Raw genomic sequence first — 57,671 nt, forward strand, 5'->3', positions numbered from 1 at the left:
GACGCATTGGGCGCCGTTGCCGGCATCAACATGGGCGGCATCCAGGTTGCCCTTGCCAATCGTGCGGGCAGCGAGCCGCTGATGAATCCGTTACGTCTGGCCAGCGTCGTCGACGCGGTTCGCATCGCGGTGATGCGCTATACCAACACGTTATCGAATGGCGATGCCGACGATGCCAGGCTCACCTTCGTCTATGCGAAGCTCGCGATTGCCGATACGGAGGCCGAGATCGCGGGTGTCGATGATGCCAAGCTGAAGGCGCTGGTTGCTGCGCTGAAAGAGGCTCTCACGGCGGATGCCGCCGCGCTCGAGGAGGTGATCAAGGTGGCCGCTGACCTGCGCGCCAAGCAGGCGGAGCTCGCCAAGGCGAGTGCCTCGATCGATACCCAGGTCAGCCAGATCAACCGGCAGCTTGGTACCGCGCGTGCAGAGCAGGCCGCAAGGACCGGCGTCGCGGTCGAAGATACCAAGCAGACCGTGATCGTGACCGCAGCCGCAGCGGTGATATTCGGAGCGGTGCTGGCCTGGCTGATCGGCGCCAGCGTGTCGAACCCGATCCGCGGCATGACCGACCGCATGCAGTCGCTGGCGGCCGGCGAATTGGATCAGCCGATTCCCGGCGGCGAGCAGCGCGACGAGATCGGCCGGATGGCGCGCGCCGTGGAGATTTTCCGTGACAATGCGCTTGCCGTGCGCCGCATGGAGCAGGAGGCCGCGGCACAGCGTGAAGCTGCGGAGGCCGAGCGCGCCCGCATGATGTCCGATCTGGCTGGTCGATTCGAGCAGGGCATGCAGGGTGTCATCACCGGCGTCGGCGGGCGTGCGACCGAGATGGGCGAGAGCGCCAGCGAGCTGGCGCGCGTCGCCGAACGCGGCCGTGGCCTTGCGGAAGCGGTCGCCAGCCGGGCCGAGCAGGCCTCCGTCAATGTGCAGACCGTGGCCTCGGCGACCCAGGAGCTCGCGGCCTCGATCAGGGAGATCTCCTCCCAGGTCCAGCGCTCGGTCACGGTGTCGACCCGGGCGACGCACGAGACGCAGCGGACATCCGAGCTGATCGACGGGCTGTCCAGCGCGGCGGAGAGGATCGGCACCATCGTGCAGCTGATCCAGGCGATCGCGAGCCAGACCAACCTGCTGGCGCTCAACGCCACCATCGAGGCGGCGCGCGCCGGCGAGGCCGGCCGCGGATTTGCGATCGTCGCTAGCGAGGTGAAGAACCTGGCGTCGCAGACCGCGCAGGCGACGGAGCAGATCTCGAGCCAGATCGCGACCATCCAGAGCGCGACGCAGGAGACGGTCGGCGCGATCGCCCAGTTCGGCACGACCGTGCGGGAGATTGCCGAGATCTCCAATGCGATCGCCACCGCGGTGGAGCAGCAGGGAGCGGCGACCAGCGAGATTGCACGCAACGTCGAGCAGGCGGCCAGCGGTACGGCGGCGGTCACGCAGGAGATCGGCGACGTGCGCAACGTGGCCGGGCAGACCGATGCCGGCGCTGAAGCTGCGCTGGCGGCGGCCGCGGCGCTGCAGCAGCAGGCCGCTTCGCTGAAGAGCAATGTCGCCGACTTCCTGCAGACGATCCGAACGGCGGCGTGAGCCGCAAACCGGTGGCGAGTGGAGTTGACGCAGGGGACGCAGGCTCACACTCTGGCGCATGACCGAGCACCAGCCGCGTTCCCTTGCGTTTCCCGTCGACGGCGCGGACATCGTGTCCGCGCTGTTCATGGCCCCGCCGCGGCCGCGCGCCTGTTTCGTGTTCGCCCATGGCGCGGGCGCCGGCATGACCCACGTCTTCATGAACCAAGCGGCCGCAAGCCTTGCCGCGCGCGGCATCGCGACGCTCCGCTTCCAGTTTCCCTATATGGAGAAGGGCAGCAAGCGCCCTGATCCGCCCGCGCTCGCTCACGCCGCGGTGCGGGCTGCCGCGGCGGAGGCCGCGCGGCTCTGTCCGGGGCTGCCGCTCGTAGCGGGCGGCAAGTCGTTCGGGGCGCGCATGACGTCGCAGGCGCAGAGTGCAGCGCCGCTGCCAGGCATAGCCGGGCTCGCCTTTCTCGGCTTTCCGCTTCACCCCGCCGGCAAGCCCTCCATCGCGCGCGCCGATCATCTCGATGCGATCGAGGTCCCGATGCTGTTCCTGCAGGGGACGCGCGACAAGCTGGCGGAGATGGAGCTGCTCGCGCCCGTCGTGAAGCGGCTGGGACCGCGTGCGACCTTGCATTGGATCGATCAGGCCGACCACGCCTTCCACGTGCCTGCGCGCTCCGGCCGGAATGATCGGGCCGTCATGGAGGACCTGACGAAGGCGTTTGCGGCGTGGCTGGAGACTCTCGAAGCGTGTGCCGGCTGACGCGCCGAGCGCCTCCTTCGGAGAAAAATGGCATGAGAACAAAAACAGAACTTTTCTGTCACCGGAGGTTGAGGCAATAGTCATATTGAAAGGTAGGGAGGGGGTTCGATGAAGTCAGCAGTGGTGGCGCTATCGGTGTGCGCGCTTGGCGTGCTGATGATCTCTGCAGCTCCATCGCTCGCCGATGCCAGGCTGACCGGCATGGTGGTCGTGAAGGGAACCTGCCAGAAGCTGATCGTCGCGGGAAAGGATCGCAGCTCGGAATGCAAGGGCGCGCTGCTCAATACCGACTATGACGATCAGCGCACCGGCTTCTACTTCACCTTGCTCGACGGCAGCGTGGTCACGTTCTCGAACCGCGGCGATCTGCAAGAGCAACCCGGGCCTGACAAGTTCGTCACGCCGGTCGACATGATGATCATTGGCCAAAGTCGCAAGACGATCAACAAGGTGACGGCCAAGGGGCAATGCCGTCACGGCAATCCATTCAAGGGACCCGACCTGCTCGAATGCACAGCCGACAGCGAGATCGGCCGTTTTGAAGGGCTATTTCTGTCCAATGGCGAGAAGCCGGTGATGCAGACCTTCTGAGGCCGTTACCCCTGCGCACAAGCAGGATGGGCCAGTAGGAGAGCTCGTCGCGGCGTCGCCGGTCGTCACTCGCCATCGTAAAGTCCACGCGGCAAATCCGGCCCGCTCGGCAATATCCACTTTGTCAGAAGATCGCGATGAGAAAGGCAGCTTCATCCGTTTGGCTGCTGGCCCTCGGCGCGGCGAGCCTGCCGACCATGTCGGTCCGTGCAGAGGACGGATTGAAAGGGATCGAGACGTTTCACGGCCCCTGCAGGAAGCTCACGGTCGCGGCAAAGGACCGGACCGCCGATTGCAAGGGCGTTTAGCGCAACACGCGTTACAGTGATGGACGAGGCGGCTTGGAGCAAGACGCCCGGCCTCTGAGGCTGCGATCTCCCGACTCCTGAAAATTTGGCGCGACATCAAGCTCGAAATATTGCAACAAGTCGGCGTCGTGGGGTGAGGCCGGGTGTGCGGGTCGCAGAACTTGGAGAGTGTGATGTTCCGATACGTTGGCGTCGTCCTGGGGCTGCTCTGGAGCCTCGTATCGATCAGCACCGCGCTGTCCGACGACGCCAAGCTCCGGATCGGCGTTCTCCGGCTGTCCTCGTCCGCGCCAGTGTTCATCGCGTTGGACAAAGGCTACTTCCGCGAAGCTGGACTGGACGTCGAGCTGAAGTTTTTCGATGCAGCGCAACCGATCGCCGTGGCGACGGCCACCGGCGACGTCGACGTCGGGGTGACCGCCTTCACCGCAGGACTGTATAACCTCGCAGGCAAGGGCGCGTTGAAGATCATCGCCGGCATGAGCCGTGACCGCCCGGGCTTTCCGCTGATCGGCTACTTTGCCAGCAACAAGGCCTATGAGGCAGGTCTCAGGGCGCCGAAGGACATTGCCGGCAAACGCGTGGCGATGACCCAGGTCGGGTCGAGCTTTCACTATTCGGTGGGGCTGCTGGCCGATAAATATGGCTTCAAGCTCGCCGACGTGAAGATCGTGCCGCTGCAGTCGATGTCCAACATGTCGGCGGCCATCAAAGGGGAAACCGTCGACGCGGCGCTGATGCCGGTTTCGGTGGCGCGCAAGCTGATGGAGGAGGGCGCCGTCAAGCATCTTGGCTGGGTCGGCGACGAGACGCCGTGGCAGGTCAGCGGCGTGTTCGCGGGGCCGAAAATCTTGGCCAACACGGCGCTGGTCGGCAAGCTGCTGGCGTCGCTTCAGCGCGCCGAGCGCGAGTATCATGATGTCGTGCTCGCCTCGGTCAAGGACGGCACCGCCGCCATCGACGACAAGACCAAGCCGTTGCTCGAGATCATCGGCAAGTACACGAACCTGCCGGTCGAGCAGGTCGTGGGCAATTGCGCCTACATCGATCCCGACGGCAAGCTCGATGTGAAGAACATCGACAGCCAGATCAAATGGCTGCAGGCTCAGGGGTTCGCGGACCAGGGCTATGATGCGGCCGCGATCATCGCCAAAGACTTCGTGAAGCCGGATTGATGAAGGCAGGCGCAGCGCGGGCCTGCAGCGGGATCGCTTGATATGGACCTGATCGCCGAGACCATCAGCCACCGTTTCGACGCGCTCGATGTGCTCGATGGCGTGTCGTTCACGGTCGGAGCCGGCGAGGTGGTCGCCCTCGTTGGGCCGTCCGGCTGCGGCAAGAGCACGCTGCTGGCAATCCTCGGAGGTTTGTTGCAGCCAAGCAAGGGACAGGCGGTGCTGCGCGGAGCTCCGCCGCCCGGCAGCCTCAACCCCTTGACGTTCGTGTTCCAGGACTTCGCGCTGCTGCCGTGGGCAAGCGTCGCCGACAATGTTGCCTTTCCGCTCCTCCATACATCTCTGTCGACGCAGCAGCGCGCCGCCGCCGTCGATGATGCGTTGCGGCGAACCGGCCTGGCAGACTTCCGGACCGTCTATCCCAAGCAGTTGTCGGGCGGCATGCGCCAGCGGGTCGGGATTGCCCGGGCGCTGGCGGTCCGCCCGGCGATCCTGCTGATGGATGAGCCGTTGTCGGCGCTGGACTCGCAGACCCGCGAGCTGCTGATGGAGGACTTCGTCGATCTGCTCGCCGACGGCACCATGGGCGCGGTCTATGTCACGCATAATCTCGAGGAGGCCGTGCGGCTCGCCGACCGCATCGTCGTGCTGTCGCGTCGTCCCGGCCGCATCCGGAAGGTCGTCAGCATCCCGGCGACGCGGCGCAGCCGCGGCGATGCCGTAGTACGCACGCAACTGCTGGACCTGCAGAACGAGCTCTGGGGGCTGATCCGGACCGAGGCAATCGATGCCGAGCGCGAGGTTCAGAATGCTTGAACGCTCCCCGGCTGAACTGCCTGAGGTCGTCGGCAAGCAGAGCCGGAAAGTGCCGTTCCGGGGCGGCGGCTTCACGCCGGCCGCAAGCCGATGGGCCGGCTGGCTCGCGCTCGCGGCGGCTCTCGGCCTGTGGCAATTGATCGGCAGCCTCGGGCTGGTCAATCCCTTGTTCCTGCCGGCGCCGCTGATGATCCTGCGCACCCTGTATCGATTGGCCGAAAGCGGCGCGCTCTGGCAGCATGTCTCGGCATCGTTCGTGCGCATCGTATCCGGCTGGGCGCTCGGCACGGCCACCGGCATCGTCGTCGGCTTCGCGATCGGCCTCTGGCGCATTGCGCGCAGCATCGGCATCACGTTCGTCTCTGCGCTGTTTCCGATTCCGAAGATCGCCGTGCTGCCGCTGCTGATTCTTTGGCTAGGCATCGGCGAGCAGCCGAAGATCGCGACGATCGCGCTGGGCGTGTTCTTCTCGACCACGATCTCAGTCTATAGCGGCGTCGATGCGGTGCCGCGCAACCTGATCCGCATGGCGCAGAGCTTCAACGTGCCATTCCCGACCATCGTCCGCCGCGTGATCTGGCCCGGCGCGCTGCCGTCGATCCTCGCCGGTTTCCGCATCACCGCGTCGGTCGCGCTGATGCTCGTGGTTTCGGCGGAGATGATCGGCGCCGAGACCGGCATCGGCACCTTCGTGCTGCAGGCCGGCAATCTGATGCAGACCGATCAGCTGATGGCGGGGATACTGATCCTGTCGCTGTTCGGTCTCGCCGTCGGCCGGCTGATCAGCATGCTCGAAGCGCAGCTCCTGCGCTGGCGCTGATCCGGCGGTGTCAGGCGTTGCCGCGGTCTTCCCGGAACAAGTCGAGCTTCTCCTGCACCGGGCGATCCGAGAACGAGAACAGGACCGCATCCTCGTCCGGCTCATGGCTGACCCATTGCCAGCTCGGAACGACGAACAGGTCGCGCGGGCCCCATTCGAAGGTCTGGTCGCCGATGCGGCTGCGGCCCCTGCCTTCGATCGCGGTGAACACGGTCGCGTCGGTCGAGCGATAGCGCGCAGTCTTGAAGCCCTTCGGCAGCAGCTGGATGAAGGTGCCGATCGTCGGCATCGCGAAATCACCGGTCTCCGGGTTGGAGAATTTCAGCTTCAGCCCGTGGCAGGCGTCCCATTCCTCGCTCCGCTTCGCGTTCTCCAGCGCCTCGCGCGTATAGGCGTAGGGATAGTTGAAGATCGGCGATGTCCTGGATTTGCGCTTCGCATCGACCGGCAGCAGATTGTGGCCGTAGCGGGCGAAGCTGTCGCCCGCGGGGCGCGCGACCTTCTGCTGGTCCTCCTGCGCGCCTTGCGCGAACGACGCGTCGAGAAACTGCACCAGGGGAATGTCGAGGCCGTCGAGCCAGAACATCGGCTCGGTGGTCTCATTGCCGTGATCGTGCCAAGTCATCGACGGGGTGATGATGAAGTCGCCCGGCTCCATCAGGGTGCGCTCGCCCTCGACGGTCGTGAAGGCTCCCTTTCCTTCCAGCACGAAGCGCAATGCGGACTGGCTGTGCCGATGGGCGGGCGCAACATCGCCTGGGATCACCATCTGAACGCCGGCATAGAGCGAGGTGGTGATCTTGGATTGCCCGCGCAGTCCCGGATTCTCCAGGATCAGCACGCGCCGCTCGGCTTCCTTCGCCGTGATCAGCCGCCCGGCTTCGACCATGTAGTCGCGGATCGCCGCGAACTGCCACAGATGCGGGCGGCAGGCGCTCTTCGGCTCGGGCGTGATGAGATCGCTCATCACGGTCCACAGCGCCGTCATGTTTTCGCCGTCGATCTTCTTGTAGAACGCCTCGCGCTCCGGTGTCGAAACCGCGGCCATGCGCGCCTCCCATGATCAGATGTCGTTCTTGATTGACAGTATACTGCCAATTTGATTACCGTCAAATACAACCAGAGCTATCGCATCGGGAGGACTGCCATGATGAAGCTGCACGGCTATTTCCGCAGCAGCGCATCCTATCGCGTCAGGATCGCGCTCAACCTCAAGGGTCTCACGGCCGAGCATCTGCCGCATCACCTCCGCAAGGGCGAGCAGCGCGCGCCCGCCTATCTCGCGCTGAACCCGCAGGGTCTGGTCCCGGCGCTCGAGGACGACAGCGGCGCCACGTTGATCCAGTCGCTTGCGATCATCGAATGGCTCGACGAGACTCATCCCGAGCCGCCGCTGCTGCCGAAGGATCCGTTGCGACGCGCCCAGGTCCGCGCCTTCGCGCAGGTGCTCGCCTGCGACACCCATCCGGTGCAGAACCTGAAGGTGCTGGCGCGGCTCCGGGAGCTCGGCCTGCCCGAGGACAAGGTCACGGCCTGGGCCGGCTGGGCCAACCGCGAGGGGCTCGCTGCCTGCGAAGCGCTGATCAAGCATGAGCCTGGCCCATTCTGCTTCGGTGCGGCGCCAACCTTGGCCGATCTCTGCCTGGTGCCGCAGCTCGGCAATGCACGCCGCTTCGGCGTCGATGTCGCAGCGTTTCCGCGCCTGCTGCAGGCCGAAGCCGCGGCGAAGGCGCTGCCGGCCTTCGCCGCTGCTGCTCCGGAGCGTCAGCCCGATGCCGAGTAGGCCGTCCGACATCACGATGGACGCAGTCTACACCAAGCCGGGCTATCTGTTCCGGCGGATGCAGCAGATTGCCGTGTCCATCTTCGTCGAGGAGTGCCGCGAGTTCGACCTGACGCCGGTGCAATATGCGGCGCTGGTCGCGATCCAGACGCACCCCGGCATCGATGCCACCAGGCTGTCGGCGGTGATTGCCTTCGACCGTTCGACGCTCGGCAGCGTGATCGAGCGGCTGGAGAGCAAGGGCCATATCGAGCGCAGGCCGTCGGCCGAGGACAAGCGCGTCAAGCTGCTTTATCTGACCAGGGCGGGCGGAGCACTGCTCCGTGCGATCATGCCGGCGGTCGATCGCGCCCAGGCCCGCATGCTGGCGCCCCTGAAGGCCCCGGATCGCAAGATGCTGATGGCGCTGCTGGCGCAGCTCGTCGATCTCAACAACGAGGTGTCGCGGGTGCCGCTGCGCGCCGAGGATGCGCTGGAGCATCTCGGCAAGACCGGCTGATCGCGGAACTCCGCGGTTGTCGGGCGCAAGGCGTAGGCTCACAGCCGCATCACCGCCTGACGATCGATCTTGCCGGTGCCCGTCTTCGGCAATTCGTCGATGAAGACGATCTCGCGCGGATATTTGTAGGGCAGCAGTTTCGCCTTCACGTAGTCCTGCAGCGCCTTGACGGTCGGGATTTGGTCGGGGGATCCGCCGTTGGTGACCACCACGGCCTTCAGGCTCATGCGACGATCCGGCAGCTCGTGCGCAAACACGGCGCATTCTCTGATATCGGGATGCTCGGCGAGGCAGAGCTCGACCTCGAGCGGATAGACCCATTGGCCGGAGATCTTGACCAGGTCGTCGGCGCGGCCGCGAAAGAAATGGAAGCCGTCGGCATCGCGCACGAAACGGTCGCCGGTGTAGATCCAGCCGCCATCGCGGATCGTCTCCGCGGTCTTGTCCGGACGGTTCCAGTAGAGCGGCGTGTTGGAGTCGCCGCGTACCCAGAGAATGCCCTCTTCGCCGTTGGCGACCTCGCGTCCTTCGCCGTCGCGCAGCGCGATCTCGTAGCCGGGAACGCGCAGTCCGGCGGCGCCGAGCTTCTTGCGGTCCTCGCGGTTCGAGAGATAGACGTGGAGAACCTCGGTCGAGCCGAGACCTTCGACGATCTCCAAGCCGGTCAGGCTCTTCCAGCCGTTGAAGACCTCGGCCGAGAGCACCTCGGCCGCGGAAACCGCGAGCCGCAGTGACGAGACGTCGGCCTGCTTCGCACCCTCGGCCTTGGTGAGCGCGGTGTAGAGCGTCGGCAGGCCGAAGAACACGGTCGGTCGGAAGCGGCCGATCGCATCGAAGATGGCGGCGGGTTTCGGCTGGCCGGGCAGCAGCAGCGTCGTCGCTCCGGCCGAGAATGGAAAGGTGATCGCATTGCCGAAGCCGTAGGCGAAGAAGATCTTGGGCACCGAGAAGCAGATGTCGTCCGGCTTGAGCCGCAGCACGTTGCGGGCGAACGCCTGCTCGCTATAGGCCATGTCGTGCTGCAGATGGACGATGCCCTTGGGGCGTCCGGTGGAGCCGGACGAATACATCCAGAATGCCATCTCGTCGCGGTGGGTGTCGGCCTCCGCCAACTGATCGGTGAAGTTGGGCAGCCACGCATCGACCGCGACCGTCGTTGCGACGGCGGTGGCCGGCGCCTCGCCATTGACGACGACCAGTGTGCGCAGCGCGGTCTCGGCGCAGGCCTGTGCGTCGAACCGTGCGGCAAACTCGGCGTCGGCGACGGCGATCTTGGCGCCGGAATCAGCGAGATAGAATTGCAGCAGATCCGGCGGCGTCAATGTGTTGATCAGCAGCGGCACGAAGCCGGCGCGCACTGCGCCGAAGAACGCGGCCGGATAGGCCGGTGTATCGTCGAGGAACAGCAGGACCCGTTCGCCGCGGCTGAGCCCGAGCGCGGTGAAGCCGTTGCCCCAACGGCAGGCGTCGGCACACAGCTCGGCATAGCTGCGCTGGCCGGCCGGACCGATCAGCGCAGTCTTGTTGGCGTTGCCCTTGGCGAGGTTGTCGAACAGCACGCGGCTGGCATTGTAGCGGGCGGGAATTGCGAAGCCGATCTCGCGCGCGCCGGCGCTGTCGCGCGGAACCTGGTCGGCGATCTCTCTCGTCATGCGCGTGCTCCCGTGCTCCGAGATGCCTCGTAGCGGGCCATGAACTGCGGAGCCATCGCGCGCAGCCTGGTATCATCGATGCGCCCGGACCGGGTGATGTAGCTGTAGGCAAAATCCAACAGGCTGAGCGTCATGTGAGCCGGGAAGGACTCATACCAGTCGCTGCTGGTCCGGGCCGCCGTCACCAGCTTCTTCACGATCGGCTGGCGCTCGGCCTGATAGCGGGCGAGGCCGTCAGAGAGGCTGGTCTCGGCATCGAGCGCCTTGGCGAGCGCGATCGCGTCCTCGATCGCCAGCCGCGTCCCGGAGCCGATCGAGAAGTGCGCCGTATGCAGCGCGTCGCCGATCAGCACCATGTTCCGGTGCCACCAGTGCTCATTCCAGACCCAGGGGAAATTGCGCCATACCGATCGGTTGGAGACCAGCGCGTGACCGTCGAGCGTGGCGGCGAACACCTGCTCGCAGACGCGCCGGGATTCATCGACCGACATCTCGGCGAAGCCATGGGCGTGCCACGTGGCGCGATCGCATTCCACCAGGAACGTGCTCATGTCCGGCGAATAGCGATAATGGTGCGCGTTGAAGCTGCCGCGGTCGGTCGCGACGAAGGTCTGCGACAGCGTGGCAAAGGTCTTCGACGTGCCGTACCATGCGAACTTGTTGCTGGAGTAGGAGACGGAGAAGCCGAAATCGCCTTCGAAGCTGCGGCGAACCAGCGAGTTCAGCCCGTCGGCAGCGACGATGAGGTCGTAGCCTGCGAGCTGGTCCAGCGACTGGATGGTCGTGCCGTAGCGGGCGACGACGCCCACGCTCTCGGCGCGGGCCTGCAGCAGCTTCAACAGCTCGAGCCGGCCGATCGCGGAAAAGCCGACGCCGTCGATCTCGACAGTCTCGCCGCGCAGATTGAGCGTGATGTTGCGCCAGCTCTCCATGTGCGGCGCGATCGCGTCCACGGTGTCGGGATCGTCGGCGCGCAGGAATTCGAGCGCCTGATCGGAGAACACGACGCCAAAGCCCCAGGTCGCCCCGGCCGGGTTCTGCTCGAACAGATCGACCACGGCGGCGGGGTGCCGCTTCTTCCAGAGATAGGCGAAATACAGCCCGCCAGGGCCGCCGCCGAGCACGGCGATGCGCAAGGGCGTCCTCCACATTGACAGTATACTGTTTATTTTGGATCGGAGACTAATCCCTCATCTCGATCGAGGCCAGGGAAATCTTATTGCTGGAGATCGGGCCGGCGGCCGCAAGTCATCCCGACCGGCCTCTGCCGAAGATCGCGTCGAGCGCGGCGAAATATGTGCTTTCGACCAGCTCCGGCGCATGCCGGCCGAGCGCCTCCATCTTCACGCCCGAATTGATCTCGAGCACCTGCCAGTGTCCATCGGCCAGCACGAGGTCGACCGATGCGTAGCGGATGCCGATGACGCGTGCCGCCGCGGTGGCGAGTGCGGCACAGAGGTCCCGCTGCGCGCCTGGTTCGAGCAGCACTGGCTGAGCTCCGAATTCGAGATTGTGCCGCCAGCTCAGCAGGCGCTGCTCGCCGCGCGGCACGACGGCGCGCAAGGCCGACGCGTCGAATTCCGCATCGAGGCGCCGCAGGAGCTGGGCGTGCCCCGTGGCCGGAGTGGCCGCCAGCGCGAGGGCGAGCAGCGGCTGCACGCCATCGCCGGCCACGATGGGGCGCTGCTTGCGGTAGACGATCAGGGACGCGTCATCGAGCTGCACGACACGGACTTCGTCGACGATGTCCATGAGCGGCGCGATCGCGACATTCGCGCCGGTCTCGAAGATGCTGTTCACTGCGCGCAGCAGGTCATCCTTCGCCGTGACGCGGACCACCGACCGTCCAGAGGTCCCCTCGTTGGGCTTGACCACCAGCCCGCGCGGATGCGTTTCGAGCAGCGCCAGCGCGGCCTCGGCCATCTGCCCCGACTGGCCGCCGAGGGCCGGCGCCAGAAAGAATGCGTGTGGAACCGCGGCAATCCCGTCGGCTCTCAGCAGCGCCGAGGTCGCCGCCTTGTCACAGGCCAGTCTGTGCGCCACCGCACTGTTCAGGCCGAGATCATAGCCGAAGATCAGGTGACGCCGGGTGGCATCCTCGAGCACCAGCAGCCAGCCGTCCTCCCGCACGTCGAGCGCGATGCCTCGTTCGGCGCAGTAGCGGGTGATGGCGGCGAGCTGGGCCTGCGGATGGTTAATCATTGCTCAAGGATTGGGCCAGAGATGCGGAATTAAAGTGCTGGAAAATCGGAATATCGGCAAGTAAATTACCCATATCGTTTGTGTACGAACGAATGCCCGATCGAGGCGAATCCGGACATCAGCCGGCATGCATTTGATCGTGATCAATGGTGCGTCCATGCGGGTTGATTATTCGCTGTTTTCACGTACATCAGGCGCCGAAATCGCTGGATCTATAGGGGTTTTGCGGTCCTGCCTCCGCCACGACTTGTTTCTTCCAACTTCAGCCCACGTGAAAAAACAAACGACATGAGCGCGTTCTATAAAGAGAAAGTTCTTTCCGTTCACCACTGGACGGACACCCTGTTCTCCTTCCGAGCCACCCGCGATGCGGGCTTCCGCTTCCAGAATGGTCAGTTCGCGATGATCGGCCTCGAGGTCGAGGGCCGCCCGCTGCTGCGCGCCTACAGCATGGCCAGCGCCAATCACGAGGAGGAACTCGAGTTCTTCAGCATCAAGGTGCAAGACGGACCGCTGACCTCCCGGCTGCAGAAGATCAAGGAAGGCGACACCATCCTGGTCGGCCGCAAGGCGACCGGCACGCTGATCCCCGACAACCTGCTGCCCGGCAGCCGGCTTCTGCTGCTGTCGACCGGCACCGGCCTTGCCCCGTTCGCCAGCCTGATCAAGGACCCCGACGTCTACGAGCGGTTCGAGAGCATCGTGCTGGTCCATGGCTGCCGCCAGGTCGCCGAGCTCGCCTATGGCGAGAGCGTCGTCGCCAAGCTGCGCGAGGACGAGTTGTTCGGAGAACTGCTCGACGGCAAGCTGCAGTATTATCCGACCGTCACACGCGAGCCGTTCCGCAACCGTGGCCGCATCACCGACCTGATCTCGTCGCAGCAGCTGTTCAACGATATCGGCCAGCATGAGCTCGATATCGCCAAGGACCGTATCATGATGTGCGGCAGCCCGGCGATGCTGGAGGAACTCAAGACCATGTTCGAGTCGCGCGGCTTCCTCGAAGGCAGCGGCAACGAGCCGGGCCATTTCGTGATCGAGAAGGCCTTCGTCGAGCGCTGAGCCGTCGCCCCTTCGTCTCCGACTTTTCTGAAAGAGCGCCTCGACGCAATCGGGGCGCTCTTTTCGTTGGCAATATCCTCCTTGCGCGTTTCGAAGCGGCTGTGCGATTTTCGGCAGCAAGACCGGACCTGCAGACGTCCGGCGCGACACAGGGAGGGGACTTGGACTGCCTGAGCGGCGGCCATCCCCGATACAATAAGGGGTACGGCCATGGATTCCATCGTTCGCAGACAGACGCTCGGTGACCTCCTGCGGCGGAGCGCGGCGCGCACGCCGGGAAAGACGGCCGTGATCTGCGGCGAGGTCAGCTGGACCTACGCCGAGTTCAACGCCATCGTCGACCGCCTCGCGGCCGGCCTCGCCACCCGCGGTGTCGGCAAGGGCGAGCGCGTGGCCATCCTCGCCCGCAATTCGCATGCCTTCGCGGCCTTGCGCTTCGCGCTGGCGCGGCTCGGCGCCGTGCTGGTGCCGATCAACTTCATGCTCAAGCCCGAGGAGGTTGCCTACATCCTCAAGCATGCCGGCGCGCGGCTGCTGGCGACCGACAGCGGCTTTGCCGGCGTGGCCCGCGCCGCCAAGACGCTGGTGCCGGCGGTCGAGCAGATGATCTGGCTGCCGTCGGAAGGTCCGAGCGAGCGGCAAAGCGACATGATCGACTTTGCGGAGCTCGCGGCGTCGACGGCGACGGTGCCTGCCGTCGAGATCGCCGGAAGCGACGTCGCGCAGATCGTCTACACCTCTGGTACGGAGTCGCTGCCGAAGGGCGCCATGCTCACCCATGACGCCGTCATTTGGCAGTATGTGAGCTGTATCGTCGATGCTGGCATCGCCGCCGATGACGTCACCCTGCACGCGCTGCCGCTGTATCATTGCGCGCAGCTCGACGTGTTCTTCGGCCCTTCGATCTATGTCGGCGCGACCAACATCATCACGGCGTTTCCGACGCCCGACAATCTGCTGCCGCTGATCGCGAAATATCGGATCACATCGTTCTTCGCGCCGCCCACCGTCTGGATCTCGATCCTGCGCTCGCCGCTGTTCGAGACCACCGACGTATCCACTTTGCGCAAGGGCTATTACGGCGCCTCGATCATGCCGGTCGAGGTGCTGCGCGAGCTGGCGCAGTGGCTGCCCAAGGTGCGGCTGTGGAATCTCTACGGCCAGACCGAGATCGCTCCGCTGGCGACGATGCTCGGACCCGAGGATCAACTGCGCAAGCCGGGCTCTTGCGGCCGCGCCGTGCTCAACGTCGAGACGCGGGTCGTCGATGACGACATGAATGATGTCGCACCAGGCGAGGTCGGCGAGGTCGTGCACCGCTCGCCGCATCTGATGCTCGGCTACTTCCACGACGACGAGCGCACCGCCGCCGCCTTCCAGGGCGACTGGTTTCACTCCGGCGATCTCGCGACCATCGACGGGGAAGGCTACATCACCATCGTCGATCGCAAGAAGGACATGATCAAGACCGGCGGTGAGAACGTCGCCAGCCGCGAGGTCGAGGAGGCGCTCTATCTGATCCCGGAAGTGTCGGAGGTCGCCGTCGTCGGCCTGCCGCATCCGCGCTGGGTCGAGGCCGTTGTGGCGATGGTCGTGGTCAAGTCCGGCTGTGAGCTGACCGAGGCGGCCGTGCTCGAGCAGGCTTCGGCCAGGCTGGCCTCGTTCAAGACGCCGAAGCGGATCGTGTTCGTCGATGCGCTGCCCAAGAACCCCAGCGGCAAGCTGCTGAAGCGGCAGTTGCGCGAGACGCATTCGGGGCTGTTTGCGCAGGGGTAAGCGGCTGCCGTCGTCGAGCAACGCGTAGCGGCGCCGGGAGTCCCGGAGGCCGGCCCGGCGCTGCGGCTCGATCCCGCAGCGCGGCAGTCGATAGAAGGCGGCTATCGACGTTGTGATATGATCGATGGCCGATTGCGCGCGCTTGTGTAACGATTGCTTCGCGATATCAGTAGTATCGTGATCAAAGATCTTCCACGAGCCGCCCCGAGGCCTTCCATGGATACGCTGCTGCTCCCGTTTTCGCCGCGCTTCATCGTGCTGACGATCTGCGCCACGGCGACCGCTTTGCTGCTGATCCTCGGCATCTACGACCGCAAGATCTTTGATCTCGTCCTGATCCCGCTGTTGATCTTCGGCGCGCTCACCCTGCTCGGCGTGCGCGACCTCATGCAGAAGAGCCACGCGGTGCTGCGCAACTACCCGATCGCGGCACACCTGCGTTTCCTGCTCGAGGAGATGCGGCCTGAGATGCGGCAGTATTTCTTCGAGAGCGAGAAGGACGGCATGCCGTTCTCGCGCGACACCCGTGCGGTGGTCTATCAGCGCGCCAAGATGGTGCTCGACAAGCGCCCGTTCGGCACCCAGGAAGACGTCTACCGCGAGGGCTATGAATGGATGCACCATTCAATGTCGCCCAAGCCGCGTGCGGAGGAAAAATACCGCATCACCATCGGCGGCCCCGACTGCGCAAAACCCTATTCCGCCTCGGTGTTCAACATCTCGGCGATGAGCTTTGGCGCCCTGAGCCCGAATGCGGTGCGCGCACTCAATGGTGGCGCCAAGCGCGGCGGCTTCGCGCACGACACCGGCGAGGGCGGCTTCAGCCCGTACCATGCCGAGATGGGCGGCGACATCATCTGGGAGATCGGATCCGGCTATTTCGGCTGCCGCCGCCATGACGGCACGTTCGACCCCGACGCGTTCGCGCGGGTCGCAGCCGCCGAGCAGATCAAGATGGTCGAGCTCAAGATCAGCCAGGGCGCCAAGCCCGGCCACGGCGGCGTGCTGCCGGCGGCGAAGGTGTCCGAGGAGATCTCCAAGATCCGCGGCGTCGCGATGGGCGAGGACTGCATCTCGCCGGCGGCGCACCGCGCGTTCTCGACGCCAATCGGGATGATGCAGTTCATCGGCGAGATGCGGCGGCTGTCGGGCGGCAAGCCGGCCGGCTTCAAGCTGTGCATTGGCCATCCCTGGGAGTTCCTTGCGATCTGCAAGGCGATGCTGGAGACCGGCATCTATCCCGACTTCATCGTGGTCGACGGCAATGAGGGCGGCACCGGCGCGGCGCCGCTGGAGTTCATGGACCACCTCGGCATGCCGATGCGCGAGGGCGTCAATTTCGTGCACAATGCGCTGGTCGGGCTGAACGTCCGCGATCGTATCAAGATCGGCGCCTCCGGCAAGATCGCCACCGCCTTCGACATGGCGCGCGCGATGTCGATCGGCGCCGACTGGTGCAACTCGGCGCGCGGCTTCATGTTCGCGCTCGGCTGCATCCAGTCCTTGAGCTGCCACACCGACCGCTGCCCGACGGGCGTCGCGACGCAGGATCCGACGCGCGCCCGCGCGCTGGTCGTGCCGCACAAGCTCGACCGCGTCTACAACTATCATCACGCGACCCTGCATGCGCTGGCCGAACTGCTCGCCGCCGCCGGCCTCGAGCATCCGCAGGATCTGCGGCCCATCCACTTCTCACAGCGGACGTCGACCACCGATGTCTCCTCCTTTGCCAAGCTGTATCCATCGCTGCGGCCGGGCGAACTGCTCGAGGGCACCCAGGACGTCCGCTTCCGCGACGCCTGGGCGATGGCGCGAGCCGATACGTTTGCGGCGGTGCAGTGAAACGCCTTGCGTGATCGTTCTTGGGAACTTTCCGGCTCCAATTCCATCTAAGCCACGTGTACTCAGCTTGGATGATCGACAATGCCTTGGACCACAGCGACCACGGTCTCCGCGGCGACGAGCGGCGAGGATGACCTGATCCGACGGGCGAAAGCCCGCGACGAGGCGGCCATTCGGGCCATCCTGCAGGCCAACAACCGCCGCCTGTTCCGGATCGCCCGCGGCATCCTGCGCAACGACAGCGAGGCGGAGGACGTCGTGCAGGAAACCTATGTCCGCGCACTCACCCACCTGGACGCGTTTCGCGGCCAGTCCAGCCTGTCGACGTGGCTGGTTCGCATCGCGATGAACGAAGCGATGGGGCGGCTGCGCGGGCGGCGACCCGCGCTGCAACTGGATGCGGAGCGAGAGAACAAGCCTCGGGCCGAGGTGATCCAATTTCCCGCCACGTCGAGCGATCCGGAGAAGTCGGTGGCGCAGCGCCAGATCCAGGCCGTCGTCGAGCGGGCGATCGATGACCTGTCCGAGCCGTTTCGCCTGGTGTTCATCGCCCGCGTGATCGAGGAGATGAGCATCGACGAGACGGCGGACTTGCTCGGATTGAAGCCCGAGACCGTGAAGACGCGCCTGCATCGCGCCCGCGGTATGCTGCGTGAGAACGTCGAAAAAGAGATCGGTCCCGTCCTTCTGGACGCGTTTCCCTTCGCCGGCCCGCGTTGCGAGCGGCTGACCGAGGCCGTGCTCGATCGTCTTCGGCGTCCGACCTGAAGATTCTCGGGAACGTCGGCTCCCGCTTTTCATCCAATCCCTGTGCAGTCATTCACCCGCCGGCCACGAGCTCCGGCGGCACAGGAGATGAGAACCATGTTCAAGCATATCGGCACGATCGCCCTCGCGCTCTGCCTCACGAGCAGCGTGGCCCTGTCGCAGGGCGCCAAGCTCAGCGATCCGCAGATCGCGCATATCGCCTACACCGCCGGCGAAATCGACATCAAGGCAGCGAAGCAGGCCTTGGACAAGTCCGGCAGCAAGGAGATCAAGGAGTTCGCGCAAGGCATGGTGCGGGACCACGAGGCGGTCAACAAGCAGGCCCTCGCCCTGGTCAAGAAGCTGAAAGTGACGCCGGAAGACAACGACACCAGCCGCGCGCTGTCGAAGCAGGCGAGCGAGAAGCTCGACGAGCTCAGCAAGCTCAAGGGCGTGGCATTCGACAAGGCCTATATTGCCAACGAGGTCGCCTACCACAAGACGGTGAACGGCGCGCTGGAGACGCAGCTCATTCCGTCCGCAACCAACGCCGAGCTGAAGGAGTTGCTGCAGACCGGCCTGAAGCTCTTCCAGGGCCACGAGCAGCACGCCGAGCATGTCGCGGCGGATCTGAAGTAGGACGATCCGATGCTGTCGGGACGCATCACTCTCGTGAGTGTGGTTGTGCTCGCCGCCATGAGCGTTCCGGCGCGCGCTGCCACGATCCGGATCTTGGTGGACAAGCTCGAATTCTCGCCGGCCGTGGCTTCGGCCAAGGTCGGCGATACCGTCGAATGGGTCAACAAGGATGCGCTGGCTCATACGGCCACGGCGCGGGATGGCGCCTTCGATGTCACTTTGCCGCCGAGCAAGACGGTGAGCTCGGTCCTCAAGAAGGCGGGCACGGTCGACTACTACTGCCGCTTTCATCCCAACATGAAGGCGACACTGACCATCGCGCCGTGACGCCGTTGGCCTCAATGCGGGTTCTCCAGGCTGAAGGTCTCGGACTGCTCGTCATAGGCGAACAGCTCGGCATAGCGGCCCCATGACACGATGGTGTGCAAGGTCTCGTCGGCGTAGTGCTCGGACATGTAGTCCTCGAGCTCGATGCGGAAGCGCGCAGCCGGAGCGGCGTGCGAGGGGCGGTCGTCGAGCACGCGGCGGATCAGCCCCATCAGCGGCACGTTCTCCATCAAATGCTTCGCGAACAGCTTCTTGCGCTCGTCGGTCTCCTGATGGGCGAACCGCCGTCCGTCCTCGGTCAAGGTCAGGTCGCCTTCACTGAGCTGGGCGAAGCGCAAGAGCTGCAGCGCCTCGGCCAGCGGAAAGATCTCGTCGACCTCGAGCTGCAGATGGCCCGCCAGCACCGGCAGGTCGGCATGCCCATTATAGGGTTCGCCGGCTAGCGTCTCGACCAGGCCGGAGATCGAGTTCGAGGAGACGTGGTTGAGCACCATGCCCACGCCGGCGCTGGCGGTGCTCGGCAGCTTCGGCTCGGGCCGCTGCGTCATGCGGGCATAGAGACTGTCGACGAGCTGGCGGAACGCGGGATCGAGCCGGTTGCGCGGATGCGGCAGGTCGATCCTGAACTCGGCGGCGACGCGGCCGGGATTGGACGAGAACACCAGGACGCGGTCGCACATCAGCACCGCTTCCTCGATGTTGTGCGTCACCATCAGCACCGACTTGATCGGCAGCCGGCCGTCGGTCCAGAGATCGACGAGGTCGGTGCGCAGCGTCTCGGCGGTCAGCACGTCCAACGCCGAGAACGGTTCATCCATCAGCAGGAGGTCAGGATGCACGACGAGCGCGCGGGCGAAGCCGACGCGCTGGCGCATGCCGCCGGACAGCTCCTTCGGAAAAGCCGATTCGAAACCGTCGAGACCTATCAGGTCGATCGCGGCCAGCGCGCGTTTGCGCCGCTCGGCACTGTCGACACCGAGCGCCTCCAGGCCGAGTTCGACGTTTTGCAGCACGGTGAGCCAGGGAAACAGCGCGAACGACTGGAACACCATGGCGACGCCAACAGGGGGGCCGGCGATGATCTCGCCGCGGCATCGTGCTTCGCCTGAGGATGGCGACACCAGGCCGGCGATGATCCGCAGCAGGGTCGACTTGCCCGAGCCGGAGCGTCCGAGCAGGCCGACGATTTCGCCGGCTCGGATCGTGAGGTCGACCTTCTCCAGCACGACGAGATCCTCGCCGCTGCCCTTCGGGAAGAGCCGGCTGACGCTCTTGATCTCGATCAGCGATGTGTCCTTGACCTGGTCGCGCATGATGATCTCTCCCGGTCAGCCGAGCCGCAGCCGGCGCTCGCCGAAGGCATACAGCGGCCGCCACAGCAGCCGGTTGAACAGAGTGACGAGGATGCACATCACGGCAATGCCGAGTACCACGCGCGGAAAGTCGCCGCGCTCCGTCGCCGCGGCGATGTAGGCGCCGAGCCCCGACGCCGTCAGATGCGTGTCGCCCCAGCTCGCGACCTCGGCGACGATCGCCGCGTTCCATGAGCCGCCCGAGGCGGTGATGGCGCCGGTGATGTAATAGGGGAAGATTCCGGGCAGCACGACCTTGAACCACCAGCGCCAGCCGGTCAGGTGCAGGCTCGCGGCCGCCTCGCGCAGGTCGGTCGGGAAGGCGCTGGCACCGGCGATGACGTTGAATAGGATGTACCATTGCGTGCCCAGGATCATCAGCGGGCTCAGCCAGACATTGGCGTCGAGGCGAAAGCGCACGATCAGCACGACGAACACCGGGAAGGCGAGGTTGGCCGGGAAGGCGGCGAGGAACTGCGCCAGCGGCTGGATGCGCTCAGCGAGCTTGGGCCGCAGCCCGATCCAGACGCCGACGGGGACCCAGATCAGCGACGCCAGCCCGATCAGCACCACCACGCGGATCAGCGTGATCAGGCCATAGCCGATGGCGGAGAGGACATCGGCGGGCGCCAGCGTGGCCGAGAGGTAGAGGTACGTCTTCCAGCCGGCATAGGCGCAACCGAGAACGACGACGGCGAGCCAGAGGCCGTCGACGAGCTGCGACGGTGGCGCGTGCCGCACCGGGCCGCTCCAGGTTTTAGGCCAGTTGATCCGCAGGTTCGAGACGGCGCGATTGACCGCGGCGAACGGGACGGACAGCGAGCGCAGCGCGCGGGTGCGCCGGAACAGGTCGAGCATCCACGAGCTCGGCGGATTGCCCGAGGCGGTCTGCTCGAAGCGGAATTTGTCGGCCCAGGCCACGATCGGACGGAACAGCAGCTGATCGTAGGCGGTGATGACCAGCAGCATGGTCAGCAGCGCGGCGCCGATCGCGGCGAGATCCTTCTGCTGAATTGCCAGCGCGACGTAGGAGCCGATGCCGGGCAGGGTGACGGTGGTGTTGCCGACCGTGATCGCCTCGGAGGCCACGACGAAGAACCAGCCGCCGGACATCGACATCATCGCATTCCAGATCAGGCCGGGCATCGCATAGGGGACGTCGAGCCGCCAGAAGCGCTGCCAGCCGGAGAGGTGGAAGCTGCGCGTCGCCTCCTCCAGATCCTTCGGCACGTTGCGCATCGACTGGTACATGCTGAAGGTCATGTTCCAGGCCTGGCTGGTGAAGATCGCGAACACGCAGGCGAGCTCGGCGCCCAGCACCTTGCCGGGGAGCAGGTTCATGAAGAACACGACGGTGAAGGTGAGGAAGCCGAGGATCGGCACCGACTGCAGGATGTCGAGCAGCGGGATCAGCACGATCTCGGCGCGCCGGCTCTTGGCCGCCAGCGCGGCGTAGACGAAGGTGAACACGAGCGAGCACGCGATCGCGAGCAGCATGCGCAAGGTCGTGCGCAGCGCGTAGAGCGGAAGGTTGGCCGGATCGAGCGACACCGGGGCGGTATCCAGCGCCGACAGCGGCTGGGTGGTCTGCTCGCCGCCATAGACGATCAGCACCATCGCGCCCACCACGATCACCAGCGCGACCACGTCCCAGATGTTGGGACGGACGGCGTCGCGCAGCACTGTGGTCCGGAGCTCCTGAAGCATCATCGGCGTGTCTCGTCTCGTCGTCCGCAGCCATCGGCGGTGGCTGCGGACGGTGCTTGTCATGGCGTATGGGCTGGTTCGCGCCGGCTGGGCTGCCGACCGAATCCGTACCCTAAGTGCCCTGTGTGATGGTTTGATATCAAGCGGCGGCGGCCGGGATCCGGTACCACATGTCGGCCTATCAAAGGATACGCAGGCCGCGTCTTCACGTTCCCGCGACATCGGCTGTCCGGGGTATGCCTGATCGCGCGCCACTCGCTCGATCTGCGCCTCCGCCGCGTGCGAGGGAGGTCGCATCGCATGGCAGATGCGAAGCGGGTGCGAGAATGCTCCGGCGGGGCGCACTGTCGTTGCGGCGACAGCACGGGTTCAGCTACCCCACATTCGGCTCGCCGCCCTCCGGCGCGAGCCTGGTCGCCAGGATCTTGTCGATGCGGCGGCCGTCGAGGTCGATGATCTCGAAGCGCCACCCCTGCAGCTCGAAGCTCTGGCCGACCTCGGGCACGCTGCCGAAGTGCTGCAGCACCAGGCCGGCGACGGTGTGATAGCCGCGATGTGGCGGCACCTCGATGGCGAGGACGTCGGCGAACTCGTCGAGCGGCATCCAGCCGGAGACCAGCAGCGAGCCGTCGTCGCGGCGGACGCAGGCGGGCTCGGGGGGACCCTGCTCGGACGAGAATGCGCCGACGATCGACTCCAGAATATCCGCCGCGGTCACGACGCCTTCGAACGCGCCGTATTCGTCGTGGACCAGCCCCATATGCACGGGCGCTACCTTGAGGATCGCGATCACGTCGCGCGCATCGACGGTGGAGGGAATGATCGGCACCTCGCGCACCAGGTTGCGCAGGTCCGGCGTCTCGTCGCGCAGATAGGCCGCCAGCAGGTCCTTGGCCTGGAGCACGCCGATCGGACGGTCGCGCTCGCCGTCCGACACCGGCAGGCGCGAATGCGGGCTCCTGGCGAGCAGCTCGCGAATGGCCTTGGGATCGTCGTTGAGGTCGACGACGTCGACCTCGGGACGCGGCGTCATGATGGCGCCGACCGGGCGGTCGCCGAGCCGCATCACGCCCGCGATCATCTCCTTCTCGCCCGGCTCGAGCACGCCGGCAGTCTCGGCCTCGCGCACCAGATGATGGATCTCCGCCTCCGAGACCTTCTCCTCGGCCTCGCCGGAACGGCCGAGCAGCGTCAGGATCAGCTTGCCGGAAAGGTCGAGCAGGACCACCAGCGGCAGCGACACCTTGGCGAGCACCTGCATGGCCGGCGCGACGCGGACGGCAATCGCCTCGGGATCACGCAGCGCGAGCTGCTTCGGCACCAGCTCGCCGACGATCAGCGTGGCATAGGTGATGATGGTGACGACCAGGCCGACGCCGACGATGTCGGCGACGGAAGCCGACAGGCCGAGCTCCAGCAGCGATTGCGTCAGGCGCTGGCCGAGCGTGGCGCCCGAGAACGCGCCGGAGAGCACGCCGACCAGGGTGATGCCGATCTGCACCGTCGACAGGAATCGCCCCGGGTCGGACGCCAGCGTCAGCGCCCGCCGCGCGCCGGACACGCCTTTCTCGGCCAGCATGGCCAGCCGGGCCGGCCGCGACGAGACGATCGCGAGTTCGGACATCGACAACAGCCCGTTGACGACGATGAGGACGACGATGATGGCGAGTTCGACTGAGAGCATTTCGACCTGTGAGCGCCCGAAGGGGCGGGGAATGGAGACAGGTCCTAGCATATGGGGATGGCAAGCGCCCAATGCCGCATTGCGGTAAGCGCATGGGGGACTGCACCCTGGCGGCAGGTCAGCTTGGCGCACCGACGGGCGCATCATCCTCCGCTGTCGTCCCGGCCTTGAGCCCGGACGACACCCATTTGTGGCGCGAATTGTGGCTCTCATCGGCGCTCGACTGCCGGCCTCGACGGCGGCGCAGCCTGTCGCCCTCAGAAATCCCCGTGCAACCGCCCGGAGAAGATCGACACCGGGCCGCGGTCGGCGTTGTAGGCGGGGTTGTTGACGAACTGGTAGTCCGCCGTGAAGGTCAGGTATTTGTTGATCGAGTAGGCGTAGTAGGCCTCGATGATGTTCTCGCGTCGATAGTTCAGCGCACCATCGCCGATCAGCGGGCCGAGGCCGCCGGCGGCGAGGAAGGCGCGGTGGTCGCGCGACAGCCCGTTGGTCACGCCGGCGAGGCCGATCGTATCATCGGGACGGCCCCAGCGCGTGCCCTTGATCGAGGTGCCGAACGACAGGCTGTTGTCGATGTCGGTGAAGGCCATGATCTCGGTCTTGCCGTCGTTCCAGCTCCAGCGGCCGAACAGGCCGAGCTCGTCTGACAGCGCCTGGTCGAAAGAGACGACGTAGCCGTATTTGGGGCGGCCGCGGCGGGTCTGGGTGATGTCGGCATTAAGCGCGGGATTGTCCAGCGTCTCGCGGTAGCTGCCGGAGAAGGTGTTGTTGAAGAAGCCGATGGTGCGCAGGTGGCCCGGCTGCGAGAACAGCTGATAGCGCGTCTCCAGCTCGACGACATAGCTGCCGCGCCTGAACACGTTCGTGTCGAAATTGTTGGAGTTCGAGGTGGCGTCGACCAGGAAATAGCCGGCGCGCAGCGCCCAGTTCCTCTGGTTCAGCTCGGCGGTGGCGCCATAGGTCAGGCCGAGCTTGTCGGCGGCGTAGTCGAAGGCACCGGGCGCCCAGATCGACCAGTTCATGAAGTCCTTGCGCGCATCCTTGGCGTAGGCGTTGCCGTCGAACACGTCGAGCACCGGAAATTTGCCGATCTGCACCGTGAGACGCGAGATGTCCTGCTTGCCGGAGAGCTGCAGCTGGCCGCTGCCGAGCTGCTCCTGCTCGCCGCCGAAGCCGAAGGTCTGGCGCAGGAACAGCCGCGAGGTGTTGTAGTGCGGATAGGGGAAGTCGGACTTCTGCGCTTCGCCATTGGGGAAGCCGCCGAGTCCGACGGTGTTGCTGAGGCCGAAGCCCTGCAGCAGCTCGGGATTGTAGTAGACCTCGCCGCCGTCCCACAGCCGCGCGTTGATGTACAGGCTGTTGCTCCAGGTCTCCTGGAATTGGCGCGCGGGTGTCAGGCTGTTGGCGCCGGTGTAGGCGGCGCGGAACGCCGGATAGCCCTGGCCGATCACGGTCGCCTGGCCGTGGATCTCCCAGCGGTCGGATTCGGGATCGGACGGATCGCTCTTGAGCTTCAGGTCGGGACCGCTGGCGAAGTCGAGCTTCCGGTTGAGCCCGACCCGCAGGGTCTGGAAGTCGAGTTGCGAATTGTAGCTGGCTCCGTTGGAGAAGCGGACGCCACCGTTCTCGAAATGGCTGTAGAGATATTCGAGGCGCCAGCTCCAATGCGGCGCAAAGCTGCGTTCGATGCCGGCGCCGGCGGCCCAGCCGAGCCGCGTCGTCAGCAGTTTCTCGGTGTCGCCGGCTGCATTGGTGTTGATGAAGCGGCCGCCGGTCCAGGCAAGGCCGCCGGTGGCATAGACCAGCCAGTCGCCCCTGATGTAGCCGACGCGGCCGCGGGCGGTGGCGACATAGTCCCACAGCTCCGAGACGTTCGAGCCGGGCGTGCCGAGCATCGCGACGGTGTGGTTGGAGGTGAGATAGTTCGGAAAGCTGAAATCACCCTCGAGCCCGAGCAACAGCCCGGAGCGGGTGACCCAGTTGTAGCCGGCCTGAACGCCGCCGGTGAGACCGCTGAACGGGCTGCCGGTGCTGACCGTGCCGCTCGGGTCCGTCAGGGTCGCCCGGCCGTGGTCACGTGTATAGCCGGCATGGACGCCGACATAGAGGCCGGTCCAGTCGAACACCGTTTGCGCCATCCGGGCCTTGACCGGCAGGTCGGCGGCAGCGGCGGGGGCAGCGAGCGCGGCGATCATGGCGCCGGCCGCGATCACTTCCCGGGTGCAGTTCGAACGGATCATGGCGGCGGATTCCCAAGGCAAGGCAAACGACACAGGCAACGTCACAACTGATTGCCCGCGCACAGTCACGAGAAGATTACGGAGTCGTCGATGTTTGATCGGAAGTGTGGATGACACGCGGCAATTCAGGGATGATTTATATTGCGATTAATTCGCAAGAGCAAGCGTGGGGCGATCTGACCCGGTTTCTGATCGAGGGTGTTGCGCCCACGCAACAATCGGCCCGCCCGGGCGGCCGGGCGGGCTGTCGAGATCGCAGATCGGGGCAGGTAGACGCCCGGCCTTGGCGAATTTGGCGAGGCGAGCCTTGGCCGCGGCTGGGCGGGGCGCGACGAAAGCCCAGCATCAATAGCCGCAGGCCCTGACCCGGCCGACATACTGGCCGTAGACGTTGTACTGCGGCACCCAGCGGCAGTACCGATAGCCACCGCCATAGTAGTAGCCGTCGTTGCTGGCGGCGATGGCGCTGCCGACGACGGCGGCGCCGACGAGGCCGGCACCGACGCCCCAGCCCCAATGGTGATGATGGAAGCCGTTGGCCGCGGCAGGCGTCGACGTTGCGGCGATGCTGCCGGTCACGGCGAGAGCGGTCAGCGCGAGGGCGGCAATCTTGGTCTTGATCGACATGGTGAAGGCTCCTGTTTGTTGTTGCGGCGGCCGGCGTCGGCCGCTTGCCAAATTGGACGGAGCCTTTTCGAAACCGGTTCGAATCGCCTGATCGCGATCGACGCCGTTCGAAGATTCATCAGAAGATCCAGAGTGTTATCTCTGGCTCAGCCGCCCGACAGGGGGCCGCGGCCAAGCGCGTTCACGTCGAAGTTATCGATGTCGTCCAGCAGCGCACAGAACGCCCGCGCGCCGTGGTCGAGCACGCGCTCGCCCTTCTCCGCCGACGCCTGCGTGGCATCGCCGACCGCGCCGCCCGCATTCAGGTCCTGCGTCTGCCAGGCCATCGGCGCCGGCCGCTGCGTCGAGAGCACCTTGTAGGTCGTTTCCATCTCAGCGCCGCGCGAGGAGAATGCGGCGATCGCATCGCTGCGCACCAGCGTGGGATGGCGGGCCAGCATGATCGAGGTCTCGACGGCGCCGCCGTGAATGCCGTGCCGCAGCTCATCGGGCGAGAACAGGCCGTCGGGCGCACCGAAGCGCGACCACGACGTCGTCACCACCAGCATGCGGTGATCAGCGCGCAGATCCTGTGCGACCAGGGTCATCGCGGCACTGTTGCCGCCATGGCTGGTGACGATCACGAGCTTCCTGATCCCGGCGCGCGCGACGCTGTCGCCGAGCGCACGCCAGCTCCGCAGCGCGACCTCGGTCGGCATGGTCAGCGTGCCCGGATAGTCGATATGCTCGGTCGAGATCCCCACTGGCTGCACCGGCAGGACCGTCACCGGCAGCGCCGGCGGCAACAGCGCCCGCACCTGGGCGAGATAGGCCTCGGCGATGTAGACGTCGGTGCCGAGAGGCAGGTGCGGGCCGTGCTGCTCGGTGGCGGCGAGCGGCAGCACTGCGATCCAGCGCGCGCTCTCGGGCGTTCCCGCCTCGGACGTTGCCAAAGCGGGCCAGTGCAGCTCGGTCCAGTCGCGGGGCGGCAGGGTCATCGCGCGGGCAGTTTCCTTCGTCCGTGGGGCAGGGTAGGTATCGCTCGAACGATCTTAACATGTTCAGCCAGAAAGAACCGGGGAGACCAGACATGGCGCAGGCGCTTCTGCCGCGAACGTTAATGGCGGCATTGCTGGTCCTCGGCGGGACTTTGGGCGGGATGATTTCGGCGGCCCACGCCCAGACCCTGGACAAGGTCTCGTTCGGCACCAACTGGGTTGCCGAGGCCGAGCATGGCGGCTTCTTCCAGGCGGTCGCCGACGGCACCTACAAGCGCTACGGTCTGGACGTGACGATCGTGCCGGGCGGTCCGAACGAGAACAACCGCATGCTGCTGATCTCGGGCAAGATCGAGTTCTTCATGGCCGCGAACACGCTGATGTCGTTCGACGCGGTCGCCAACAACGTGCCGGTGGTGTCGATCGCGGCGATGTTCCAGAAGGACCCGCAGGTGTTCCTGACCCACCCGGAGTCCAGGATCACCAAGCTCGACGAGCTGAAGCCGCTCACCCTGTTCGTCTCCAAGGAAGGCATCTCCAGCTACTATCAATGGCTGAAATCGGAATACGGTTTCTCCGAGAAGAACGTCCGCCCCTACACGTTCAATCCGCAGCCCTTCATCGCCACGCCGCAGAGCGCAATGCAGGGCTATGTCACGTCGGAGCCGTTCGCGGTCGAGCGCGCCGCCGGCTTCAAGCCCGGCGTGATCCTGCTCGCAGACAACGGCTTCAACACCTATTCGACCCTGATCGAGACGCGGCGCGACCTGATCGAGAGCAAGCCGGACCTGGTGCAGCGTTTCGTCGATGCCTCGATCATCGGCTGGTACAACTACATCTACGGCGACAATTCCGCGGGCAATGCGCTGATCAAGAAGATGAACCCGGAGATGACCGACGACCTGCTGGCCTATTCGGTCGCCAAGATGAAGGAGTACGGCATCGTCGATTCCGGCGACAGCGTGGAGAAGGGCATCGGCGCCATGACGGAGGAGCGCATCGCCAGCTTCTTCGACAAGATGGTGCGGGCCGGCGTGGTCAAGTCGACGATCGACTATCGCAAGTCCTACACGTTGCGTTTCGTCAACAAGAGCGTCGGCATCGATCTCCGGCCGAAGAAGTAGGACGCTTGAGCGGCACTTTCAGCAAATGAGCTCACCCCTTTCGTCCGAGCGCGCCGTTGCGACCGCGGTACGCCTGCGCGGCGTCACCAAGGTGTACGAGTCCGGCGTCGCCGCGCTGGGGCCGATCGATCTGACCATCGCCAAAGGCGAGTTCGTCTCGCTGCTCGGCCCCTCCGGCTGCGGCAAGTCGACGGCGCTGCGGCTGATCGCCGGCCTCGCGAGCCCGAGCGGCGGTGCGGTCGACGTCGCGGCGTCCGCGTCCGAGACCCATCCGGGCCATCGCATCGGCTTCGTGTTCCAGGAGCCGACCTTGATGCCCTGGACCAGCGTGCGCGATAATGTCGGATTGCCGTTGAAGCTTGCGCACGTCCCGGCCATGGAGGCGCGGCCGCGGATCGATGCGGCCTTGGCGCAGGTCGGCCTGTCGGATTTTGCCGATGCGTTCCCGCGCGAATTGTCCGGCGGCATGAAGATGCGCGCCTCGCTGGCGCGGGCGCTGGTGACGCGGCCCGACATCCTGCTGATGGACGAGCCGTTCGCGGCCCTCGACGAGATCACGCGCTTTCGCCTCAACAACGACCTGCTGGCGCTGTGGCGCAGCCTGAACATGACCGTCCTGTTCGTCACCCATTCGGTGTTCGAGTCGGTCTACCTGTCGCAGCGCGTGCTGGTGATGACGGCGCGGCCCGGCCGGCTCAGCGCCGAAATCCGGATCGACGCCGACGCGCGCGATGATGCGTTCCGCGCCTCGCCGGACTACGCCGCATACTGCCGTCGCGTCTCCGACGCGTTGGCGCCGGCCTACACCGGAGTGCATGCGCTGTGAGCGGCGCCCCCGAGCGAGCGCCATCCGTTGCGGGCGAGCGGCTGGCGAGCCTCGCCTTTCCGGCCTTGGTTTTCGTCGCAGCGATGACGGCGTGGGAGTTGGTGGTGCGCGTCAACGGCATCCAGCCCTATGTGCTGCCGGGGCCGCTGCTCATCCTGAAGACCTTGGTTGCCGATTGGGACATTCTGGCGCAGTCGCTGCTGACGACACTGGTCACCACGCTCGAAGGCTTCATCGCTGCCGCGCTCGGCGGCATCGCGCTGGCGCTGTTGTTCAACCAGTCGAGATGGCTGGAATGGGCGTTGTTTCCCTATGCCGTGGTGCTGCAGGTGACGCCCGTGATCGCGGTCGCGCCGCTGCTCCTGATCTATCTGCCGCAGCAGACCGCGGTGGTCGTATGCGCCTGGATCGTCGGCTTCTTCCCGGTGCTGTCCAACACCGCGCTCGGGCTCAACTCGGTCGATCGCAATCTCGCCGGCCTGTTCCAGCTCTACGGCGCCTCGCGCTGGCAGACCTTGCGCTATCTGAAATTGCCCGCCGCTCTGCCCTACATTCTCGGCGGTCTGCGCATCGCCGGCGGCCTGTCGCTGATCGGCGCCGTCGTCGCCGAGATCGCCGCGGGCAGCGCCGGCGCGGGCTCAGGGCTCGCCTATCGCATCGCCGAATCCGGCTATCGTCTCAACATACCCCGCATGTTCGCAGCGCTGGTGCTGCTGTCGGTCGCCGGGATTGTCATCTATGGCTTGCTGGCGCTAGTTTCGCACCTCGTTTTGCGGCGCTGGCACGAGAGCGCGCTTGGAAAGGACAACTGATGGCGGCTACTTCGTCTGACAAGATCGATGTTCTGATCTATGGGCCGCTGCGGCCGATCCTGGAGAAGGGGTTCCCGGACAGCTTCAACGTGCACCATGCGACGACGCAGGCCGATCTCGAAGCGCTGCCGGCGGACGTGAAAGGGCGGATCCGCGGCGTCGCCGTGACCTTCCATACCGTGAAGACCGATGCCGCCGTGATGGCGATGCTGCCGAAGCTGGAGATGATCGCAAGCTTCGGCGTCGGCTATGACCATATTGCGGCCGCCCATGCCGGCCAGCACGGCATCATCGTCACCAACACGCCGGACGTGCTGACCGAGGAGGTCGCCGACGTCGCGCTCGGCCTGCTGATCGCCACCTGCCGCGAGTTCATCAAGGCCGACCGCTTCGTGCGCTCCGGCGAGTGGACGTCGAAGCCCTATCCGCTGAGCGTCGGCTCGCTGCGCGACCGCACCGTCGGCATGGTCGGCATGGGCCGCATCGGCCAGGCGATCGCGCGCCGGCTCGAAGCCTCGCTGGTGCCGGTGGTCTATCACTCGCGCAACCCGGCGGCGGGCGTCACCAACAAGCACTATCCCGACCTGCTCGCGATGGCCAGGGACGTCGATACGCTGGTCGTGATCGTGCCCGGCGGCGCCGGCACCAACAAAATCGTCAACGCCGAGGTGCTGAAGGCGCTGGGGCCGCGGGGCGTCGTCGTCAACGTCGCCCGCGGCTCGGTGATCGACGAGCAGGCTTTGGTCGAGGCGCTGAAGTCCGGGACGATTCTCGGGGCCGGCCTCGACGTGTTCGAGAAGGAGCCGGCGGTGCCGGACGCGCTCAAGGCGATGGACAATGTCGTGCTGCTGCCACACATCGGCTCGGCTGCCATCGTAACCCGCAACGCGATGGATCAGCTGGTGGTCGACAATCTCAAGGTCTGGTTTGCCGGCAAGCCGCCGCTGACGCCCGTTCCGGAAACGCCGGTGAAAGGCCGCTGATGAAACGCTCGCTCCCAATGCTGATCGCGCTGCTGTCGTCAGTGGCGAGCGTCCCCGCCGTTGCGCAGGACGCCGCCGGCCTGAAGAAAGCGATGATCGGGCAGTGGGAGCTTGCGACCACCGAGCGCAGCAAGACCTGTGTCGTGACCCTGAAGCCCGACGCGGCGCCGCGCGGGCAGAAGCTCGAGCTGGAGCCGAGCTGCGCCGCCGCGCTGCCCTTCACCAAGGACATCGCCGGCTGGAACGTGAAGGGACTCGACATCGTCAGTCTCCAGGCCGCCAACGGCGAGGCGGTGATCGACTTCACCGAGGTCGAGGCCGGCATCTTCGAAGGACTGCGCCAGGGCGAGGGCGTCTACATCCTGCAGAACCTGGCGGCGGCGCGGTCGCTGGCGAAATCGATGGATCAGATGATCGGCGACTGGGCGATGGTCCGCGGCAATGGCGCCACGATCTGCAGCCTGGTGCTGACCAACAACGACGCCGGCCACGACAATTTCCAGGTGTTCGTGAAGCCGAAATGCGACCCCATGGTCGCAGCGTTTGCGCCGAGCCAGTGGCGGCTCGAGCACGGCCAGATGATGCTGATGTCCGACCGCGGCGAGACTTGGCGGTTCGAGGCGGACGACAATGCGCAGTGGCGGCTGGTGCCCGACAGCGCCAATCCGCTGATCATGCTCAGGCAGTAGGACGAGACGCGCGCCGTTGAGTGCCCTTGCCGCGCGGCGGGCAAGCCTCTTCCGGCATCGGATTTGGTTAACGGCCGGTTACACGCCTGTTCCACTGATTGGAACTTGTTGTTTACGCATCTTGCGTCTGATGGTTGTACTCCATCGAGGGGGACCGCCATGCGTGAGTTGTTGCGCCGGTTCAACAGGTCGCTGCCGTCGTTCAGCCTCAACGACAAGATCTCTGCGGCTGCGGCCGCGTTCGCCGTCCTGGTGATGCTGTCGACACTGGGCGCGCTGTCGGCGCTGCGCGAGCAGCGCCTGTTCTACGACCGGCTCGAAGCGCTTTCCATTGCCGCCCGCAACATCGAGCGCACCAACGCGCTGATCTACGCGGTCGTGATGGAATCGCGCGGCATCTACATGTCGTTGGACCGCACCGTCGCGCGGCGCTACGCCGATTCGCAGCTTGCGAAGATTGCGCAGCTGAGCAAGGTGGTCGACGAATGGGAAAGCCGGGTCACAGATGACGACGCCGCGCTGTTCGCCCCGTTCAGAAAGCGGATCGATCAGTTCGTCGCATTCCGCACCGAGATGGCGCGGCAGACGATCTCGGTCGGATCGTCGGCGGCGCGCGAGCTCGGCGACAATGACGAGAATCGCGCGGTGCGCACCGCGCTCAACGAGGACCTCGAGAAATTGTCGCGGCTCTATGCCGACCGCACCCGCGAGCTCGGCGAGGCGGCCGACGCGCGCGGCATGGCCGCGTTCTATCTGGGCGCGCTCGGGGCGGTGATCATCGTGCTGATCGCGGCCGCGGCGCTGGCGCTGCGCTGGGGCGTGCTGATGCCGCTGCTGGACATCGCCCGCGTCACCGACCGCATCGCCGCCGGCCGCATCAAGCTCAAGATTCCCCATGCGCGGCGCCATGACGAGATCGGACGGGTCGCCCATGCGGTGGAGACTTTCCAGGACGGCGCCTTCCGGATTCAGGAGCTCGAGCAGCACGAGGTCGAGATCGAACGCCAGCACGCCGACATCCTGCGCGAGCACGAGCGGCTGGAGCAGGGCGCGCTCAGCAACCAGCAGCGTCTGGATGCCGCGGTCGCCAACATGGCCCAGGGCCTGATCATGCTCGACAGCTTCGGCTACGTGCTGATCGTCAACGAGCAGTACCGCAAGCTCTACGGCCTTCCTGCCTCGGTTGCGAAGCCCGGTGCGCATGTACGCGAGATTCTCGCACATCGCGCCAAGCTGGGTCTGCTGCGCGAGAAGCCGTCGGAGTTCCTCGCCGCGCTACGGGAGCGCATGAAGGAGCGAAGGGCCGAGATCGTCGAGGTCGAGCTCGCCGACGGCCGCATCATCCGCATCTCGGAGCGTCCGATGGACGGCGGCGGCTGGATCGCCACTCATGAGGATTTCACCGCGCAGCGCCGTGCCGAGCGCAAGCTCGCGCGCGCCGAATATTTCCTCGCCGCATTGCTGGAGAACATCCCGCAGGCGGTGCTGGCCAAGGATGCGCAGTCGCTGCGCTACATGTTCGTCAATCGCGCCGCCGAGCGTCTGTTCGGCGTGCCACGCACCGACATCATCGGTCGCACGCCGGGCGAACTGTTCTCCGCGCCGACCGGCGCAATCCTCGAGGAAGCCGCCCGCGACCAGCTCGCAGGGCGCGGCGACGATGAGCCGCGAGCCCATAGCATCCTCACACCCGGGAACGGTACGCGCGACATCGTCGTGCGCCGGCTACCGGTCTCGATCGGCGAGGGCGAGCCGAGATATCTCCTCAGCATCATCGAGGACCGCACCCGGGATCAGCGCGTGGCGGCATGATGCGCCGCCTGGCAAGGCCGTGGATTGCCCTGCCTTGACGTCGCCTTGATCTGCATCAAGAACGGCCGCGCCGGGCGGACTAGCGTGCCTGGAACGGAGGCCTGTCCATGATCCGACGTCTGGGGATTCCCTTTGCTACCCGCCTCGGCGCTGCGGCGCTGCTCACGCTCGCCGTCGTCGCGCCGGTGCATCAGGCTGCCGCGCAGGACGTACTCGGCGGAGCGATCCTCGGCGGCGCCGGCGGAGCGATCCTGGGCGGCGCGATCGGCGGCGGCCGGGGCGCTGCGATCGGCGCCGTGATCGGGGCCGGTACCGGAGCTGCAATCGCGGCCGATGGCGAGCGCCGTCGTGGCGGCTATTATTCCTATCGCAATGGCTGCTATTTGCAGCGCGGCGACGGCTCATGGGTCCGCGCACACCCGCGCTACTGCTACTAAGCCTTATCCGTCGGTCGAATCGGCCGCTTGGTGGCGCGACGAACGCGCCGCCGGTGGCTTTGTCGCGCGCTCCAGCGCGTTGATGACGCGCGGATCCTCGCAATGCGCGACGTTGAAGCGCATCATCGTCGCGGCGGATTGCGTCGCGCTGAAGACGTCGCCGGGCGCGAGCACCACGTGTTCCTCGAGCGCGGCCTGGGCCACCTCGATTGCCGTACAGCCGTCCGGCAACCTGCACCACAGATGAAAGCCGCCGCGCGGCATCAGCCATGGGGCGATACCGATGCGCTGCAGCCATGCCGCCACGCGCGGCCGTGCTCGCCCAAGCCGTGCGCGCAGCTCCTCGACGTGCTTGCGGTAGCTGCCGCTGGTCAGCACCTGGGTCAGGGTCTCCGCGGCGAATTGTCCGGGACCGCCGAAGCCGGTCGCGATCTGTAGGTCGATCAGCGGTTCGATCCAGTCCGCGCGCGCCGCGATGTAGCCGCAGCGCACCGAGGCCGACAGAGTCTTGGAGAAGCTGCCGACCAGGATCACCCGCGTCAGCCCGTCGAGTGCGGCGAGCCGCGGCGACGGCTCGGGTTCGAAGTCGCCGTAGATGTCGTCCTCGACGATGATCGTGTCATGCGCCGACGCGGCGTTGAGCAGCCGGTGCGCCGTCTGCAGCGACAGCGTCGCCCCGGTCGGATTGTGCAGGCCGGAATTGGTGATGTAGAGCCGCGGGCGCTCGGCCGCGAGTATCGCCTCGAACTGCGCGATGTCGGGTCCGCCCGGCGTCATCGGCACGCTGATGATCCGTGCCTGATGCGCGCGCAGCAGCGCGAGGAAGTTGAAATAGCAGGGATCGTCGACCAGCACGGCGTCGCCGGCACGCAGCAGCATGCGGCAGATCAGGTCGATCGCCTGCGTGCCGGACGAGGTCAGCACCAACTGCTCGCTGAACGCGTCGATGCCGATGCCGGCAAGGCGGCCCTGCAGCAGCCGTCGTAGCGCCGGCGATCCTCGCGCTGCGCCGTAGTCGCTCAGCACAGGGCCGGCGCTGCGCGCCAGCGCGCGGACCGCGCGCCGCAGCGCGTCCTGCGGCATCCACTCGGCCGGCAGCCAGCCGCAGCCGGGCGTCAGCGTTCCCGGTCCGGCGTCGAGCGACTGCCGCGACACCCAGAACGGGTCGACCGCGCGCGGGCGGCGCGGCTCGCGATCGGCGAGGGCCAGCGGCGGCAGCGCCGTGTCGGCGACATAGAAGCCGGAGCCGCGCCGGGCACGGATCACGCCCTCGGCGGCGAGCCGGTCATAGGCCTCGACCACCGTGGCCGGCGACACGCCCATCGCCGCGGCGAAGGCGCGGATCGAGGGCAGGCGCTGGCCGGCGCTGAGCGCGCGTGTCGCCAGACGCTGGCGGATCGCATCGACCACGGCGATGGTCCGCGAGCCGCCTCGGCGGGAATCGGGCGTCCCTGGTCCCAAGTGTGTTGCCCTTTGCATCAGTACAGATTGTCGAAATTGTATCGGTTTGTCGCTGCCGCAACAAGCCTGATCGGGCTATGGGATCTGCGAGGAGGAGCCGTGCATGAAGGGATCGATCGAAGGCTGGGGGAGCGGCATCATCGGCATGACGATCTTCAGCGGCTCGCTGCCGGCGACGCGGGCGGCACTGGAGGGTTTTTCGCCGCTGTTCCTGACGGGCGCACGCGCGACGCTCGCGGCCGTGCTGGGCGCGCTTTGTCTCATGCTGTTGCGGCAGCCGCTTCCCGGCCGGCGCGACCTGATGTCGCTGGCGGTCGTGTCGCTCGGTGTCGTCATCGGCTTTCCGCTGCTCACCGCCCTGGCGCTCCAGCACATCACCTCGGCCCATGCGATCGTGTTCGTCGGTCTGCTGCCGTTGTCGACCGCCTTGTTCGGCGTGCTGCGCGGCGGCGAGCGGCCGCGGCCGCTGTTCTGGCTGTTCGCAGCACTTGGTGCTGCGGCGGTCTCGGGCTTCGCCCTGTCGCGGGACGGCGTCGCGGCGCCGATCGGCGATCTCGCGATGATCGCTGCGATCGTCGTCTGCGGCCTGGGCTATGCCGAGGGCGCCATGCTCACGCGCCGGCTCGGCGGCTGGCAGGTGATCTCGTGGGCGCTGCTGTTGTCTGCACCGCTGATGCTGTCGATGGCGGTGCTGACGCTGCCCGGCGCGTCGCACGACATTACGGCCGCGGCGTGGCTGGGTCTCGCCTACGTCTCCGTCTTCAGCATGTTCGTCGGCTTCGCCTTCTGGTACCGCGGGCTCGCGCGCGGCGGCACTGCGACGGTGGGCCAACTGCAACTGCTGCAGCCCTTCCTTGGCCTCGGTTTCGCGAGCCTACTGCTGCATGAGCCGGTGTCGGCAACGATGATTGCCGCAGCCGGAATCGTCGTCGTCTGTGTGGCAATGGCGCGCCGCTGGGCATGAGCCGTCGGCGGCTATTTGCGATGATAGAGTCCAGTGAAGCTGACGCCGGCACCGCCGCAATCATTGTTGTCCTCGACCAGCAGAAGCGCGCCGATTCGCTGCAGGCGCACGCGGCACTCGTCGCCGGCATTCGGCCGCTCGAACGGTGTGCTGCCGTCGTCGACGAAGGCGATCAGGCCGCCCTTGGGCTCTGCCGTCGCGCCGAGCGATCCGTTGCGCAACTCGCGCCCGGCCGGCAACACCTGATCGCCTTCGATCCTGAGCCGGTTGCCGGTCTCTTTCCTGATCGTCAGTCCCCCTCCAGGGTGCTCCCAGCTTCCGGCCCAGTCGGACATTGCCGGCGCGGCCATTGGCGCGACGGTGGTGAGGGCTGCGCGCGGCAGCCAGCCGGTGGTCCAGATCTGGGCCTTCGCACGCGGCGCCTGGTAGCTGACGCAGACGAAATCGCCGCGGGTCCTGCCGACCAGCACGAGGTCGTCGCCGACGAGGTACGCCTTCTTCCGGCAGGCCTCGGTCGCGGCCGGACAGCCTGCGGCCTTGAAGTCATCGTCATAGGGACTCTTGACGAAATTCACGCGCGGCTGGCCACTCACTTTGGCGACGACGAGCGGCCGCGCATCGTCCCAGCCGATGCCATTGCAATTGGCGGGATCGTTGGCGTCGTAGGCAGCCGCCGCCGTGACGGTCAGGACGCTCAGGATCAGTCCGATGAAGGCCGCGCGCATCCGTCATTCCTCTCCACGTTTCGCCCGCATTAGCCGGCGCGGGAAGACGTCCGGTTCAAACCGGCCCGACGTTTCGTCCATCCCGCGGCGATCTTTTGGCAGCTCCGACCGCAGCACGCTGCATGCGTCGTCTCGTCGGCGTCGCGCCTTCACATCACCCCGATGCTCTTCAGGCTGGTGTGGCCATTCCTTCCGACGATGATGTGGTCGTGAACCGTGATGCCAAGCGGCTTGGCAATCTCCACGATCGTCTTGGTCATCCGGATGTCGGCCTGCGACGGCGTCGGATCGCCGGAGGGATGGTTGTGCATGAGCGTAGCGCCGCAGCTATGTAATTGAAGAATAACGGATTTAGCAGGCCGACCATCAAGCGGGGGACGGAGAGTGGGGACGGTAGTGCACGCCAAATCGTGATCATCACGCCTGATCAGGCCCAGTCATCGGTGATCGTCCTGGCGCACGGCAGGACACCATGTTTCTCTTGTCCCAAGCATCGAGTTCGCCAACCGGATATAGGACCGCTTTCCCGATTTTGACGAAGGCGGGTCCGACGCGCATCGCTCGCCAGTTTCGAAGGGTCCCGACGCTGACCGCGCCACGGTAGCGCTCCGAGACTTCCTCTGGCGTCAGATATTTTCGATCGTCCATTGCCGCACTCCCGATCACGCGACCATGAATTCAGTAATTCACGGTCCTGACCGCTCTCGGAAGCTGGATGCATTGTCGATAGTGAAAGAGAAGGCTAACGGCCACGCAAAGGCGTATCGTCCACGTCAACCCGAGATCGAGCCGAATATTTCGACGAGATCGAGCACGTGAAAATCACGAAGGACATGCTCGAGCCGAAGGACCTCCGGAAGATCCTTCTCGTCAGCCCGGATCGAGCTCGGAACTCGGACCCGCGGCGTTTTCACAGAGTTAGGGTCAAAAGCGACCGTCACAGCGCAATCGCGTTTTGGTCCGCTTTCCCTCCAACACCGGACGCAGCCGGCGTCGGTGGCAAGGTCAGAGATGGACCAGAAGCGGAAGTATCCGCGAGAGTAGCGGATGCCCGAGGCATTTGCCGCGCTCCAGAAGTCGAGTAAAAATCCAATCAGAACTCGTAGCCCTTCTGACCGATGGCTTGCCAGTTGCACCAACTTGTGCTCGGGGGCATGTTTTTAGAGTCCTACGCCACTTGTACGGTTCTCTATCTGAGCCAACAATCGGGAGGCACGAACAAGGTCTTGCGTACCAAACCCTTCGGTGAATTCGCCAAAAATCGGAGCGAGCAATTGAACCGCGTCTATCTCGCGGTTTGTCGCCGCCCAATGAGCGGCGAGGTCGGTGGCGATCCGAAGCGCGAAAGTTAACGCGCCGATAGCGCGAGCTTCAGCCAGCGCCTCCTTTAATAGCTTTTCAGCGCGGACTGTTTCGCCATCCTCAAGAAGGATAGATGCATTGACTCGCTGAAGTTCCGAGCGGCACCAGCGCTCGCCCTGCCTTTCCTGATAGTCGATGGCGCGCGTGACGGCGTCACGCGCTTGCGCGATCCGCCCTTGCCGCAGATAAGCACGAGCGAGGAAAGCCAGATAGCTGCCGATCCGCATCAGAAAGCGGCATTCGATCAGTTCGTCAATCGCGGCCCGAATATCCTCCACCGCGCGCGGATCGCTGCGCAATTCGCGCAGGCAGGCGGAGAAATAGCGCTCGACCGAAACCCAGCGCCAGATGCGCTCGCGTTCCAGATTGCGACGCAGGCGTTCCGTGAACATATCGAGCGCGTCAAGATCGCCGATTTCAAGCGAGATAGGAAGTGCGGCGAGCCCAAGTGCGTTCGACTGCGACACCCAATGGCCACCGCGGTCCGCAGCATCAACGGCCTCACGCGCCAGTCGAGCGGCGTAGTCGGCCTGCCCCTGCATCCACACTACAAAAGGCATGTTGGTGCGGACGGTGATGAAGCGGTAGACCTCATTCGCATCCTTGCGCGAACGCCCCCGGACTAGCGAATGGGTTGACGCGAGACGATCGAGAACCGGGCGGCTTTTGCTTAATTCGCCGGCGAAGGCGTGGGCCCAGGCCAGGGCCTTGTCGGCTTCGGATGTCGCCGTCGAATCGGGGTCTCGGTCGGCCAGCGAGGTGGCCTCCTCGAGATAAGTGATGGCACGTGCGATCTCGCCGATCTGGAGCAGATAGAACGCAAAACCCGTCAGCGCGCGCTGCTGAAGGTCGACACTGTCAGCACGCCTTGCGAATGCGATTGCGTCAAGCCAGGTGACTTCGTTCTCGTTCGAACTCTTGCGGGCGTAGAAGAGGCTCCATCCGAGGGCACAGGCGAGCTTTGCCTTGGACAGATCGTCGCATGGAACGCGCTTGGCCAACGCGAGTGCGACCTCCAACCGCGCTTGCGCCTCCGACAGGATGGAGGTCTCCGACCACAGGGTGATCGCAGCAACCGCAAGCCTGATTCCGAGGATGTCATCGCCCTGCTCGCCGAACGACCATGAAAGCGCACTTCTCAAATCGGCAATGCGGCCAAGGTAGCGCTCGGTCCAATCGGTCGGCTCGCGCCATTTCCAATCCTCCTCGGATTGCTCGAACAGCGCAGCCATGCGCTCCGCATGGCGGCGCATCGCCCCGCTGCACGCCGGATCGCCCCGACGCCGCTCGGCGGCATAGCGACGCGTGCTATCGAGCAGCCGGTAGCGCAGGCTCGCGCCCCGCGCCTGCGCGCTCAACAGTGATTTGGCGACGAGACTGCCGAGTGCGGTCGCGACGTCGATCGGCGTGAGACCTGCCGCTTCCGCGACGAAGACCGCATCCTCGTGCTCGAACCCGTCACTGAACACTGACAGCAGGGCGAAGAGCCTGGCTTCCGTCTGCGACAGCAGCCGGTAGCTCCAATCGATCGTTGCCATCAGGGTTTCATGGCGCGGCGGCCCGGCGGCGGCCCCGGTCGCGCTAAAGCCAAGCCTCTGATCGAGGACGACCAACAGCTCCCGCGGGGTGAACCTGCCGATCTGGGCGGCAGCCAATTCGATGGCTAGGGGAAGCCCGTCCAGCGAATGACAGACCGCTGCGATGGCGTCGCAATCCTCGTCGACGAACTCGTAATCCGACCATTCGGCGGCGCGTCGAACGAACAACTCCACCGCCGGGAATCTGACGGCCTGATCCACCGACAGCCCAAGGCCTGAACTCGGAGCAGATAGAGAGCCAAGCCGCACGACGTGCTCAGTGGTGGTGCCGAGCGGCTCGCGACTCGTGGCAAGCAGCCGGGATGGCGATGTGTCCGTCATGAACTTGCTGGCAAAGATCGTGGCGGCTGGCAGCACATGCTCGCAATTGTCGAGGATGAGCAGCATCTGCCGCGGCCTCAGATAGTCGAGGACAGCAGCCAGCCCCATGTCCGTATTGCCTCGGATACCGAGTGCCGTCACGAGCGCCGCGCCGAACAGAGTAGGATCGGAGATTGTCGCGAGATCGATGAAGCAGACGCCGTCGCGATACCTTGACACGAACGCCTGGGCGACGGCCAGGGCTACGGTCGTCTTACCGATCCCTCCTGCGCCGGTCAGGGTCACGTGCCTGTCCTCGGCGAGCAGATCGGCGATTTCAACGATATCGGCTTCGCGGCCGACGATGCCGCGCGGCGATGGCGCATGCGAAAGCGGGAGCGGATCGGCCAGCGCAGGCTCCCCCTCGATCTCGCCGATGCCGACCCGGACATCGGCGATGAACTTGTACCCACGCCGCGCCACGGTCGCGATGTAGATGGGCTCGATCTGGGTATCTCCCAGCGAGCGCCGCAAGCTCCACATATTGACCTTAAGATTGCTGTCGTGGACGAACGTGCCCGGCCAGGCTGCCGCCATCAGCTCGTTCTTGCTGACCAGCTCGCCGCGGCGCTGCACCAGCAGCCGCAAGAGCTCGAAGGCGCGTCCGCCAATCTTGACGGGGCGCTCGTCTAGAAGAAGCAACTGACGGCCGGGGACCAGTCGAAACGGGCCGAAGCTGAATGTCAGCTTCTGTCGAGGTGCGCCCCGTTGCCGTCTGGCCGTCCGCATTTCGCATTGCCAATCGATCGAAGAGATCGCTTGGTATTATCATGCACTGCAAACTTGTTGAAGTGAGCCGTTCTGACTTTCACGACCGCTGCGCAAAACCACGCGGGTGTGGCTATTTTTTTGGCTTGCGAAGAACCGCTGTGCTCACAATCTCGACGCTTCATTGGTCGGAACCTCGGCGAACCACCCTCTCACACCCACTTCAACCGGGGAGCGGAGCTGCGGAGTTGACGAGCGCCTGCGAGCGCAGCTCGCGCCAGAAATCGACGGGGACGACTTCCTCGAGCGCGGCGCGATCCTCGGCAATGCGGCCTGGACGGCTCGCGCCGGGAATGACGGCAGCCACCACCGGGTTAGCCAGCACGAACTGGAGGCCCGCCGCCTTCATGCTGATGCCGTAGCGGTCGGCGATTGCCTTGATCCTCCCCACCTTGTCGATGATTTCCGGGGGCGCCGGCGCATATTCAAAATTCGGGCCGCCGACGAGCGCGCCCGAACTGTAGGGGCCGCCGACGACAATCGCGAGCTCATGCTCCGCAACCATCGGGATCACACGCTGAAGCGCCCTCGCATGGTCGAGCAGCGTGTAGCGGCCCGCGAGAAGGAAGCCGTCGGGGCGCGGCTCTTCCAGCGCCAGCAGCAGTTCGATCGGCTCGACCCGGTTGACGCCGAGGCCCCACGCCTTGATCACGCCTTCGTCGCGTAGCCGGTCGAGCGCCTTGAACGCCCCCTTGCGTGCGCTTTCGAACACCGAAAGCCATTCGTCGCCGTAGAAGTCCTGCGCCACGTCATGCACGAAGGCGATGTCGATGTGGGAGGTCGCGAGCCGCTTCAGACTGTCTTCGATCGAGCGCAGCGTCGCGTCTTCGGAATAGTCGTTCACAATCTTGTTCGGACGCCCGTATTTGAACACATCCCCCTTCTCGCCGAGGTCGCGGGCGCCGACATCCTCGATCTCGTCCAGGATCAATCTTCCGACCTTGGTGCTGACGACATAATCGCTTCGCGGCCGGTCGGCGAGCGCGGCGCCCATGCGGATCTCGGCAAGACCCGCGCCATAGAAGGGCGCGGTGTCGAAATAGCGGATGCCGTCGTCCCAGGCCGCACTCACCGTCGCGAGCGCTTCCTGCTCCGGGATGTCGCGAAACATGTTGCCGAGCGGCGCCGCGCCGAAGCCCAATCTTCCCGGCAGAATATTCTTGAGGGCCATGTTGCGTGTCCTCGTCTGCGACAGGCAAGTCCGCCCGTGCGCGGCGCCGCCCGTCTCATTCGGTCGCGGAGGTATCCGCGCTTCTGATGAAGGCCGCGACCTCGCGCGGATGCGACAGCATCACCGCGTGGCCGCTTTTGATCTCCGTCACCTTCGCGCCCGAGCGCTTGGCCATGGTGCGCAGCCAGGTCGGCGGGATAATGTGATCCTCCATCGTGACCATGTAATAGGTCGGCTTGGTCTTCCAGGCCACGCGGTCGACCTTGGACTGCACCGCCTGCAATCCAAACGGCAATTGCGCCGCAGCCATGAAGCGCGCGGTCGCAGCGTCGACGCCGCCGGCGAAAGAGGTCGGGAATTTGTCGCGGTCGACGAAGATAAAGTTGCCTTCGACGACGAGCGGACCCTTTTGCTCGCCGGCGGGCACTGAGCCTTCCGACAGCGTGCTGACAGACTCTCCGGCGTCGGGAGCATATGCCGCGAGATAGACAAGGCTCTGAACCTTCGGATTGTCGCCGGCCTCCGTGATGACCATGCCACCATAGGAATGTCCGACGAGGATGACCGGATGCCGCGCCTTGGCGATCACGCGTTCGGTCTCCGCGACATCGTCACGAAGCGAGATCGTCGGCTGCTGGACGACGAGCACTTCATAGCCCGCATTCGAGAGAATGTCGTAGGTGTCCTTCCAGCCCGAGCCGTCGACGAAAGCGCCGTGGACAAGGACGATGGAAACGGTCTTCTCGGCGGCCACCGCGGGGACGGCCGTTGCGATCGACATTGCAACAAGCGCGGAAATAAGCGGCTTCATAGCAGGCTCCGATCCTTGATACGGCGACATTGCCGTTTGATGAGCTTCATTAGCGCAGCTGAGAAGTTGCGGTATTCCCGATTCCTGCGCGACGATGGACGCATCTTGCTCATCTTCGATGAGAGCAGCTTTCGAAGCGGCGGTGCGCGTGCTCCAACCTTTTGCTTTGCTTGCCTTTTACTTCTTTTAACCGTGCCGCCTCTGGACTTCGCTATCGGTCCTTGTGAGAAATTCAGGATCGGCGTGGCAGCGGGCCGGGGCTGCACTCATTTACCGGATGGAATGATCGCTCTCTTGCGATACGGGGCCGGGATTCGCCGCAACTTGCGGAGGTCGTGATGGCACTCGTGACTCATGGAGATCAGAAGTACCAGAACAGCGAGAAGCTCGCGGCGGCCAACGATTGGCCAGGGCTGAGCATCGAACATCGCAAGTTCGAAGCGGGGCGCCAGGCGACGCCGGTGCCTATCTGCACCGAACTGGTAATGCTACTGTCCGGCGGCGGGATGGTGTGTCGCACCGGCAACGGTGAAGTCCAGAAAAGCCTCGCGCGCCCCGGCATGAGCTACCTCGTTCCGGTCGGGACGCAGGAGAGCCATCTCGAGCTTTCGGACCGGATGGAGTGTCTTCACCTCTACCTCCCGCCGGCGCTGCTGGACCAGAGCGCGCTTGCGGACTTCAATATCGATCCGGCAAGGATCGAGATCGCCTACGCCCACGGTCTGACGGACCAGGTGCTCTTCCACATCTGCTCGCCGCTTCGGGATCTGCTTCATCGTCCGCGCCAGTCGACTGACGCGCTGTTCGTGGAGGGAATTCAAGTCGCGCTTGCAGCGCATCTCCTGGGCAACTATACGATCGACCGCTGGCGTGCGCCCGACAGGTCTCCGTCGCTCGATCCACGGCGCCTGCAGCGCGTGCTCGATTATATCGAGTCGTCTCTGGGAGACGAAATCAGACTCGAGGATCTGGCGGCTCAGGCCTGTCTCAGCCCCTATCATTTCTCCCGGCTGTTTCGCGAGGCGACGGGATTGTCACCGCACCGATACGTGACCGATCGGCGCGTCCAGGCTGCGCGGCACGAGCTCGCGCGCAACCGACTGTCGCTGGTCGAAATCGCCCTGGAGTTCGGTTTTGGCTCGCAAGCAAACTTCACGCGCGTCTTCCGCAAGGCCGCAAGCCTTACGCCGGGGCAGTATCGCGAGTTGTGCTGCGGCCAGATCGAGGTGAATGCCGATCGTTCCGATGCGGAGTACCGCAGGGATTGCTCATGATCCCGCAGGATTCGGAAATACGGTTCTGGGCCGCGCGGGTAGTGTCGTTGCGGCGCTCTTCGACTTTATGGATACCTCCAGGAAACGAATCATGACTCAACACGTCCTGTTTATCGTCAGCAACGCAGCGGTGATCGGCCCGCAAAATCGTAAGACGGGCTTCTTTTTCGCCGAGGTCGCGCATCCGTTCGATGTTCTTGACAAGGCAGGCATCGCCGTTGAGTTCGCTTCCTTGAGAGGCGGATGGACGCCCTACGATGCCTACGACGAGAAAGATCCTGCGGAAAAGGCCTTTCTTGAAAGCAAGGCTTTTCGCCGCCTCAATCGCAGCCGCAAACTTGCCGAGGTGGATGCTGCGGATTTTGATGCCATTCTCGTGCCCGGCGGGCTCGGGCCGATGGTCGACATCCAGCGTAACCCCATCGTTCAAAATGCAGTCGTGCGCGCCTGGAGCACGGGAAAATTCGTGACGGCCGTTTGTCACGGTCCGTGCGCGCTTCTCGGGGTGGACCTTGGCGATGGCAAGCCATTCGTGCAGGGCAAGAAGCTGACTTCGTTCTCGAAGAAGGAAGAGTACGACTACGCGCGCGAAGATGTTCCCTACGAACTTGAGGACGCCCTGCGGGCAGAGGGCGCCGAATATACGTCCGTGGCAAACTGGGAACCTCACGTTGTCGTCGATGGACGTCTCATCACCGGCCAGAATCCCGCCTCAGCCGGGCGCCTGGCAAAAGAGCTGCTGGCAGCACTGAGAAAATTATAAGACAGGCAGCCGAACATCGCCTGGCTGAACTGAAGCCAGCAGTCACTCTGAAAAGTTTTGGTCGATCGCGATGCCGTCGAAGATTACTGCTCTTCTGGTTGCTCACCCCGGCAAAAGCGATGAGCTGAGAGAACTTCTGGTCGGCCTTGCGCCGCATTGCAGGGCAGAGCCCGGTAATCTGCGTTGGGACGTTTGGCGCGACACTTCGAACGATCATCGTTACGTCCTTGATGAGCTCTACCGAGATATCACTGCGGTCGAAGCACATCGCGCCTCGCAACATTACCAGGCCTACTTGGCCAGGGTTCCCGAACTGGCCGAACGTACGGCAGTAATCGCGGAATCCGTAGACGTGAGATAATCGGGTTTGAGGAACGACGTACCGTATAAAGGAGTTGCCATGCGCCTTTCTTGCGCGACTCTCATCGCCTTAACCATTGTAAGCGCACATCCATCGCTCGGGAGGTCCACGGCTTCTGCATGTGGACCGGGGGCAACGCCCGCTCATCGTTGCGGGCCAATGCCCGGCGGCAGCGTAGGTGATTTAACCGTTCATTACCGCACGGCCGCCATCAGCGGCGTGAACGTGTTCTACCGCGAAGCTGGGCCAGCAGATGGGCCCGTCGTTCTCCTTCTGCACGGCTTTCCGACGTCCTCACACATGTTCCGCAATCTGATTCCGAATCTAGCCCACCGATACCGTATCATCGCGCCGGATTACCCCGGCTTCGGGCAAAGCGATGCGCCGGATCGCAACCGCTTTTCCTATAGTTTTGCGAACTATGCCGAGATGATCGACGCCTTGCTGAATCAACTCGGAGCGAAACGCTACACCATGTACGTCATGGATTACGGCGCACCGGTCGGCTATCGCCTCGCCCTCAAGCATCCGGAGCGCGTGACTGCCCTCATCATCCAGAACGGCAACGCTTACGAAGAAGGATTGCGGGAAGCTTGGGACCCGATCAAGGCGTATTGGAGGGAAGGAACGGAGGAGCGGAGGAATGCGCTTTCATCCCTCGTCTCTCTCCGCGCGACTAAATTCCTATACACCGATGGCGTCCGCGATCTGACGCGCATAAGTCCTGACAATTGGGTGCAAGACCAAGCGCTGCTGGATCGTCCCGGCAATAAGGACATTCAGCTCGACCTGCTCTACGACCACGCGACCAATATCCCGCTTTATCCGGCGTTCCAAGCGTTTTTCCGCGAAAGGAAGCCGCCCGCTCTAATCCTCTGGGGCAAGAACGACAAGGTCTTCGCTGAAGCCGGCGCACATTCCTATTTGCGCGACTTGCCAGACGCCGAGTTACACATCCTCGACACCGGTCACTTCGCACTTGAGGACCAACTCGACGTGATGGCGCCGCTGATCAGCGACTTCCTCGACCGAACGAATGAACGGCCCTGACGCAAGACTTTCGCACGAACTTAAAGGTAGCCGATCTATCACGACGCCCCACAACACGAAAGGAATTCCTGTGAACTATTTGGCATCTCTGCTGGCAATGTGCGCGCTCGCTATCACGTCGAACTCCGCGGGAGCTCAGCAACAGAAAACGACATCGGTCGTCCTTGTGCACGGCGCGTTTGTCGATGGCTCAGGCTGGCAAGCGGTATACGATCTCCTTAAAAAGGGCGGATACGAAGTGCTGGTGGTCCAGAATCCGACCATCACGCTCGAGGGTGACGTCGCCGCCACGGAAGCCGTGATCGCAGCAGCCAAATACCCTGTTGTGCTGGTTGGCCACTCGTATGGCGGCATGGTGATCACACAGGCTGGCGACAATCCGAAGGTCAAGAGCCTGGCTTACATCGCGGCCTTTGCGCCGGACGCTGGCGAATCTGCCGCATCCCTGAATGACTGGCCGGCAGAGCCTGGCGAGGCGAAGGCGCCCCTGCTGCCGCCGCAAGACGGTTACCTGCTGGTCGATCCCGTGAAGTTCCCGACTTCCTTTGCGGCGGATTCCCCTGCGGCGCTGACTGAGTTCATGGCGGCCGCGCAAGTGCCATGGGGACTGAAAGCCGTCGAAGCCAAGACCACAAAAGTGGGCTGGAAGGCAAAGCCGAGTTCCTTCCTGATCCCGTCTCAGGACCGCATGATAACCCCCAGTTCACAGAGAAAGATGGCTAAGCGAAGCGGTGCGCGAGTGGAAGAAATAAATAGCAGCCACGCAGTGATGCTGTCTCATCCGCGGGAGGTGGCCGCGTTCATCGAGTCTGCCGACCGGTAATCGACGCAAAACGGATCAACTTATTCGAGGCCTAGCGACGCTAATGAAGACGGCGGGTTGTGTGCTGATGGGTCAGCGCAGGATGCATCAACCTCGGGGCGCGCGAAGGATTATGGCCTTCGTACGCCAAGCCCGTCGTACAGCTCGTCTATCCGCGACCAACGAAGCGCGGGCGCAGGTTGTTTGTCCTCTCAGCGATGCCCAGACAGATCGCAATTCTGATCGCGCATATGCTCGGTCCAGCGTTGCAAATACATTCAGCAACTGGATTGATTAGAACAGGCTGGGGTGCGTCATTCGCTGGCAGAGTGCCTTCGCGAGTTGCGGCTATAGCGTGTGGAAGCAGCTGCTCAGTATCGTCTGGTGATAGTAACCGATTGCTGGTCTAATTCGCCAAAATTTCTCTATACCGTCCGCGTGGGCTAAGGAGCCGTTGAACAAAGTGCGGATGTCTCTGGACCAAAACCAGTCTTTCGCCGGGGATGCTGCCGCTGATCGGCTTTGGGTCAAAAGCGGATAATCCGCTGATGCGGCCGCAAACGTCGGCTTTGGGTTAATCGTGTCGCCTCGGATCGACCTGGATCGTTTCTGTTCTTCATGGGAAAGCTGACCCGCGGGACTGCTTCGCGTTGTGATCAGTGCAGCCCCGCTCACAAGAAGCCATTGGCGCCTCGAAGGAAAAGGTCCGGGCCAGCCGCAATCCGGTCAAGGCCCGTCAGCGGCTTCGCCGCGCGCTTAGGGCGAGCCTTGACGGGCTCCGTTAGCCCTGTAGCAGCCTTCCATGCGCGCATGGCTAGGTATGTCCCAATTCTGCGACCTAGTTCGCTAAGCTGCGATTAGTGCCATTCGGGACATTGATCTCTCAGGTCTTTCTTCCTCTAGCAACACTATGAGTGTTGGAGCAGTGCCGTGCTGCGATAAGTAACCTCAAAAACTTACGACCGCCGAGTCTACGCCGCGGAGAGGCGCTTTTATCTTGCCGTCGAACTCGCCCTCTGCTCGCTCCTCTCCAATCCCAGGCTGAACTGCGCTCAGACACCGCGTGGTAGCTACACGAGTAGTGAGTCTCAGACAGCATCTTTGCCGCGGCTCCGGTCAGACCATCGGCATCCGAGCGCAGGGTCTTAGCGATCTATCGACAGAAACCAGAGTGATCGAACTGCATCGGCGATGCTATTCGTCTGGAGATCCGAGATGGAAAGTCGGACTGCCCGACGGCATCAATTCGACACGGACCGGTCCAACGTCGAGGAAGATCGGTGTTAAAGCCGCGCGCAAGTCGCCAATACGGATGGCTCAGATCGAGTGTCGATCGGCGGCAGTTCGGCAGCAACCGCGCATAGTGGCCGTTAAGCGGAGGGCCATAGCGTGCGACGTCGCGCAATTCGGCCGTTCCGCTCTGACTTCGAAAATGCCACCTTTGCGGGACACCTGCACGCAGGGCAGGGCTCGCGAGGCTTGATCCGCTTTCGCCAAGCGGCGGCAGAAAATCGCCCGCCATCCGCACCGCTACGCGCAGGGCCCCTCCGTATTCTCTCCACGGGGCGAGCAGGAGGGGTGACCGATCCTGGTCTGGGCCGGCAGCTCCCCGTTCAGGCCAATGAGGTCAGCGTCATCGTTCTGGAGCAGCCGGCCTTTCGCGCGCCTCCGATCGCGGGGCCGAGACGCAAGGAGCAACATCTGATCATGACCGAGTCCGTTCCGCCCCATCCATTTGATGACAGGGAGGCGCTGGCTTGGCTGCGCTCCCAGCCCGAGGGACACGTGACGGTCAGCGCCGCTGAGCTCGGACGCCAATGGGGCTGGAATAGGATGCGGACCAGTCGTCGCCTGAAAGCCTGGGAGCGCGCCGGCCTGATCAGCCGTAACGCTGAAGCGATCATTGTAACGGGGACCGTAACACCGACCGTTACGGATGGTACCGCCAGCGTTACGGACGCGGCCGGCGTCGCAGGAATGTCTGCAACGGAGAAAGCCCATGGTTCTCCGACACGCGTCAAGCTCGCTGCTTTGATTGTCGCTCTGGCGTTGGCTTGTGTATCGGCTGCCTTTTCCATCGACGGCCTGACCGCGATCTTTGCCGGAGCCTTCTGGCCTGTCATCATCATGGGCGCCGTGCTGGAGGCCGGAAAGCTCGTGGCGGCGGCCTGGCTGACTGAGCATTGGACGTCTGCGCCGTCCTTCCTGAGGTTCGTCCTGGTCCTGATGATTGGCGTGTTGATGGGCCTGAACGCCGTTGGCGTATTCGGCTTTCTCACCCGCGCTCACCTCGACCATATGGCATCCGTAGATCTCGCTCTTGCCGACAGAACCGCAGACGTCGAGGCCCGCCTCGGGATGCAGAGCCGAGTGATCACCGACATTGACCGGCGCATTGCCCAGATCGACGCGGCCATCGACGAGGCGACGCGCCTTGGCCGGCCGGTCGGTGCGATGACGATTGCTGACCAGAGGCGTCGCGAACGCGCCGACATCGCGGCGGAACGCCAACGTGAGTCCCAGGCTCTCGCTAGTCTACAGATCGAAAAGGCCAAGATTGACGCGCAACGCAGGCGTGCCGAGGCCGAGGTCGGACCGATACGATATCTCGCCGAGCTGATTGGCATACCCGCCACGGACTTCGAGAGAGCGGTCCGGCTGCTCACGCTGGCGCTCGTCGCCGTCCTTGATCCGATGGCTGTGGCGCTGCTGCTCGCTGCCGGAGTTCACAGCGGGCGCGCTGATTCATTCTGACTTTGCCGTTTCGTCTCTAGGCAAGCTCATTGCGCGATACGGGTCTTGGCCAAATCGGTGACCAGCAAACCTGCTTCCGCGCAAACTTGCAGCCGAAAGCCAGGAGAATGAAGTAAGGGTCTTCTCACACCCTATGCCCCTGGGGTGCTGACACTTCGCGGGCCGCCCGCGGCTATCTCATTGGGGTAAAGCACATATTCTCTCTAAGGCGGAGTTTACACAAGCGGGGCGGAGTGAACACGGCGATCTCGCCGAATGATCTAGAAATCAAAGCTCGTCAATCAGTTGCCGGCGGTTGGGCGCGTATCCCACCTGCATCGATTGACTTTTTTGCCTGAGCCCCCAGCTTGGCCGCCACTTCCTTGTTCTGACCGCCTTCCGCGCAGGTCAGCACGATCCGGGCTCTCAGAGCCAGCGCCTGCGCCGTCTTTTGCCGCATCGTCAGCGACTGAAGTTCAGCACGCTCAACATCGCTCAAAATTAGGGGCGCAAGTCGCTCGGCCACCGTCGGATCCTCCCTCGCTGTGTAGCCGCCATCTCTGGCACAGCGACGCGGATCCAACGCCAATCTACGATTGCGAACTTGTGACTCAGGACACTAGGTGAGTAGTCAATTCGGTAAGACGGCGACTTTGGTCTCGGCTGGTAGAAACAGAGCGGGCACAGAGCCGGGTCGAGGAAATGTAGTACACTTGGGGTAATCTCGCGGCCGACGCTTATCGAAGTGACCATCGTCGCGCCACCCAAGAACGTGCCATGCATTGGCACAACGGTGATAGCAATAACCCAGGTGCGAAGGTATCGACTGAGCGCTCAATTCCATGAACCTTGGAGCTCGGCTTCGCAAGTGTTCGGAAGCGCGCTTATGAGCAAGCCCTGAGATCGGGGCATGTTGCAAGGCACAAATGTTTTAATTTGATTAGTCTGGCACGAAATGCAACCATGAATGGAATTTTGTAGAAGACGATTTTCGGGTATCGACCCTTGGAGACAAGATAAGTTGAAGCAAGAGATGACGGACGATTTTATTACCGGACGAAAAGCTGAAGTAGAACTCCATCGCTTCGTTCTTGATGAATGCTTGGACGGCGTGGTCCTGAACTTCATTTTGCCCGGAAACAAGCCGCTCTCATGGGAGAGCTCTCTCTGGGATTACAAGCGGAAGTTACCGAACACATCGGGCAGAGGATCTACTGAAGAGAAGACTGCAGCCAACGCTGCGATAGCTGAACTCATTAAGGACGTTGTCGCATTTCACAACTCATTCGGCGGCTATATCATTTCGGGGGTTGATCAGCACGCTCCCGCGCCAATCATCGGCTGCGACGAACTCGACACCGCCGAATTCACCCTTGAAAAATTCAACGAGCAAGTCTCGGCATACACTCGGGGAAAATTCGCCTGTAAATTCCGCAAACTGACCGTGGCGGGAAAGACCCTGGGCCTGCTGTTAGTGCCCATGCGGGGCAGTAACAGCCCCGTTGTCCGCATGACAAAGGGAGCGCCCGAACGGCAGGGCAAGTCGGCGTTCAGGAAAGGTGAGATTCTTGCGCGCATAGGAGACGCTTGCCTACCGGTACAAAACGATCTGCAAGGATTGCAGTTTGTGTGCTCAAGGCGCAGACTTTCTTCCGACGTCCCCGAATTCCCGCGAATTGAGAACAATCTCCCTCCTAAGGATCCGAATCTAATTAGGTTTGTGGGCAGAACCGAATATTTTCTAAAGCTTTGGAGCTGGTTGACCGATCGGCATACACCGTTGAAGGTGATGACTGCCCTAGGAGGCACGGGCAAAACGGCAATCGCGTACGAGTTCTGTCTTCACTTGTTATCCGATCCTCCAGCCTGGATGTCAAAGCTCGTTTGGCTTACTGCGAAGAAGCAGGCGTTTTCTGCGATCCAAGGCAACTATGTGGGGGTGACCCGAACCGATTTCGAGAGCGTTGATGGATTTTTGCGCGCTATTGCGTCCGAGCTTGGCGTCATGGACAACGAGATCGCTGAGGCGGACGATAATGACGAGCTCCTGGACTTAGTGCTAGACGGGCTCAACCATTTCCCGTCTCTCGTTGTAGTTGACGACATTGATACATTGAAGGAGAAGCAATCTGATCTCTTCGCAATGATTCAGATACTGTCAGGCCGATCATTCGAGAAGGGAAGTCGATTTCTCGTCACTTCACGCTTGGACCTAGGCGCGGGTGAAAGCCAATTGATACCGCTGGGTGGCTTTGAAGAGAACGAATTTGCAGAATATGCGCGAATGGTTGCCGGGGAGCGTGGGCTAAAGCTAGATGACGGTGTGGTATCTAGGTTGTTCAAAGCCTCACTAGGATCGCCGGTTTTCTGTGCGTCAATATTGCGTTTGGTTTCTCTCGGAGCCGACATAAATATGGCGATCCAGCAGTGGAAGGGTAAGCAAGGCGAGCAGGTCCGCAAGTTCGCCTTTGAACGAGAGCTGGAGCAGCTGACTGAATCGCAGGCAAGAACTCTCTTCGCGCTGTCGGCGCTAGGCGAAACGACGCAGCTAGAGCTCAAGCAGGTGTTGCAGGTCGATGATGATCAGATAACTCACGATCTTTCTCGTCTTCGAGAGTTTCACCTCTACGCGAGTGGCGGGGATCCCGTTACGGGCACCAAGTTGGAAGTGCCGGAGCCAATTAGGCTCATGAACGATATTTTGCGGGTACGGCTTGTTGATCCAGCCCGAATTGAAAGGGAATGCGCTAGAACGCGTTCACAAGTTCCCAAGGTCAAAGATAGAGTCGCGATATCGATCGCGTCAGTCCTCGCTCTTTGGAAAGCCGATGAATACGACGCAGCACTATTTTCAGCTCTGCAATCGAGGAAAGAGAATCCAAAAAGCGGTGACCTCAGCTGCATCGTCGGGCAGTGCTATTTGAAGATCACTCCTGCGAAACCCGAGGAGGCGGACAAGGCTTTTGTGCAGGCGTTTCGACTCGGTTGCGGGCGGCCCGAGTTGATACCCTTCTGGCTGGACGCGAAGCTCTTGCTCAAAGATTGGAACGGAATCATTGACCTTGCCGCGAAGATTCCGCCGCCAGAAATCCGCAGCGGATCTGCCGTAATGGTGTTGGATGCGAAGTTAGAAATCGCCAGGCAGGCTGCGGGAAGGGACGATCTGACTCGAGCCAGGGATCTCTTCCAAGATGCGATGACGACCGCGAGCGCTGTAATTCAGCAGCAACGGGCGGGCGATAGGTTGCCAGACGTGCGTGCACGGTGTCGTGCCGCGGCGCAGGCGTACGTGAACATGGCCGATCGATGTTACGATCGTCGTGGCGACAGAATCAATGTATTTAATGCCACTATGGATGCGTTTAGGTGCCACGTAACTGAGACGTGGATCGTTGATCTAGGTTTGACCAGTATCCGAACGTGGGCCGCCGACGCCGTCGATCGTCCGGAAGCTGACCTGGGAGCCGTGGATATCTTGGACCGTCGTATGAACGACTTAAAGGTACTTGAGAAACATCTTGATGAACTCAACCGGGATCAGCTCTTGGCGCGGCTCAAGAGCACGATGGACGAGCTAACGAGGCGAAAGCAACAGATTCGTCAGCAAGCCAAGAGCCAACATTTTCGTTGAAGTCCAATTTGCTTGCTCCTTGCGCGTTGTCGCGTTGCGAAAAACGAGGCAGATGCTACAAAGCTTGTGCAAAGGCTGACTCTCCTAAGAATCTCTTAGGGGCCGCTCTGACGAAGGACGGACAGATGAAGCGGAAGCCGTTCACGGAAGAGCGGATCATGCGGCGCTGAAAGAGCGCGAGGCCGTCGCGAAGCCGCGTGGGGGCACGGTGGAATGTCCTCGTCTATCTACCACGAAAACGTCATAACCACTTTCCCGTCTAGGGCACAGACCAGTGTCGTCCTACCTCTAACCTGCGCGCTCTGTATCGGTGAGTTGCTCGGTACGGCGTTGCACCACATCGAGGAGCTAATCCCGGCGCTCGCCACCGCGCAGTATGCGATACGCCCGTCTGCGCTTGTTGGAAGGGCGTAGGTCGAGGCAGTTTATTGCCGTCCTGCGGCCGGGCTGGCCTAGCTGAATTCTGGTGACCTTGCCTCTCCGGCATAATCCAGTTTGAAGTTTGTTCTGGCCCGCAACTCAATATCGGCTCAAGTTGCTGCCGCTGGCCCTGAACTGAGCGAAGAGTGCATGACGATACATGCACCTCTTGCCTATCCTGCAGCCGTATGAAAGTGTGTGACAACCTGTAGTTCATGGAGGGGGACATGGCTCGGCGGGCTCACTTTGCTGCGTTTGCAGCATTGGCGGCGTGGGCAGCAATCTTTTTTCTCACATGCCCATCCCTAACTTCCGCTCGCGCGGAGGAGACCCCGGGCGCCCTAGCCGGCAACGCCACTGTGTCGTTGTCTGGGGCCGCGCAATACAACATTCCGATTGTGGTTCCTGTGGGCACGGCTGGAATGACGCCAAAGCTGTTCCTCTCCTACGACAGTGGAGCGGGGCCAAGTTCGCTGGGTCTGGGTTGGAGCCTGATGGGCGTTTCGTCCATTACGCGCAGCGGTCGGACTTCGTTCTTGGACGGCCTGCCAGGGCCCGTGGAGTTCTCCGATAGAGATGCCTTCACGTTGGATGGCGCACGGCTCGTCCCCGCGCCAGAAGGGGGCGGCTTTCTCGCAAAGGTGGTCGATGATCAGAGCCGTGTCGAGGTGGTTAAAAATGCCGAGGGTTTGAGCTTCATCGTTCGTACCAAGGCCGGTTTGCGAATGTACTATCGAACTCGTATCAAGGCCGCTGACGGTGGCGTTTTGGTATGGGCTTGCGATCGAATTGAAGACACATTCGGTAATGCCATTATTTTCCGCTATCGAGAGAACGGAAAGGGCGATTGGGGGCTCGAGAAGGTCGAATACTCCGAGAATGCTCAGCAGCACCTCGCTCCCTATGCAACGGTCGAGTTCACTTACAGCGAGATTGATTCGTCGGTTTCGTTCGTTGGAGGGCAACGCATCGAACGGTCGTTGGTGCTGAACTCGATCGAATCGCGAATTCAAAACAAGCGGTACCGGCTCTATGAGATTCACTACAAAGAGACGGGCCGCTTTGGAAGTCGGCGGATAGAAAGCATTGCGGAGACCGGGGCTGACTTAGGGACTGGCGACCTCCGACATCGTCCCACGACGTTCGAATACCTTGATCCGAACCCGACGTGGCAGAAGCAGCCCGACTATGAGATTCCCGAGGGCTTCTCAGTTTCTGCCTCATTGGGCAGCGGTTATCGCTTCGTTGATCTGGACGGCGACGGGAAAAGCGAAATCCTATATTCGGCAAATCTTGGCGGTCGGCTGATCGCGTCGACGTACAAGCTCGAAGCCGGAAAGTGGATAGCAAAGACGGATCTTGCGCTTCCTACCGCTGTCTCAGGTCCGGCAGAAACAGACGCGGGAACCATCTTTTTCGATGTCGATGGCGACGGGTACAAGGACCTTTTGATAACACGTCAGCCAGTCGGCGCCGACGAGAAGGCCTACCGGTTAGCCAACGGCGCCAAGTGGGAGAAGGCCCCTCAGTTCGCGTTTCCGATGCCGCTTGTGGTGAATGGGCAAGCCCAAGCGCAGGTGATCGCGGTAAAAAAGAAGGATGGGTCCTCGCGCTTGATGACGTCGTTGGTAGGAGACGGCACCACCAACCTTTGGTCCTATCAGGCTGGCCAATGGGTCGCAGAAGCAGTCACGCGTAAGCTTATCACCCCGCCCAAATCGACGTTATCAATTCTGCTGAGCGACGTCGATTGCGACGGGCAAGACGACGTGCTGATCCTTGATACGGCTGCTGGCACGGTTGAGGTCGCAAGGTTCAATGAGTCGGGGGGAGCGATCATTCTCGAGTCGCGGGGGATCGAAAAATTCGACGGACGGCTGGCTTCGGCGACTAAGGTTCACATCGGCGCTTGCAATCACCTCGTTCTCAAAATCTCAAAGGACAACAACGACGGGGTGCTTGATGTCAACTGGCCAGCTGCAGCGGGGGCTAACCTACCTCCCGCGACGCGGGCGAGCATCGACCTGACCTCGTTCGGCAGTAAGGTCGCCGGAGTATACCCGGCAAACATCGTCGGGAACGCCAGCGAAGAGGTGCTGATACAGCTCGCCGACTCTCCCACTGCAGATATAGCTGCTTTCAAGTATGATTCTGCTTTGTCAAAGTGGACGCACGACGCCACATTCGACTATCTCGCCCCGCCGGAAGCCCGGATTGGTGGCGCATACATTATTTTTCCGAGTGCGCTTCAGCAATCTGGCAATACAGATCTGATCTTATTGCCGATCGCGCAAGATCGGCCGACGTTTGCCCTCCTTAACCAGAATCCCGGGTGGAAACGGTTCGATCAGTTCGTCCCATTGATCGCCTTCGCTCAAGACAAGAAAGATGCGGTCCCATTACAGTTCGTGGATCTTAATGGTGACGGGCTGGCTGATCTCCTTGGGTATCACATCGATGAAAATGGGGTCGCGACCACCGCCTCGAAACTGAATACCGCAAGAGGCTGGGTCGACGATCCGCGCTTGTCTCTGCCAACTGGGTACCCGATGAGCCGCAGTAAGGCGGGTATCGCAGGCATGGTAATCGATGTCACGGGCGATGGCGTGCCCGACTACCTATATGCGTACGCAGGGCAACATATCTTTCGCAGAAACGCTCCGAGTAATCCAGCCAATGTCTGGGTCGAGGATCCCGCTCTTTCATACGCTCCGCCGGAGGACTTCTCTGCTGAGAACCTTGGTGACCTAGGCACTCGCTTTCTCGACGTCAATGGCGACGGGAGAGTGGATCTTGTTGTGGCCCGACGAGAAGCGGATGGTTCGATTCATCGTGCCGCCTACCTCAACACTGGCTCCGGCTGGGTGCAGGATACCAGCGGACGCTTTGTCCCGCCCGTACCCTTTGTGTCGAGATATGTCTATGACGTGGCGTTCGAGACGCCGGGTGCAGGATCTGCATACTATCGCGATCTCCGAGTCCAGTTAATGGATCTCAACGGGGACGGGCTGCTCGATGTTGTATTCTGGTATCACTTCAGTCCGACCATGTTCAAAGAGATCGATAGGGGGTGCCTTAACGTTCCGATTGACGATCCAAAGAGCACTCCCGAGAAGCCTCTTCCGAAAATACCGCCGAAAATTCCCGAGAGTGGGAACTGTGCAGGCGCATTTCTCAATACGGGCAAGGGATGGGCACCTCTTGCCCAAAATCTGCTGCCGCCAATCGCGTTTGACATCGATCTTACGGACAAAGGCGCGCAGACGGATTTCATTGATATTAACGGCGATGGGCTCGTCGACATCGTGCCTGGCCACCGGGTGGGCGGGAACAATGCTTATGGGGTTTATCTAAATAGGGGGCCCGGATGGCTAGATGCCAGTGATCCGGCCGCGAAGTCTTATCAACTTCCGGTTGAAGCGCTGTCGACCTCGGACAAGAGTTCGAGCTACCGTCTCCTGGATCTCAATGGTGATGGTTTAGTTGACATTGCTTTTGCAAGACCGGATGCCAAGGGCGCATTTCTCAACACCGGCCGCGGTTGGAGCGCGAGGGTGG

48 protein-coding genes (2 of these 48 cut by a window edge) are annotated in these 57,671 nt (G+C 63.6%); 30 read left to right on the forward strand and 18 right to left on the reverse strand.

All coding sequences use genetic code 11. From position 1 onward, the window contains the following. The 6 genes from QW861_RS16895 to QW861_RS16920 all read left to right on the forward strand — a co-directional run. A protein-coding gene (locus QW861_RS16895) for a HAMP domain-containing methyl-accepting chemotaxis protein (protein WP_315752325.1) crosses the window boundary here: on the forward strand, positions 1-1,596 show its 3' portion. It extends 420 nt beyond the left edge of the window; the window shows 1,596 of its 2,016 coding nt (coding positions 421-2,016); its start codon lies beyond the left edge, outside the window; its stop codon occupies positions 1,594-1,596. Positions 1,597-1,654: 58 nt separating this feature from the next. Further along, complete coding sequence (locus QW861_RS16900; protein WP_315715275.1) at positions 1,655-2,347, forward strand: alpha/beta family hydrolase; 693 nt, start codon at positions 1,655-1,657, stop codon at positions 2,345-2,347. A gap of 108 nt (positions 2,348-2,455) precedes the next feature. Next, positions 2,456-2,938, forward strand: a complete 483-nt coding sequence (locus QW861_RS16905; protein ID WP_315715276.1) for a hypothetical protein — start codon at positions 2,456-2,458, stop codon at positions 2,936-2,938. A 481-nt stretch (positions 2,939-3,419) separates the two neighbouring features. Then, the gene (locus QW861_RS16910) at positions 3,420-4,421 is read left to right on the forward strand and encodes an ABC transporter substrate-binding protein (RefSeq protein WP_316193292.1); all 1,002 of its coding nucleotides are present in this window, start codon (positions 3,420-3,422) and stop codon (positions 4,419-4,421) included. A 42-nt stretch (positions 4,422-4,463) separates the two neighbouring features. After that, the gene (locus tag QW861_RS16915; RefSeq protein WP_315752273.1) at positions 4,464-5,237 is read left to right on the forward strand and encodes an ABC transporter ATP-binding protein; all 774 of its coding nucleotides are present in this window, start codon (positions 4,464-4,466) and stop codon (positions 5,235-5,237) included. After that, positions 5,230-6,057: an ABC transporter permease gene (locus QW861_RS16920; RefSeq protein WP_316193293.1), complete on the forward strand. Its 828-nt coding sequence runs from the start codon at positions 5,230-5,232 to the stop codon at positions 6,055-6,057. Before QW861_RS16915 ends, QW861_RS16920 begins: the two co-directional genes overlap by 8 nt. A gap of 10 nt (positions 6,058-6,067) precedes the next feature. Here the strand turns inward: QW861_RS16920 and gtdA are convergent, their stop codons facing one another. After that, positions 6,068-7,105, reverse strand: coding sequence for a gentisate 1,2-dioxygenase (gtdA, locus tag QW861_RS16925; protein ID WP_315825491.1), 1,038 nt, complete (start codon positions 7,103-7,105; stop codon positions 6,068-6,070). A 102-nt stretch (positions 7,106-7,207) separates the two neighbouring features. On the opposite strand from gtdA, the gene maiA reads away from it, so the two are divergent. Beyond that, a complete protein-coding gene (gene maiA / locus QW861_RS16930; RefSeq protein WP_315752324.1) occupies positions 7,208-7,840 on the forward strand; it encodes a maleylacetoacetate isomerase in 633 nt (210 codons plus the stop codon). Next, on the forward strand, positions 7,830-8,339 hold the full coding sequence (locus tag QW861_RS16935; protein ID WP_316193294.1) for a MarR family transcriptional regulator: 510 nt from the start codon (positions 7,830-7,832) through the stop codon (positions 8,337-8,339). The genes maiA and QW861_RS16935 overlap by 11 nt, the downstream gene beginning before the upstream one ends. Before the next feature lie 38 nt (positions 8,340-8,377). On the opposite strand, the gene QW861_RS16940 is transcribed toward QW861_RS16935, so the two are convergent. The 3 genes from QW861_RS16940 to QW861_RS16950 form a co-directional block, all read right to left on the reverse strand. Next, a complete protein-coding gene (locus QW861_RS16940) occupies positions 8,378-9,991 on the reverse strand; it encodes a benzoate-CoA ligase family protein (RefSeq protein WP_316193295.1) in 1,614 nt (537 codons plus the stop codon). Next, positions 9,988-11,127 carry an FAD-dependent monooxygenase gene (locus QW861_RS16945; protein WP_316193296.1) on the reverse strand — a complete coding sequence of 380 codons (1,140 nt, stop codon included), beginning with the start codon at positions 11,125-11,127 and terminating at the stop codon, positions 9,988-9,990. The genes QW861_RS16940 and QW861_RS16945 overlap by 4 nt, the downstream gene beginning before the upstream one ends. Positions 11,128-11,239: 112 nt before the next feature. Further along, positions 11,240-12,193 carry a RimK-like protein gene (locus tag QW861_RS16950; RefSeq protein WP_316170957.1) on the reverse strand — a complete coding sequence of 318 codons (954 nt, stop codon included), beginning with the start codon at positions 12,191-12,193 and terminating at the stop codon, positions 11,240-11,242. Positions 12,194-12,481: 288 nt separating this feature from the next. On the opposite strand from QW861_RS16950, the gene QW861_RS16955 reads away from it, so the two are divergent. The 6 genes from QW861_RS16955 (at position 12,482) to QW861_RS16980 (ending at position 18,586) form a co-directional block, all read left to right on the forward strand. Next, the gene (locus tag QW861_RS16955; RefSeq protein ID WP_315715287.1) at positions 12,482-13,255 is read left to right on the forward strand and encodes a ferredoxin--NADP reductase; all 774 of its coding nucleotides are present in this window, start codon (positions 12,482-12,484) and stop codon (positions 13,253-13,255) included. Positions 13,256-13,465: 210 nt separating this feature from the next. Beyond that, complete coding sequence (locus QW861_RS16960) at positions 13,466-15,031, forward strand: acyl-CoA synthetase (protein WP_316193297.1); 1,566 nt, start codon at positions 13,466-13,468, stop codon at positions 15,029-15,031. 216 nt (positions 15,032-15,247) lie between these two features. Beyond that, positions 15,248-16,873, forward strand: coding sequence for an FMN-binding glutamate synthase family protein (locus QW861_RS16965; RefSeq protein WP_315752267.1), 1,626 nt, complete (start codon positions 15,248-15,250; stop codon positions 16,871-16,873). Between the two features lie 81 nt (positions 16,874-16,954). Beyond that, positions 16,955-17,641: an RNA polymerase sigma factor gene (locus QW861_RS16970; protein WP_315752266.1), complete on the forward strand. Its 687-nt coding sequence runs from the start codon at positions 16,955-16,957 to the stop codon at positions 17,639-17,641. A 96-nt stretch (positions 17,642-17,737) separates the two neighbouring features. Beyond that, positions 17,738-18,259 (forward strand): DUF4142 domain-containing protein, encoded by a 522-nt coding sequence (locus tag QW861_RS16975; RefSeq protein ID WP_315825487.1) that lies wholly within the window; start codon positions 17,738-17,740, stop codon positions 18,257-18,259. A gap of 9 nt (positions 18,260-18,268) precedes the next feature. Next, the gene (locus QW861_RS16980; protein ID WP_315825486.1) at positions 18,269-18,586 is read left to right on the forward strand and encodes a cupredoxin domain-containing protein; all 318 of its coding nucleotides are present in this window, start codon (positions 18,269-18,271) and stop codon (positions 18,584-18,586) included. 11 nt (positions 18,587-18,597) lie between these two features. Here QW861_RS16980 and QW861_RS16985 read toward each other — a convergent pair whose 3' ends face one another. The 6 genes from QW861_RS16985 to QW861_RS17010 all read right to left on the reverse strand — a co-directional run bounded on the left by QW861_RS16985 (position 18,598) and on the right by QW861_RS17010 (position 27,176). Further along, a complete protein-coding gene (locus QW861_RS16985) occupies positions 18,598-19,899 on the reverse strand; it encodes a nitrate/sulfonate/bicarbonate ABC transporter ATP-binding protein (RefSeq protein ID WP_316193298.1) in 1,302 nt (433 codons plus the stop codon). Positions 19,900-19,914: 15 nt separating this feature from the next. Beyond that, entirely contained in the window at positions 19,915-21,648 is a 1,734-nt protein-coding gene (locus tag QW861_RS16990) for an ABC transporter permease subunit (protein ID WP_315825485.1), read from the reverse strand. Between the two features lie 370 nt (positions 21,649-22,018). After that, complete coding sequence (locus QW861_RS16995) at positions 22,019-23,329, reverse strand: hemolysin family protein (protein ID WP_315752262.1); 1,311 nt, start codon at positions 23,327-23,329, stop codon at positions 22,019-22,021. A gap of 257 nt (positions 23,330-23,586) precedes the next feature. Next, a complete protein-coding gene (locus QW861_RS17000; protein WP_315825484.1) occupies positions 23,587-25,572 on the reverse strand; it encodes a carbohydrate porin in 1,986 nt (661 codons plus the stop codon). A 345-nt stretch (positions 25,573-25,917) separates the two neighbouring features. Next, positions 25,918-26,199 (reverse strand): hypothetical protein, encoded by a 282-nt coding sequence (locus QW861_RS17005; RefSeq protein ID WP_315752260.1) that lies wholly within the window; start codon positions 26,197-26,199, stop codon positions 25,918-25,920. A gap of 146 nt (positions 26,200-26,345) precedes the next feature. Next, entirely contained in the window at positions 26,346-27,176 is an 831-nt protein-coding gene (locus QW861_RS17010) for a creatininase family protein (RefSeq protein WP_315752259.1), read from the reverse strand. A gap of 122 nt (positions 27,177-27,298) precedes the next feature. Between QW861_RS17010 and QW861_RS17015 the strand changes: the two genes are divergently transcribed. The 7 genes from QW861_RS17015 to QW861_RS17045 all read left to right on the forward strand — a co-directional run bounded on the left by QW861_RS17015 (position 27,299) and on the right by QW861_RS17045 (position 33,859). After that, a complete protein-coding gene (locus QW861_RS17015) occupies positions 27,299-28,300 on the forward strand; it encodes an ABC transporter substrate-binding protein (protein WP_315752323.1) in 1,002 nt (333 codons plus the stop codon). A gap of 25 nt (positions 28,301-28,325) precedes the next feature. Then, positions 28,326-29,126, forward strand: coding sequence for an ABC transporter ATP-binding protein (locus tag QW861_RS17020; protein ID WP_316193299.1), 801 nt, complete (start codon positions 28,326-28,328; stop codon positions 29,124-29,126). Between the two features lie 83 nt (positions 29,127-29,209). After that, positions 29,210-29,938 (forward strand): ABC transporter permease, encoded by a 729-nt coding sequence (locus QW861_RS17025; RefSeq protein ID WP_315715432.1) that lies wholly within the window; start codon positions 29,210-29,212, stop codon positions 29,936-29,938. After that, on the forward strand, positions 29,938-30,921 hold the full coding sequence (locus QW861_RS17030; RefSeq protein WP_316193300.1) for a 2-hydroxyacid dehydrogenase: 984 nt from the start codon (positions 29,938-29,940) through the stop codon (positions 30,919-30,921). Before QW861_RS17025 ends, QW861_RS17030 begins: the two co-directional genes overlap by 1 nt. Positions 30,922-31,013: 92 nt before the next feature. Beyond that, positions 31,014-31,610, forward strand: coding sequence for an AprI/Inh family metalloprotease inhibitor (locus tag QW861_RS17035; protein WP_316193332.1), 597 nt, complete (start codon positions 31,014-31,016; stop codon positions 31,608-31,610). Positions 31,611-31,769: 159 nt separating this feature from the next. Further along, entirely contained in the window at positions 31,770-33,422 is a 1,653-nt protein-coding gene (locus tag QW861_RS17040; protein ID WP_316193301.1) for a PAS-domain containing protein, read from the forward strand. A gap of 107 nt (positions 33,423-33,529) precedes the next feature. After that, entirely contained in the window at positions 33,530-33,859 is a 330-nt protein-coding gene (locus QW861_RS17045) for a hypothetical protein (protein ID WP_315715302.1), read from the forward strand. 3 nt (positions 33,860-33,862) lie between these two features. Here the strand turns inward: QW861_RS17045 and QW861_RS17050 are convergent, their stop codons facing one another. Beyond that, positions 33,863-35,338 (reverse strand): PLP-dependent aminotransferase family protein, encoded by a 1,476-nt coding sequence (locus QW861_RS17050; RefSeq protein ID WP_316193302.1) that lies wholly within the window; start codon positions 35,336-35,338, stop codon positions 33,863-33,865. A gap of 85 nt (positions 35,339-35,423) precedes the next feature. Between QW861_RS17050 and QW861_RS17055 the strand changes: the two genes are divergently transcribed. Further along, complete coding sequence (locus QW861_RS17055) at positions 35,424-36,284, forward strand: DMT family transporter (RefSeq protein WP_316193303.1); 861 nt, start codon at positions 35,424-35,426, stop codon at positions 36,282-36,284. A gap of 11 nt (positions 36,285-36,295) precedes the next feature. On the opposite strand, the gene QW861_RS17060 is transcribed toward QW861_RS17055, so the two are convergent. The 6 genes from QW861_RS17060 to QW861_RS17085 form a co-directional block, all read right to left on the reverse strand. After that, positions 36,296-37,009, reverse strand: a complete 714-nt coding sequence (locus tag QW861_RS17060) for a hypothetical protein (protein ID WP_316193304.1) — start codon at positions 37,007-37,009, stop codon at positions 36,296-36,298. Positions 37,010-37,158: 149 nt separating this feature from the next. Then, the gene (locus tag QW861_RS17065) at positions 37,159-37,353 is read right to left on the reverse strand and encodes a JAB domain-containing protein (RefSeq protein ID WP_315752322.1); all 195 of its coding nucleotides are present in this window, start codon (positions 37,351-37,353) and stop codon (positions 37,159-37,161) included. Positions 37,354-37,426: 73 nt separating this feature from the next. Further along, on the reverse strand, positions 37,427-37,657 hold the full coding sequence (locus tag QW861_RS17070; protein WP_083938734.1) for a helix-turn-helix domain-containing protein: 231 nt from the start codon (positions 37,655-37,657) through the stop codon (positions 37,427-37,429). A gap of 512 nt (positions 37,658-38,169) precedes the next feature. Beyond that, positions 38,170-41,058, reverse strand: a complete 2,889-nt coding sequence (locus QW861_RS17075) for an ATP-binding protein (RefSeq protein ID WP_315706375.1) — start codon at positions 41,056-41,058, stop codon at positions 38,170-38,172. A 202-nt stretch (positions 41,059-41,260) separates the two neighbouring features. Beyond that, positions 41,261-42,268, reverse strand: a complete 1,008-nt coding sequence (locus QW861_RS17080) for an aldo/keto reductase (RefSeq protein WP_015669967.1) — start codon at positions 42,266-42,268, stop codon at positions 41,261-41,263. 55 nt (positions 42,269-42,323) lie between these two features. Beyond that, positions 42,324-43,079 carry an alpha/beta fold hydrolase gene (locus QW861_RS17085; RefSeq protein ID WP_015669966.1) on the reverse strand — a complete coding sequence of 252 codons (756 nt, stop codon included), beginning with the start codon at positions 43,077-43,079 and terminating at the stop codon, positions 42,324-42,326. Between the two features lie 338 nt (positions 43,080-43,417). On the opposite strand from QW861_RS17085, the gene QW861_RS17090 reads away from it, so the two are divergent. From QW861_RS17090 to QW861_RS17115, 6 genes are all read left to right on the forward strand, one after another. Further along, positions 43,418-44,353 (forward strand): helix-turn-helix domain-containing protein, encoded by a 936-nt coding sequence (locus QW861_RS17090; RefSeq protein WP_015669965.1) that lies wholly within the window; start codon positions 43,418-43,420, stop codon positions 44,351-44,353. A 91-nt stretch (positions 44,354-44,444) separates the two neighbouring features. After that, positions 44,445-45,116 (forward strand): type 1 glutamine amidotransferase domain-containing protein, encoded by a 672-nt coding sequence (locus QW861_RS17095; RefSeq protein ID WP_015669964.1) that lies wholly within the window; start codon positions 44,445-44,447, stop codon positions 45,114-45,116. Between the two features lie 70 nt (positions 45,117-45,186). Further along, positions 45,187-45,477 (forward strand): putative quinol monooxygenase, encoded by a 291-nt coding sequence (locus QW861_RS17100; RefSeq protein WP_315706373.1) that lies wholly within the window; start codon positions 45,187-45,189, stop codon positions 45,475-45,477. A gap of 159 nt (positions 45,478-45,636) precedes the next feature. Beyond that, positions 45,637-46,527 (forward strand): alpha/beta fold hydrolase, encoded by an 891-nt coding sequence (locus QW861_RS17105; protein WP_015669963.1) that lies wholly within the window; start codon positions 45,637-45,639, stop codon positions 46,525-46,527. A gap of 97 nt (positions 46,528-46,624) precedes the next feature. After that, complete coding sequence (locus QW861_RS17110; RefSeq protein ID WP_042340409.1) at positions 46,625-47,350, forward strand: alpha/beta hydrolase; 726 nt, start codon at positions 46,625-46,627, stop codon at positions 47,348-47,350. A gap of 1,557 nt (positions 47,351-48,907) precedes the next feature. After that, positions 48,908-50,083 carry a hypothetical protein gene (locus QW861_RS17115; protein ID WP_315752252.1) on the forward strand — a complete coding sequence of 392 codons (1,176 nt, stop codon included), beginning with the start codon at positions 48,908-48,910 and terminating at the stop codon, positions 50,081-50,083. A 277-nt stretch (positions 50,084-50,360) separates the two neighbouring features. Here the strand turns inward: QW861_RS17115 and QW861_RS17120 are convergent, their stop codons facing one another. Beyond that, positions 50,361-50,588 carry a hypothetical protein gene (locus QW861_RS17120; protein ID WP_315752251.1) on the reverse strand — a complete coding sequence of 76 codons (228 nt, stop codon included), beginning with the start codon at positions 50,586-50,588 and terminating at the stop codon, positions 50,361-50,363. A 507-nt stretch (positions 50,589-51,095) separates the two neighbouring features. Here QW861_RS17120 and QW861_RS17125 point away from each other — a divergent pair. Both QW861_RS17125 and QW861_RS17130 read left to right on the forward strand, forming a co-directional pair. Beyond that, positions 51,096-53,693, forward strand: coding sequence for an ATP-binding protein (locus QW861_RS17125; RefSeq protein ID WP_315752250.1), 2,598 nt, complete (start codon positions 51,096-51,098; stop codon positions 53,691-53,693). 647 nt (positions 53,694-54,340) lie between these two features. Continuing rightward, a protein-coding gene (locus QW861_RS17130; RefSeq protein ID WP_315752249.1) for an RHS repeat-associated core domain-containing protein crosses the window boundary here: on the forward strand, positions 54,341-57,671 show its 5' portion. Its footprint extends 4,547 nt past the window's final position; the window shows 3,331 of its 7,878 coding nt (coding positions 1-3,331); the start codon lies at positions 54,341-54,343; its stop codon lies off the right edge, out of view.

Origin of the sequence: Bradyrhizobium sp. SZCCHNRI1029, assembly GCF_032487555.1 — a bacterium.
GTDB lineage: Bacteria > Pseudomonadota > Alphaproteobacteria > Rhizobiales > Xanthobacteraceae > Bradyrhizobium.

Bases quoted from the DNA above. Each gene is read 5' to 3' on its own strand.
- QW861_RS16980 (WP_315825486.1), top strand. From the start codon at position 18,269: ATGCTGTCGGGACGCATCACTCTCGTGAGTGTGGTTGTGCTCGCCGCC.
- QW861_RS17020 (WP_316193299.1), top strand. From the start codon at position 28,326: ATGAGCTCACCCCTTTCGTCCGAGCGCGCCGTTGCGACCGCGGTACGC.
- QW861_RS16910 (WP_316193292.1), top strand. From the start codon at position 3,420: ATGTTCCGATACGTTGGCGTCGTCCTGGGGCTGCTCTGGAGCCTCGTA.
- gtdA (WP_315825491.1), bottom strand. From the start codon at position 7,105: ATGGCCGCGGTTTCGACACCGGAGCGCGAGGCGTTCTACAAGAAGATC.
- QW861_RS17010 (WP_315752259.1), bottom strand. From the start codon at position 27,176: ATGACCCTGCCGCCCCGCGACTGGACCGAGCTGCACTGGCCCGCTTTG.
- QW861_RS17100 (WP_315706373.1), top strand. From the start codon at position 45,187: ATGCCGTCGAAGATTACTGCTCTTCTGGTTGCTCACCCCGGCAAAAGC.
- QW861_RS16920 (WP_316193293.1), top strand. From the start codon at position 5,230: ATGCTTGAACGCTCCCCGGCTGAACTGCCTGAGGTCGTCGGCAAGCAG.
- QW861_RS17005 (WP_315752260.1), bottom strand. From the start codon at position 26,199: ATGTCGATCAAGACCAAGATTGCCGCCCTCGCGCTGACCGCTCTCGCC.
- QW861_RS17040 (WP_316193301.1), top strand. From the start codon at position 31,770: ATGCGTGAGTTGTTGCGCCGGTTCAACAGGTCGCTGCCGTCGTTCAGC.
- QW861_RS17015 (WP_315752323.1), top strand. From the start codon at position 27,299: ATGGCGGCATTGCTGGTCCTCGGCGGGACTTTGGGCGGGATGATTTCG.
- maiA (WP_315752324.1), top strand. From the start codon at position 7,208: ATGAAGCTGCACGGCTATTTCCGCAGCAGCGCATCCTATCGCGTCAGG.
- QW861_RS17105 (WP_015669963.1), top strand. From the start codon at position 45,637: ATGCCCGGCGGCAGCGTAGGTGATTTAACCGTTCATTACCGCACGGCC.
- QW861_RS16900 (WP_315715275.1), top strand. From the start codon at position 1,655: ATGACCGAGCACCAGCCGCGTTCCCTTGCGTTTCCCGTCGACGGCGCG.
- QW861_RS16990 (WP_315825485.1), bottom strand. From the start codon at position 21,648: ATGATGCTTCAGGAGCTCCGGACCACAGTGCTGCGCGACGCCGTCCGT.
- QW861_RS17000 (WP_315825484.1), bottom strand. From the start codon at position 25,572: ATGATCCGTTCGAACTGCACCCGGGAAGTGATCGCGGCCGGCGCCATG.
- QW861_RS17030 (WP_316193300.1), top strand. From the start codon at position 29,938: ATGGCGGCTACTTCGTCTGACAAGATCGATGTTCTGATCTATGGGCCG.
- QW861_RS17035 (WP_316193332.1), top strand. From the start codon at position 31,014: ATGATCGGGCAGTGGGAGCTTGCGACCACCGAGCGCAGCAAGACCTGT.
- QW861_RS17125 (WP_315752250.1), top strand. From the start codon at position 51,096: ATGACGGACGATTTTATTACCGGACGAAAAGCTGAAGTAGAACTCCAT.
- QW861_RS17095 (WP_015669964.1), top strand. From the start codon at position 44,445: ATGACTCAACACGTCCTGTTTATCGTCAGCAACGCAGCGGTGATCGGC.
- QW861_RS16915 (WP_315752273.1), top strand. From the start codon at position 4,464: ATGGACCTGATCGCCGAGACCATCAGCCACCGTTTCGACGCGCTCGAT.
- QW861_RS16905 (WP_315715276.1), top strand. From the start codon at position 2,456: ATGAAGTCAGCAGTGGTGGCGCTATCGGTGTGCGCGCTTGGCGTGCTG.
- QW861_RS16940 (WP_316193295.1), bottom strand. From the start codon at position 9,991: ATGACGAGAGAGATCGCCGACCAGGTTCCGCGCGACAGCGCCGGCGCG.
- QW861_RS17090 (WP_015669965.1), top strand. From the start codon at position 43,418: ATGGCACTCGTGACTCATGGAGATCAGAAGTACCAGAACAGCGAGAAG.
- QW861_RS16975 (WP_315825487.1), top strand. From the start codon at position 17,738: ATGTTCAAGCATATCGGCACGATCGCCCTCGCGCTCTGCCTCACGAGC.
- QW861_RS17085 (WP_015669966.1), bottom strand. From the start codon at position 43,079: ATGAAGCCGCTTATTTCCGCGCTTGTTGCAATGTCGATCGCAACGGCC.
- QW861_RS17075 (WP_315706375.1), bottom strand. From the start codon at position 41,058: ATGCGGACGGCCAGACGGCAACGGGGCGCACCTCGACAGAAGCTGACA.
- QW861_RS17060 (WP_316193304.1), bottom strand. From the start codon at position 37,009: ATGCGCGCGGCCTTCATCGGACTGATCCTGAGCGTCCTGACCGTCACG.
- QW861_RS16960 (WP_316193297.1), top strand. From the start codon at position 13,466: ATGGATTCCATCGTTCGCAGACAGACGCTCGGTGACCTCCTGCGGCGG.
- QW861_RS16955 (WP_315715287.1), top strand. From the start codon at position 12,482: ATGAGCGCGTTCTATAAAGAGAAAGTTCTTTCCGTTCACCACTGGACG.
- QW861_RS17045 (WP_315715302.1), top strand. From the start codon at position 33,530: ATGATCCGACGTCTGGGGATTCCCTTTGCTACCCGCCTCGGCGCTGCG.
- QW861_RS17110 (WP_042340409.1), top strand. From the start codon at position 46,625: ATGTGCGCGCTCGCTATCACGTCGAACTCCGCGGGAGCTCAGCAACAG.
- QW861_RS16935 (WP_316193294.1), top strand. From the start codon at position 7,830: ATGCCGAGTAGGCCGTCCGACATCACGATGGACGCAGTCTACACCAAG.
- QW861_RS16970 (WP_315752266.1), top strand. From the start codon at position 16,955: ATGCCTTGGACCACAGCGACCACGGTCTCCGCGGCGACGAGCGGCGAG.
- QW861_RS17050 (WP_316193302.1), bottom strand. From the start codon at position 35,338: ATGCAAAGGGCAACACACTTGGGACCAGGGACGCCCGATTCCCGCCGA.
- QW861_RS17080 (WP_015669967.1), bottom strand. From the start codon at position 42,268: ATGGCCCTCAAGAATATTCTGCCGGGAAGATTGGGCTTCGGCGCGGCG.
- QW861_RS16965 (WP_315752267.1), top strand. From the start codon at position 15,248: ATGGATACGCTGCTGCTCCCGTTTTCGCCGCGCTTCATCGTGCTGACG.
- QW861_RS17070 (WP_083938734.1), bottom strand. From the start codon at position 37,657: ATGGACGATCGAAAATATCTGACGCCAGAGGAAGTCTCGGAGCGCTAC.
- QW861_RS17025 (WP_315715432.1), top strand. From the start codon at position 29,210: ATGACGGCGTGGGAGTTGGTGGTGCGCGTCAACGGCATCCAGCCCTAT.
- QW861_RS17055 (WP_316193303.1), top strand. From the start codon at position 35,424: ATGAAGGGATCGATCGAAGGCTGGGGGAGCGGCATCATCGGCATGACG.
- QW861_RS16950 (WP_316170957.1), bottom strand. From the start codon at position 12,193: ATGATTAACCATCCGCAGGCCCAGCTCGCCGCCATCACCCGCTACTGC.
- QW861_RS16985 (WP_316193298.1), bottom strand. From the start codon at position 19,899: ATGCGCGACCAGGTCAAGGACACATCGCTGATCGAGATCAAGAGCGTC.
- QW861_RS16995 (WP_315752262.1), bottom strand. From the start codon at position 23,329: ATGCTCTCAGTCGAACTCGCCATCATCGTCGTCCTCATCGTCGTCAAC.